Origin of the sequence: Streptomyces sp. NPDC002825 (assembly GCF_040295385.1) — a bacterium.
In the GTDB taxonomy this organism is placed as follows: Bacteria; Actinomycetota; Actinomycetes; order Streptomycetales; family Streptomycetaceae; genus Streptomyces.
This window is the reverse complement of the sequence record NZ_JBEOVH010000006.1, coordinates 57,672-115,342: the sequence shown is the minus strand read 5'-3', so window position 1 is coordinate 115,342 and position 57,671 is coordinate 57,672. Positions and strand designations below refer to the sequence as shown.

Genomic DNA, 57,671 nt, shown 5'->3' with positions numbered 1-57,671 from the left:
ACGCCAGGCCAACGGCGGCCTGCCCGCCCTCGACGCCCTCCCCGACGTGGTCGCCGCCGCCGAGGGCCTGCCCGTGCTCTTCGACTCAGGCGTCCGCACCGGCGCCGACATCGTGAAGGCACTGGCCCTCGGCGCCACGGCGGTCGGCATCGGCCGCCCGTACGCGTACGGGCTCGCCCTCGGCGGGGCGGACGGCGTCGTCCACGTGCTGCGCTCCCTGCTCGCCGAGACCGACCTGATCCTCGCCGTCGACGGCTACCCGACCCTGGCCGACCTCCGGGTGGAGGGCGCCCTGCGGCCCGTCATGACGCACGGCGCGCCCGGGCCGCGAGGGAGGTGACGCGGCGCCGCCGTTCCTCACGCGCGCGCGTGTGCCGGTCCAGCTCCTCCATCAGGCGGCGCCCGCGGTGATCCGGTTCGAGCTCGTCGAGGACGCGGTCGATCTCGGTGAGCAGCGCGCCGTACAACTGCCAGCGCTCCGGATCGTGCGCCGCCTCGTCCTCCAGCAGCCGGGCGGTGTGGTCACGGGCGGCGCGGGCGGCCCGCAGGTCCTCGCCCAGGCGGCCCTCCGCCGCCTGGGCTCCCTCGCTCGAAGGCGAGGTGACGAGGACGGCGAAACTCACCAGGGTGTCGCCGAGGTGCTGAAAGGTCTCCCGCAGCGCCAGACCCGTCTCCCGGCCCACGAGCGAGGCCCCGCCCCGTTCCTTCGCCAGGTCGGTCAGGGAACGGGTGAGGACGCGGAGCACGACCGCGCAGATCTCCAGGGTGTCGAGGCCCGTGCGCAGCACGATCCGGTGCAGCAGCCCCTCCTTGACCCGTGGGTTGAGCCGGAGGCTGTCCTCCGCCTGCCGCAGGGCCGCGTCGACGTCCGCGACGTCGTTGTCGAGGCGCCGTGCCTCGTGCAGCCGCGCCGCCACGCGCTCCACCGGAGCGGGGGAGGAGACCGCCTCCGGAACCGGGACCGGTTCGGGCCCGGCCTCCGGCTCCGTCAGCTCCTCGCCGACGTCAAGGAGCAGCCGGCGCATCCGCCGGGCCAGGTCCACGATCGAGTCCCCGGCGGTGTCCACCCAGACCGGCGGGACGAGCACCATGTTGAAGAGCAGACCCACCACGGCGCCGATCAGGGTCTCCAGGACGCGGTCCCAGGCGGTGTCGGCGACCTGGGTGACACCGAGGACGAGCATCGCGCTGATGGCCACCTCGGGCACGAACTCCTCCACCCGCACGTACCGGCCCACGACGAGGGAGGCCAGGATGACCAGGGCGAGGCTCCACCAGCTGAGTCCGACGAGCGCGCTGAACGCGATGGCGATGAGCACGCCCACGACGACCGAGTTCACCCGCCGCAGGCTCGTCGTGAGCGTCGAGTACAGCGTCACCTGGACGACGAGCAGCGCGGTGAGCGGGGCGGTCAGCGGCGCCGGTTCCGTACTGAGCTGGAGGGCGACGACGTACGAGATCGTCGCCGCGGCCGTCGACCGCACCGTCTGCACCACCACCGGGTCCCGCCGCCACCGCTGCCACCACCCCCAGCGGCGCCACGGGCGCGGAAGGACGTGTCGGACGGAGCCGTGCGGCATGGATCCTCCTCCGGCGGTCGGGAACCTGCGGGTGCGCGTGCCCGCCCCCACGCCATCGAACCGCGATGCTCCGCGCTGCCGCGTCCACAGGCACGCCGACGCGCCGAAGACCCCGGCGCCCTGGGGTTCCGGTCATCCGGATGCCGGGGTCGATCGGTCCTGAGGGGTCAGCCCGACAGGGCGGAGGAGAGCCGCTCCACCGCCTGCTGGGCGACGGCCGTGTCCTTGCGGTCGGCCGCGTCGCGCAGGGCCCGCAGCGAGGCGGCGATCCGGCCCGCCCGGTCCGGATCCGTGCCCTGCTTCACACGGTCCCAGGTGAGTTCGAGGCTGCTCACGTCCCCGGCGATCGCGCCGGCGTCCCGGGCGGCGCCGTCCAGCGCCGACTGGCGCGCCCACAGCCCCATCCGGGCGGCCTCGACCGTCGCGAGCGGCTCGTAGCGCAGGTGCAGGTCGAGATCGTTCTGGGCGACCCGCAGCACCGCGCCACGGACGAGGTCGGCATCGCGTGCCTTGACGGCCGTGGCCAGCGAGTCGAGGTCCCGGTCCATCTGCCGGACGAGCAGCCGGGGCACCCGGTCGGCGGCCCGGTACGCGTCCCAGGCGGCCCGCACCTTCGCCACGTTCGCCTCGGTCGCCCCGGTGTGAGCCGCGCGCACGGCCGCCGACAGGGCCGCGAGTTCGGCCGGTACGGGGCCCCGGGTGACGTCCGTCGGGACGGCCAGCTCGACCGCCTCCAGGTCGCCGCCCGGCTCGTCGATGACGAACTCGCCGTAGCCGGGGGCCACGACCTTCTCCTCGTGCGTGCCGTCCATGTGGATCTCGGTCGTCGTCATCGCGCCCTCGACGGGGCCGTACGGCCCGGCGACCGTCTGCCCGACGGCCTTGACGGTGACCTCCTCGAAGACCACCCCCGGGCTGTTCTCCGGCCGGTACACGTCTCCGGCCTTCGGATGGGCAGGCATGATCATCGCGGCCGGACCCGACTTCCCGGACCGCCACGTCCCGCTGGTGTCCGCGACCACCCCGTCCTCGTAGTTGAAGACGTCCTCGCCGAGGTACCAGACCGATCCGTCGTCGGCCTGCGCGAACCAGTCGAGCGCCGCCTCCTTGATCCGCCCGTCCGAGAAGGACAGGAACTGCAGCGTGCGCGCCCGGACGGGCTCGCCGTTCACGGTGATGGTCTTGATGTCGGGCAGCAGGGTGAGCTCGGTGCGGAACGGCTTCTCGTCGACCTGACCGCCGTAGATCACCTGCTGGAGCTTCGAACTGGCATGGAGCGGGTTGGTGATGTCCGTCGGCCGGCCGAACACCGGCGTGACCCGGTCGACCCGGTCCTGCTCGGGGGCCAGCGGCAGGCACCCCCCGGCCTTCCTGCCGGTCTCGGTGTCCAGGGCCCGTACGCAGCCGCCGCTCGACGAGGGGACCCCGCTCGCGGCCCGGCCGCCGACGGCACCGGCGGTGCACGCGCCCGTCGCCAGGGCCACGACCAGGGCCGCGCTCAGCGCGCCCGCCGGATGTCTGTTCCTCATGGCTGCCTCCTCTGCCGTACTGCCTCCTCCGCTGTGATGGCGACGCTGCCACCCGGGTCCTGAAGGGAGCCTGAACGGAACTGAACCCGCTTTCAGGAGCCGTCTTCCGGCCCCGGGTCCGCCGGGAGCACCACCTCGAAGCGGGCACCGCCCAGGCGCCCGTCCGTCACCGCCGCCGTGCCGCCGTGCGCCGCGACCAGTTCGGCGACGATGGCGAGCCCGAGCCCGCTGCCGACGGCATCGCCCACCTCACCCGCATCGGTACGGTCGGCCGTCGAACGGGACCGCGCCTCGTCGAGGCGGACGAACCGCTCGAAGACCCGCTCGCGGTCCGTCGGCGGCACCCCCGGACCGTCGTCCTCCACACCGAGCACCACCCGGCCGTCGGGCAGCTCGGCGAGGTCGAAGGCGACCTCGGAGCGCGCATGCCGGGCCGCGTTCTCGCCCAGGTTGCGCACCACCCTGCCCAGGCCACGGGGGTCCGCGCGCAGCCGCGCCGCCGACACCCCCGCCGTGCCGATCCGCAGCCCGGGCGCGGCCCCCCGCAGCCGGCGCGCCTCGTCCAGGACCAGGTCGTCGAGGTCCACCGGCCGCAGCCGGGGGCGCAGCGCGTCCTCGTCGGCACGGGCGAGCAGCAGCAGGTCCTCCACGAGCCGCTGGATCCGCAGATCCTCGGCCAGCACCGTCCTGGCCAGCCGCTCGCTCGCCGTCCGGTCCGTCAGCCGCTCGGGATGGGCGAGCGCGACCTCGACGTGCTGGCGGATGGACGCCACGGGGGAACGCAGCTCGTGGGAGGCGTCCGAGATGAACCGGCGCTGGGCGCTCTGCGCCCGTTCGAGCCGGTCCAGCATGCGGTTCATCGTCGTGGCGAGGCGTCCGATCTCGTCGCGGCCGGGCGGAAGCGGCACCCTGCGGTGCAGCTCCGCCGCCGAGATCGCCTCGACCTCCCTTCGGATGGCCGCCACCGGCGCCAGCGCCCGCCCGACCGCCATCCAGGTCGTGCCGGCCACCACGACCATCAGCAGCGGCAGCCCCACGAGCAGCAGCCGGGTGACGATCCGGGTCGACTCGGCGACCGCGACCACCGTCCGCCCCACCAGTACCGTCCGGTCCCCGCCCGGCCCCGCGGCGGGCACGGCCACCACCAGGAACCGGTCCTCGTCGAGAGGCGTGCTGACGGTGGACTCGGAGCCCGGGCGCGGGTCGGCGAGGGGCGGCAGATTCTTGACGTTCGGGCTGCCCGCGACCACCTCCCCCCGGGCGTCCAGGACCTGGATGAACTCCTCGTCCGGCTCGCTCACGGCCAGCGACGGCACCCCGCGCCCCGCCTCGATGACGGCCGCCACCTGCTCGGCCCGGGTCCGCGCGGCCTGCCGCACGTCGTCGGTGAGTTCGGCCCGCATGAGCGCGACCAGGGCCACCGCTCCCGCGACCACGCCCACCGCCACGACGAGGACGGCCGCGACGGTCGACCGGAACCGCACGCCCATGGCCGCCTACCCCCCGTCGGGGGCCAGGCGGTAGCCGCAGCCCCGTACGGTCTCGATGGACGCCCGGCCGAAGGGCCGGTCCAGCTTGTTCCGCAGGTGCCGGACGTAGACCTCGACGATGTTCGGGTCGCCCTCGAAGGCGTCGTCCCAGACGTGCGCCAGGATCTCGCGCTTCGACACGGTCTCGCCGCGCCGGCGGAGCAGGAACTCGAGCAGCGCCAGCTCGCGGGCGGTCAGCTCGACCCGTACCCCACCACGGGACACCTCCTTGGCCGCCGGGTCGAGCCGCAGGTCACCGGCGGTGAGCGCGGCGGGCCGCTCGCGCGGCTCGCGGCGGAGCAGTGCCCGGAGCCGGGCCAGCAGCACGGCGTACGAGAAGGGCTTGGTCAGGTAGTCGTCGGCGCCGGCGTCGAGCCCCTCCACCTCGTCCCACTCGCCCTCCTTGGCGGTGAGCATGAGGATCGGGGTCCAGTTCCCCTCGGCGCGCAGGGTGGCGCAGACCCGGTAGCCGTTCAGGCCGGGGAGCATGATGTCGAGGACGATCGCGTCGTACGCGTGCTCACGCGCCCGCCACAGCCCGTCCGTGCCGTCCAGGGCGACGTCGACGGCGAAGCCCTCCGCCTCCAGGCCGTTGCGGAGACCCTCGGCGAAGCGCTCCTCGTCGTCCACGATCAGAACCCGCATGTGCCGATTGTGACCCGCGTCACCTGAAGCGGCGCTGAAGGGCGCGCGGTGCCGCCCGCCTCCGCGAGGGGCACCGCGCGCCCTGTCCCGTACTACGGCGTGGTCAGCGGTCCGCGCACGACGGCGGGCTCCGCGGGCGGGGTGGTGCCGTACACGTCCGGGCTGATGCGGTAGCCGCGCGCGTCCTGCTTCAGCACCTCCTTGCGGACGGCCGCGAGCTCCTTGGCCGTGAGCCGGGTGACGGAGGTCAGGGCCAGCGTCTCCGGGTTCTCCTCGCCGACGGGCTCCACCTTGATGTTGCCGACGTGGGGCGCGTACGACTTCAGCTGGTGGCCGCCCTCGGGGTCGAGCGGCGCGAACTCGTCCGTCACGAGCACGTTGTCGAAGCAGCCGGCCGGGACGCAGACGCTCTGGCCGGTCTCGGCCACCGTGGCGCAGTCCAGGAAGTCGATCTCGGGCGCCAGGCCCTCGGTGTAGGTGGGGCTGCCCACCCGCGGCCTGGCGAGCATGGCGATGCCGGCCTCGGCGCCCTGCACGCCGGAGATCCAGGTGTCGGGCGCGCCGACGAGACGGCCGTTCTCGTAGATCTCCGGGTACTCCCCGAGGCGCCAGACGTTTCCGCGCCAGTCCTGGGCGAAGAACGCCAGCTCCGACTCCTGGACCTTCTTGCCGTTGAGGTCCTGATCGAACACCACCACCGTGCGTACGCCGTCGATGACCTTCGTCAGGTCGGTCACGGTCGTCACGACGGTGTGGTCCTCACCGGCGACGTCACCGGTGAGGACCAGCCGGGTGCCGGGCCTCAGCGGCAGGAACGTGTTGTTCACCCTCGGGACGGCGGGGAAGGTGTACGGGCGAAGGGCGGGCGGATCGCCGCAGCCGTTCTGCGCGAGCGAGCCGCTCTTCGCCGCCGTGGGGGAGGCTGCCTCGGGGGTGCCGGCGGCCGACGCGCCGGGGGCCAGCAGCAGTGCGGCGACGATCGGGCTCAGCAGGGCAGCGGACGCGCGCAAGCGTCGGGGCATTCAGCTTGATCCTCTCGGTGGAGCCAGGGTGGGGCTCCACCGAGAGGCGGCGGCCCCGTCCGCCGCCTGCCTCAGTGCGTGGCGACCGCCTCATGCTGCGGCCGTCGGCGCCTGAAGCCCTTGCCGAAACGCAGGTACAGGGACGGGACGACGAGCAAATTCAGCAAGGTGGACGTAACCAGGCCGCCCACGATCACCACGGCGAGCGGGTACTCGATCTCGTGGCCCGGCCGGTTCCCGAGGAAGACCAGCGGCAGCACCGCGAGTCCGGTCGCCAGCGAGGTCATCAGGATCGGGGACAGCCGTTCCCGCGCACCGCGCAGCACCAGCGCGGGCCCGAAGGCCATGCCCTCGTGCTCCTCCAGGTGCTGGCAGTGGTTGATGAGCAGGATGCCGTTGCGGGCGGCGATGCCGAGCACGGTGAAGAAGCCGACCAGGGAACCGAGCGTGATGTTCCCGCCGGCGATCCACACCGCGAGGACACCGCCGACCAGGGCCATGGGCAGGGTGAGGAAGGACAGCAGCGCGAGACGCCAGCTGCGGAAGGACACCTGGAGCAGTACGAAGATCGCCAGAGCGGCGAAGATCGCGCTGTAGAACAGGACCCGCTGGGCGGCCTGCCGCTCCTCGTGCTCCCCGAGCAGCTCCGTGTGGTACCCGCGGGGGAAGTCGGTGGAGGCGATGGCCTCCTCGACGTCCGCGACGACGGCGCTGAGGTTGCGTCCGGAGACGCTGGCGTTCACGTCGAGGTGGCGCGAGCCGTTCTCACGCGCGATCAGGTTCGGCTGCGGCTCGATGGTCACCCGGGCGACGTCACCGAGGGGCACCGTGCTGCCGGACGGCGTGTCGATCGGGAGCCGGTTGATGGCCGCCACGCTGCTGCGGGTCTCGGGGGTGCTCCACACCATCGTGTCGTAGGCCTTGCCGCCGCGGAAGATGTCGCCGACCTCCTCGCCCGCCACGAGGGTGGACGCGGCTCGGCGGACGTCACCGGGCTTCAGCTCGTACTTCGCCGCCTTGTCGACGTCGACGGTGACCTGGACCTGCGGGATGTCGACCTGGAGGTCGGCGTGCACGTCTCCGGTGCCGGCGATCTTGCCGATCTTCTCCTGGAGTTCCAGGCCCTTCTCGCGCAGGACCTTCTGGTCCTGGCCGTAGAGACGGACGACGACCGGGTACTTGGAGCCGGTGAGCACCTCGTCGACGCGTTCGTTGAGGTACGTCTGGACGTCCTGTTCCACGCCGGCGTAACGCGCCACGGTCTCCTTGATCTTTTCGAGGGTCTTGTCGTAGTCGGCCTTGGGATCGATGCTGATCCAGCCCTCGCCGAAGTTGACCCCGGCGATCTCGTCGCCCAGGAAGGCCTGCCCGATGTGGGCTCCGAAGACGTTGCGCACTCCGGGGATGGCCCGCACCTCACGGCTCACCTGGGAGACCATGCGCTGTTCCTCCTGCACGGACGTGCCCGGTGTGGTGATGAAGTGCATCAGGAAGTCCCGCTCCTTGAAGGAGGGCATCAGGGACTGGCTGAGCTGGGGCACCAGGAGGGCCGCGACGAGCGCGAGAGCGCCGGACACCAGGTAGGCGTTCATCGGACGCTTGATGATCCGCCGGAGCCCGGCCGTGTAACCGGTCTGCAGCCAGCGCAGCAGCGGGGACTGCCGGCGTTCGACCTTGGCCTTGCGCAGCATGATCAGGCACAGGGCGGGGGTCACCGTCAGGGCCACGACCATGGAGGCGAGGATGGCCATGGTGTAGGAGACGGCGAGAGTACGGAAGAACGAGCCCGCCACTCCCTGGAGCAGGAACACCGGAACGATGGCCACGACGATGATCAGCGTCGCGTAGACGATCGGGCTCCGGACCTCCAGCGAGGCGTTCAGGATGACCTTGGCCACCGACGCGTCGCCGCCGGCTTTCCGGTGCTCGCGCAGGCGTCTGAGGATGTTCTCGACGTCGATGATCGCGTCGTCCACGACGGCGCCCAGGGCGATCACGAGTCCGGCCAGGGCCATCGTGTTGATGGTGTCCCCGCGCCAGTGGAGCACGAGCACGGCGGCCATGAGGGACAGCGGGATCGTCAGCAGGCTGATCAGCGCGACGCGCCACTCGTAGAGGAAGGCCGAGAGGACCACGACGACCATCAGGAAGCCCAGCACCAGGGCCTGCGTCAGGTTGTCGATGGCGGTGTGGATGAAGTCCTCCTGCTGGAAGACGGTCGTGTCGAACGTGATGCCGGGCAGGCCCGGTTCGAGCGACTCGATGGCCTTCTCCACGTTCCTGGTGATCTCCGGGGTGTCGCCCCAGGGCAGCTTCTCGACGATCAGCAGCAGACCGGGGTCGCCGCCGATGACCGCGTCACCGAAGAGGGGCTGGGGGGCCTCCTTCACGAGGGCGACGTCCCCGAGCCGCACGGTGCCGTCGCTCGCCGCGCGCACCGGCACCTGGGAGAGGTCGTTCGGGGTCACGACCGGCAGTACGTGCCGGATGCCGAGGCGTTGGGTGGGGGTCTCGATCCAGCCGCCGGTGCCGATGACGGAACCGGTGGTGAACTTGAGCAGACCGGAGTCGACCGAGTCGCCGGTGGCCTCCATGACGTCGTCGAGACTGACCTTGTGGGCCTGCATCCTGACCGGGTCCACCTGCACGGTCATCATCTGCAGCCGCTCGCCGAAGATGCTCACGTTGGCGACGCCGGGCACGCGCAGCAGACGGGCCCTGACCTCCCAGTACGCCGTCATGGACATGGACATCAGGGCCTTGTCGGAGTGGTCCTGCGACGACATCCCGATCTTCATGACACGGCTGGTCGCCGCGACGGGCGGCATGATCACCGGAGGGGCCGCCCAGGTCGGCAGCGAGTGCGAGACCTGCGCCACCCGTTCCTGGACCTCCTGCCGCGCCTTGAAGATGTCGGTCCCCTCGTGGAAGATCAGCTGGATCGACGAGAGCTGCGCGACGGACTCGGAGCGCAGGTCGTCGAGCGCGTCGAGACCGTTGAGGGACTGTTCGAGCGGAACGGTGACCAGGGACTCCACGTCGGCCGTGGAAAGGCCGAGGCAGGTCGTCTGGATCTCGACCCGGGGCGGCGCGAACTCCGGGAAGACGTCGACCCGCTGCTGGGGCAGCGAGGTGATGCCGACGACCATCATCACCGCGGCCGCGGCGACCACGAGGTAGCGGAAGCGCAGGCTGAAGCCGACGATCCAGCGCATCAGGGTGCGGCGTTCCTCGGTCATGAGTGCTCGCCGTCCGTCTCGTACTCGATGCCCAGCAGTTCGGCGGCCCCGACCGTCACCACGCGGGTGCCGGTCGCGAGGCCGGACGTGACGACCGCGTCGTGCTCACCGAACTGCCCCAGTTGGACGGGGGTGCGGATGTACACGAAGGGCTCCGGGTTGGTGAAGGCGAAGGTCTCGCCTTCCGGGTCGTAGACCACCGCCTTCAGCGGGATGAGGGTCCGCGCCGGCCCGGTGCCGTCCAGCGGCGCCTGCCGCAGCGGCTCCGTCGTGAGGTGGATCCGCTGGACGGTGTCCTCGGCCAGGGTCAAATGGGGGATCTTGCCTTCCGGGACCTCTTCGATCTCGGCGGGCGGCGCCTCCGTGTGCTCGGCGGCCGAGGCCGAGCTGCTGTCCGAGTCGCTGCAGGCCGAAAGGCCCGCTCCACCGGCGATCAGCAGCCCCGCGGCCGACAGGCCCACGGCCCACCGGCGCCGGGTGAGACGCCGGCGGGAACCGCTGGAGGGTGCTGCGCGCCGTTCCGTCCTGCCGTCGTCCGCGGCTGCCGCGTCCGGGGCTCCGCCGGCCGTCGCCAGACCCGGCTCCGGGCCGGTGGGACGCCGCCGGACGCCGCCGGGGGCGGGGAAGAAGCGGAGGTAGAGGGCGGGCACGATGAACAGCGTGACGAGGGTCGAGGTGACCAGGCCGCCGAGCACGACGACGGCCAGCGGGTGCAGCACCTCCATGCCCTCGACGGTGCCGAGGAAGACGGCGGGCAGCACCGCGACGGCCGTGGCCAGTGCGGTCAGCAGGACCGGGCCGACCCGGTCACGGGTGGCGTCGAGGATACGCTGCGGGTCGACGGTGCCGTCCTCGCGCGGCTCTGTCTCCTGGTAGCCGCGGACGAGCAGCACCAGGTTGCGCACGGCGATGCCGAGGACGAGCAGCAGGCCGCCGAGCGCGCCGATCGACATGATGCCGTCGACGGCGAACGCGGTCAGCACACCGCCCACGCCGGCCAGCGGCAGTGCGACTAGGACGAGCGTCGCCGCACGCCAGCTGCCGAAGGCCGCCTGCAGGAGGAGGAAGGTGCCGAGCACCGCGGCGGCCGCGAGCCCTGCGATGCGCAGGTCCTGGCTCTGCTGGTGCGCGACGTCGCTCTGCACCTCGGCGTGGTACTCGTACGGCATCGGCATCGCCTGGACGCGGTTCCTGACGTCGTCGAGCACGGAGTTCAGGTCACGCCCGCTGACGTCGGCGACGACGTCCATGCTGCGCGAGGTGGCGTCGTGCTCGATGACCGTCGGGTACGGCGTGACACGGACCGTGGCGACGTCGCCGAGGCGCACGTGGCCGCCGTTCGGCGTGTCGATCAGCAGACCTTGGACGTTCTGGGGAGCGGAGCGTGTCGAAGGCGAACCCCAGACCACGACGTCGAAGACCTTCTGCTCCTCGTAGAGGCTGCCGACCGGCAGGCCGGAGAAGTAGGTGGCGGCCGTGCGGCGGACGTCACCGGGCTTGATCCCGTGGCTCCGCGCCGCCGCGAGGTCGACCTTGACCTCGAGGGTCGGCTCCTCGACCACCTGCGGGACCTGCGGCCGGACGACTCCGGGCACCTGCGCCAGGACCTTGCTCACCTTTGCGGCCTGCTGCCGCAGCACCGTCAGGTCGTTGCCGTAGAGGCGGACGACGACGGGCGCGCCCTCGCCGTTCTCCGCCCGGACCTCGTTGAGCCGCGCCTGCGGGTAGGTCATGACCTCGCTGGCGAGGCCGGACTGGCCGTTCATGGTGCGGTGGACCGCGGCGACGGTCTTGCCGTAGTCGGCCGAGTTCTTGATGTTGACCCAGAACTCTCCGGCGTTGACGTTGACGACCTGGTCGGACTCCCTGGCGCGGCCCACGTGGGCTCCGACGCTCTCGACGCCCGGCAGGGCACGCAGGTCGTCGGCGGCCGCCTGGCCGAGGCGGTTCATCTCCGGCAGGGAGGTACCGGGCGGTGCCTCCACGTGGATCAGCAGCGCACGCTGGTGCAGTGCGGGGATCGGCGACGCGCCGTCGAGCTGCGGCCACACCGCGAAGGCCGCGCCGGCCAGCACGGCGGCCGCGACCAGCGCCCGGCCCGGCCGCAGCAGGGTCTTCGGGCCGACCTTGTCGAAGCCGCGGTGGAGCCACCCGAGCACCGGGTTGCGGTGGTGTCCGAGCCTGGTTCGCGCGAGCAGCAGGGCGGCGAGCACGGGGGTGAGGGTCAGGGCGACGACGGTGGAGGCGACCACCGCGAGCGCGTAGGACAGGGCCAGCGGCCGGGCGAACGCTCCGCCCACCCCGCTCAGGAACACGAGGGGCACGACGGCGAGCAGCAGGATCAGCGTGGCGAAGAAGGCGGGCCGCCGCACCGCCGCCGTGGCGTCGACCACGACGTCGGCCACCGACCGGCGTTCGCCGGATCTCCGTCCCTCACGCTGGAACTGGGCCTGGATGCGGTCGAATCCGATCACGATGTCGTCGATGACGGCGCCGAGGGCGATCGTCAGACCGGCCAGGACCATCATGTTGAAGGGCGAGCCGCGCAGATACAGCACCCACAGGGCGGCCATCTCCGCCATCGTGATCGAGACGAGGCTGATCAGGCCGACGCGCCAGGAGAGGAAGTACAGGCCGAGGAGCAGCGAGACGGCGGGGACGGCGACGAGCGCCCACACACCGACGTTGTCGAGCGCCGTGTCGACGAAGGACGCCGGCCGGTACACGTGCGTGTCGACGGTGATGCCGGACAGACCCGGCTGGAGCGAGGTCATCGCCTCTTCGACGGCGTGGGTGACCTCACGGGTGTTGGCGTCGGGGAACTTCTCGATCACCAGCATGATCCCGGGGCCGCTGTCCAGCGACACGTCGCCGATGAGGGGCTGGTGGTCCTCCACCACGGTGGCCACGTCACCGATGCGGAGCTGCTTGTCGCGGGTGTCCTCCAGGGCCACGGACGCCAGGTCCTGCGCCTTGGTGATGGGCAGCACGTGCTGGATCGCGAGGCGCTGGCTCGGCGTGTCGATGAATCCGCCGGTGCCCGGGGTCGAAGCCTCGACGAAGGTCAGCGGCGACACCCACAGGGCGTTGCCCGTGGTGCGGACGACCTGGTCGAGGGAGACACCGCGGCTGCGCAGCTGCTCGGGGTCGAGCCGGACCTGCAGCTGCCGGTCCTGCTCACCCCAGATGACGACGTTCGCCACGCCCGGGATGCCCATCAGGCGCGGCTTGATGTTCCAGCGCGCGAGGACGGACATGTCGATGCGGGAGACGTCCTTCGAGGTGAGGCCGATCATCATCACGCGGCTCGTCGACGAGAGCGGCTGGATCATGACCGGCTGCTTGCCCACCTGGGGCAGACCGGCGACCTGGATCAGGCGTTCCTGGACGGCCTGCCGGGCCTTCTGCTCGTTCGTACCCGGTTCGAAGACGAGGTCGACGGAGGACAGGCCGGGGGCCGACTCGGAGGTGATCTCGTCGAGCCACGCCACGCCGTTCAGGAGGTCCTGCTCCATGGGGACGGTGATGAGCTGCTCGACCTCGGCCGCCGAGAGGCCCGGCGCCTCGGTCTGGATCTGGACCCGCGTCGGTCCGAACTCCGGGTAGACGTCTGCCGACGCCGCCCGTGGGAGCTGGATGAATCCCAGGGCCATCACGGCCGCTGCGACACCGAGGATCAGGTTCCGGAACGTAAGACTGAGAGAAAGGATTCTGTGGACCACGGCAGGGTCCTGCCTTCCAGAGCGACTGCGCGCTCCACCGGCCTGCCCCCGACCCTTCTCCAGGGCCTGGCGAGAGTGGCGGACCGCGCGCCGGGCGGACGGCCTACCGGGCGCCCCCTGCGAGGGTCGTCCGTCCTGCTGCGGCATCAGTCGCCGGCGTCGACCGGCGTCGGTGAGGGTTACCGGCCGAGAAGGCCGACCTCGTACCCATGTCCGGCAAGAGCCATAAACCGGCCGAACCGTCGGCCATGTCTATAGCGGATACGTACGGCGTAAATGTACCCCGTAGGTGAAGAAACTGTCAAAGTACCCCCAAAAAGGATTATCTGCGGGATGGCCTGATTTCGCCGCTCCTGGGCGTCCGCACCGAGCGCCCCGTCCGCCTTGGCTAGGGTGACGAGAAGAGATCGAACACGACGGGGGGCTCGCGTGGGATCACCTGCCGGCAAAGGTCACCACCACACACCGGGCGGACGCCGATGGCCGGTGACCGGCGGGTCGGCGCCCGCCGCGCTCGGTCCGATCGCGGCCCTCGCCGCCCTGGGCCTGCTCGCACTCGGCGTCCGGTACTCGGGCCACACCCACCCCGCCACCGTGGACGTGTGGATCCAGCCGCTGTTGGTGGACGTGCGGCCGCCCTGGGCGTACGCCGCCGAGGCCCTCGACTTCCTGGGCGAACCCGACGGAGCGGTGCTGTCGATCGTGACCGTCGTGACCGCCTGCCTGCTGCTCCGGCAGCCTCGCGCGGCGGTGCTCGCCGTCGTCGGCGCGGCCCTGAGCGTGGGGGCGACGAAGCTGCTCAAGTCCCTGGTGGGACGCACCATCAACGGCGACAACCTGTCCTTCCCGAGCGGCCACACCGCCTTTCTCACCGCGCTCGCCCTCGTGGTGGCCCTCCTCGCCGGCGGTCGCCTCGGCCTCGGCAGGACGGCCGGCACCATGCTCGTGCTCGCCACGACCCTGGTCGCCGGCGCCGCCATGGGCTGGGCGCAGGTGGTCACGCGCGCGCACTACCCGACCGACACCGTCGGCGGCCTGTGCACCGCCCTCGTGGTGGTACCGGTGACGGCCTGGCTGATCGACCGGACCGCCGACGGCTTCCTGGGGCGGCCCGGCTGACGTCACGTCACCCGCGCCGCCCCTGACGTCACGTCAGACCAGCCGCCGGAACACGGGCTTCACCGGCCGCCCGGCCAGCCAGGGCGCGGGATCCCCGGCGTCCAGTGCCTTCCGGTACACCGCACACGCCTCGGCCACCACGTCGACCGTGCGGTCGATGTCGGCCTCGTCGAGCGCGCTGCTCACCACGAACGACGGGGCGAGCACCCCGCCCGCGAGGAGCCGGCGCAGGAACAGGGTGCGGTACTCCTGCGAGGGCCGGAGGTTCTCGTCGAGGGTGCCGAAGACCAGATTGCTGGCCCGGCCCCGTACGACGAGGTGGTCGCCGACGCCCATGCCGGCCGCCGCCTCGCGGACACCGGAGGCCAGGCGTTCGCCGAGGGCGTGCAGCCGCGCGGTGATGCCCTCCTCGACGTACGTGGCGAGCACGGCCATCGCGGCGGCGAGGGAATGGGTCTCCGCGCCGTGCGTGGTGGACAGCAGGAACACCCGGTCGCCGGAGTGACGCAGCCCGCCCCGCTCCATCAGCTCGCGCCGCCCGGCGAGCGCGGAGACCGCGAACCCGTTGCCCAGCGCCTTGCCGAAGGTGGAGAGGTCGGGGACGACGCCGTACAGGCCCTGGGCGCCCGCCTCGGACCAGCGCAGTCCGGTGATCATCTCGTCGAAGACCAGGACGCAGCCGTGCCGGTCGGCGAGTTCGCGCAGCCCGGCGAGATATCCGTGCGGAGGCTCGGTGTGGCCGGCCGGTTCGAGGATCAGACAGGCGACCTCGCCCTGATACCGGGTCAGCAGCTCCTCCGTGGCCGCCAGATCCCCGTACGGGAAGGCGACCGTGAGCTCGTTGGTCGCCACCGGTATGCCGGCGGACATAGGGGTGGTGCCGATGAACCAGTCGTCGACGGAGAAGAACGGATGGTCGCCGCAGATCGCCACCCGCGGGCGCCCCGTGACGGCGCGGGCGAGCCGTACCGCCGCCGTGGTGACGTCGGAGCCGTTCTTCGCGAACTTCACCATCTCGGCGGTCGGCACCGTGGCCAGGAACCGTTCCGCGGCCTCGACCTCCAGGATCGACGGCCGGACGAAGTTGCTGCCCCGGTCGATCTCCCGGCGCACCGCCTCCAGGACGCGCGGGTGGGCGTGGCCGAGGCTGACCGACCGCAGCCCGGAGCCGTACTCGATGTAGCGGTTGCCGTCGACGTCCCACACATGGGCGCCGCGGCCGTGGCTGATGACCGGGGCCAGCTGCTCGGGGTACTGGTCGTCGCCCTTGGCGTAGGTGTGCGCGCCCCCGGGTATCAGGGCGTGCAGCCGCTCGTTCGCCGTCCGTGACCGCGGCAGGAGAAGGTCTTCGGTGTCCATGCCGGTCTCACTTCTCCGCTTGCTTCAGGGCCTCGGCGAGGCGCGGCGCCTCCCGGTCCCGCCCGGACATCGAGGTGACCGGCAGCGGCCAGGGGATGGCGAGCTCCGGGTCGTCGAAGGCGATCGTCACGTCCTCGGCGGGATCGTGCGGACGGTCGATCCGGTACGAGGTGTCGGCGGTCTCGGTCAGCGCCTGGAAGCCGTGCGCGCACCCCGCCGGGATGTACAGGGTCGTCTGCGTCTCCCCGGACAGCTCGAAGGTGGCCACGTTGCGGTAGGTCGGGGAATCCGGGCGCAGGTCGACGACGACGTCGAAGATCCGCCCGTACGAGCACCGTACGAGCTTGGCCTCGCCGGCCCCGGACCGCAGATGCAGGCCACGCAGCACGCCGAGGCCCGAGCGGGACACACTGTCCTGGAGGAACGCGTTCGGGTCGAGTCCCACCGAGCGGACCACGTCGGCGTCGAAGGTGCGGCAGAAGAAGCCGCGCTCGTCGGCGAACGGCGTCGGCTCGAACAGGAACGCTCCTGCGATTTCCGGGACTTGGGTGGCCTTCATGGAGTCTCCTGCCGAACGGGCGCGTGCGCGTGGGGGGTTGTGTGGCGGTGGGGTTGGTCGGTCGTCGGGAACAGGGCGGCGGTCAGGGCGGTGAACTGGTGCTTGAGGCGCCGGACGGCGTCCTCGTTCCGCTCGGCGAGGGTCTGCCGCAGTTCGGCCGATCGCTTCTCCAGCAGCCGGAACTGTTCGAGCAGGCGGTCGGCGTCGACCTCACGCGCCGGATGGCAGTACGCGCCGAGGCCCATCCCCTCCATGAGCGCCTCGCTCTTCGCCGCGTAGGTGACCGCGAGCACCGGAGTGCCGGCCTTCAGCGCGCAGATCAGGTTGTGGTACCGGATCGCCACCGCACTGTCGGCGGCCGCCATCTCCTTCATCAGGTCGGCCAGCGAGGACGTCTCGGCGACGGTGACCAGCGGCGAGTCCACCGCGTCGAGGATCGCCGCGACCACCGGCGCGTCGACCGCGTCGCCGGTCAGCAGCCGGACCGTCCTGCCCTCCTCGGCCAGCGCGCGGACGAAGCGGATCGTCCCGTCGAGATACCGCCGGTGGATCTCCTCCGCCCGGGCGCGGTCGTCGTTGCCGCCGTGGAAGGCCATGACGCCGACGCAGACCCGGCCCGGCGAGGCAGGGAGCGCGGGGGAGGGCGGCGCCGGCAGGGAGAAGGCGAGGTCCGGGTAGACCTCGTCGCGCGCGGTGTCCACGCCCATCGCCCGGAGGGCGTCGCGGGCCTGGGCGTCCCGGTACGAGCGGTACGTGGCGAGCCGTGCCGCCCAGCGCACCAGGACCCGCGTCGGCCGGTTGCGGATCGCGGCCGCGCCGACGCTGACGAGCGCGACCCGGGTGCCGAACAGCCGGCCGGACGCGCAGAGCAGGAACAGCGCGTACGGGAAGCCCCACGGCCGCAGCGGCAGCGTGGCCTCCAGGACGCCCATGCCCGGCACGATCACCACGTCGTGCCGGCGCACCCAGGCGGCGGTGCGGAAGACGTCGACGAGCTTGCCCGCACCCTTCGCCGCGATCGAGCCCGCACGCGAGGCCGTCCGGTACTCCCCGCGGTACCAGTTGAGCCGTGTCGCGGGGATCCCGAACCGGGCCGAGACGGTCTCGGGTCCGCCGCACAGCGCGTCCACGACCGCCTCCGGGTGCTCGGCGCGCAGATAGCCGAGGATCGCTTCGAGCGACCCGTCGTTGCCGAGGTTGCCGGAGCCGAGCAGGCCGAACACCCCGACCCGTATCGGGATTCCGTTCCGGGGCGTCATGCCCGCCTGCCCTCGCGGCCGGCGACGAGGGCGTCGACGGAGACGGTGAGACGGGCCGGGTCGACCGGGGCACGGTCCTCGACCCGCTCGCCGGCCCCCGGCCGGGCCCGGCTGGTCGCCCACTCCACCAGGTGGCGGTAGCAGGCGCGCCGGTCGGCCGAGGACAGCGGCGCCCGCCGGATCGCGTCGACGAAACCCCACACGTACTCGGCGAGCAGCCGGGGCGTCGGGTGCAGCGGTCCGGCCCGGCGCGGGTCCAGGTTGACGCACCGGGAGCGCTTGGACGGGTTCGCCCGCTCCGCGCGGGTGGGATGGTCGCGGCGGAAGTAGAGCAGCTCCGGCACCTGGTGGAAGCGCCCGTGCAGACCGATCTCGCAGACGAACGTCCGGTCCGCGTGGTGGTAGCTGTCGAGCGGCTTCACCCGGCGCAGCACATCGGCCCGTATCACCCCGTAGAAGTCGTCGCCGCCGGGCTCGAACAGCATGCTGCGGAAGCGGACCGGGGCGTGCGGCGAGGCGGTGGCGAGTCCGTACTCGTACGGGACCTTCACCTGGCCGGCCTCGTCGATGACCGCCTGGTCGGCGTGGGCGAGGATCACGTCCGGCCGCTCGTCGAGGGCCTCCACGCAGCGGCGGATCAGGTCCCGGGCGTACAGGTCGTCGTGCGAGGCCCACTTGAACAGCTCGGTGCGGCACTCGGCGAACAGCCGGTTGTGGTTCGGCGTGGCACCGACGTTCCGGGGCAGCCGGACGTACCGGATGCGCGAGTCCTTCGCCGCGTACGCGCGGCTGATGTCCTGCGTCCCGTCGGTCGAGGCGTTGTCGGAGATGATCAGCTCGAAGTCCTCGTAGGTCTGGCCGAGCAGGGCGTCCAGCGATTCGGCGAGGTACTCCTCGCCGTTGTAGACGGGCAGGCCGATGGTCAGCCTGGGTCGGGCGGTCATGAGGTCCTCACTTCGGGGATGGAGTTGCGGTGGTGCTCGCGCAGGGCGGACCGCAGTTGCAGCCACCACACGGTCGAACTGCCCAGCGTCGCGGCGGCGACGCCCCAGGCCGAGCCGGCCGCGCCGGCCGCGACCGCTCCGCCGAGTCCGCCGGCGGCGTAGCAGACGGAGGCGAACAACTGGGCGCGCAGGCTGCGCCGGGCCGCGCCCAGCGCGCGCAGCCCGGCCGCCGCGCCGGTGCCGAGGCCGGCGCCCGCGAGACCGAGGGCGGCCGGAATGATGAGCTCGGAGGCGGAGGGCCAGACGTCGCCGAGCAGGAGCTCACCGAGCCCTTCCGGCACGAGGTGCAGTGCCGCGCCCCAGAGCACCGCGGCGGCGGCCTGACCGCCGCCGAGGACGAGGCAGAACGTGCCGAGACGGTGCGGGGCCTGCCTGAGGACCCGCGCCGCCTCCGCGACGGTGACGAGGGACAGGCCCATCAGGAGGGCGAGGAAGGGGCCGAGCAGGAGCTCCGCGCCCCGGACCGCGCCCACCGCGCCGAGCCCCGCGATCGCGCCGAGTCCGTACGCCCGCAGTTGGCCCGCGCCGCTGAGGCTGACGTTCTCGACGAGGTACCGGGAGCCGAGATCGCGCTGCTCGCGCAGCCAGCCGCGAGCCCGGCCCGGCCGGGGCCGGATCCCGGACTGGAGCAGGCCGTACGCCGCGGCCACCGCGGCGGAGGCGCCCCAGGCGAGCACGAAGGCGGCCACGCTGCCCACGTGGTCCGCCACCACCATGGCCGGGACGAGCGCGACGCCCCACACCAGGTCGTTGAGGAACGCCTTCTTCCCGGCGCCGGCGGCGAAGAAGGCGAACCGCCAGGAGTCCTGCAGCAGCAGCCCCGGCAGGACGACGCCGAGCGCGGTGAACGCGGTCCCCACGCTGCCGCCGAGGGCCAGGCCGACGAGCAGACACGCCGCGCCGACGGCGGCGCCGACGCCGAGGGCGGCGCCCGACGACCGGGCCACCGCCGTGCGCCAGGTCGCCGTCGGCACGCCGCTGAAGCGCACCACCAGGGGGTCCGTGGCCACCCCGCGGGAGATGTTCAGCACCACGCCGTAGGTGACGAAGGCCAGGCCGAACACACCGAACGCGGTCACCCCGAGGGAGCGGGCCACGTAGATGCCCACCGCGAAGTTGGACATGCTGGAGGCCGCCTGGTCGGCGAGGCCCCAGGACAGCCGGCCGACGAGCGCCCGCCTGCCGGTCCGCCGCTCCGCCGGCTCCGTCGGCTTCTCCCCCTCGGTGGTCATCGGCGTCACGCCTTGATCAGCCCGGCGGCGGCCAGGGCGTCCGCCGCCGCGGCGACGGTGTCGAACGGCATCCCGGCGCGCTCGGCGACGTCGAGCAGACCGTGCTCGCCGTCGGAGAGGCTGAGCACCCAGAGCATGGCCATCTGTGCCTGCTTGGCGTCGCTGCGGCCGCCGAGCGAGTCGTACAGCCCCCGCCGGCCCAGCTGTGGTTCGCCGTACGGGCTGAGGTTGACGTACCGCCGGTTGCGGTCCAGGACCGCGAACGCCTCGCGGCAGACGGCGAGGGTGTCCGCCATCGCCTCGGGGGAGACGAAGTCCAGGTCGTCCGCCGAGGTGTGGTACTCGGGATAGCCGGCGTACGGGGTGCGGCACAGCGAGCCCACGCCGAGGTCGAAGCCGGGCGAGCAGAACTGCCGCTCGTCGTACCCGTACGGCGTGAACTCGTTGATCGTGTGCGGCCGTTCGGAGGCGGCCAGGACATACCGCATCACCCGGTCGATCTCCGCGTCACCGCGCCTGCTCCGCTTGTACGTCACCTGGCCCGAGTCGCCCGCGCAGGCCAGGACGAGCCCGTGCCGCACGCTCGCGACCCGCTCCCTGTTGCGGGCCAGCCAGGTGATCGCCCCGATGGTGCCGGGCGCGAACAGGAACCGGTACGTGTAGTACGGCGTCCGCTCCGCCAGCTCCCGGGCGAGGAACGTCGCCACCGCGATGCCGGCCAGGTTGTCGTTGGCCAGCGACGGGTGGCAGACGTGACAGGAGACGATCACCTCGTCGGGCACCTGACCGGGCACCACGTGCTCGGCGTAGGTGAGGTGGCCGTCCTCGAGGGTGGAGTCGATCCGTACCTCGTAGTCGCCGTCCGGCAGCGCGTCCAGGGTCTCCTGCGCCAGGCAGAACCCCCAGGCGCGCTGGTAGTAGCTGGTGCGGTACGGCACGAGGTCCGGCTGGTCCGGCAGGGTGTGCAGATGGTCCCGCAGCTCGGCCAGCGGCATCGTCGCCGACACCGGCACGCTGTAGCCGAGCACGTGCAGGCTGGACGCGGCGAAGTCGACGACCCGCCTGCCCGTGGAGTCCGCGACGTACGCGTCCCGGATGTTCCACTCCTGCGGCACCGTCCAGTCGAGCACCTGCGTCCCGGTCGGCACCTCGTGCACCTGGAGCGGGATGTACTCGCCGACGATGTCCAGGGTGGCGCGCACACCGTCGCCGGTGATGGACCGGCAGAGCGGGTAGAGCCGCTCCACCAGCTCGTACATCTCCTCGCCGGGCGCGGTCATCGGCGCCACCGAAGGGTGTCGTCGACGGCACCCGCGTCGGAAGCGGCGCGCAGCACGGCGAGGCGGGTGAAGCGCTGCTCGAAGTCCTCCCGGGTCAGGCCGTGTTTCCGGTACGCCTCCGCGAGTTCGAGCGCGCCCCGCTTCACCGACCACTCGCAGTCGAAGCCGGGCAGCGCGGCACGGAACCGGGAGAAGTCCACCCGGTACGACCGCGGATCGGCACCGGTCTCCCCGGTGATCCGCACCTTCGCCCCGGACACCGCCTCGGCGACCTGCTCGGCGATCTCGGCGACCGTGACGTTGTTCGCCTCGGTGCCGATGTTGAACGCCCGGTCGTGCACGGCCTCGCGGGGCGCGGTCAGCGCGGCCGTGAAGGCCCGCGCGATGTCGACGGCGTGCACCAGCGGACGCCACGGGGTGCCGTCGGAGAGGACGAGGACCTCGCCCGACAGCAGGGCGTGGCCGACCAGGTTGTTCAGCACGATGTCGGCGCGCAGCCGGGGCGAGTAGCCGAAGGCGGTGGCGTTGCGCATGTACACCGGGGTGAAGTCGCCGTCGGCCAGCGCGTGCAGGTCGTCCTCCACCCGCACCTTGGACTCCGCGTACGGCGTCACCGGCCGCAGCGGCGCGTCCTCGGTGACCAGCTCGTCCCCGCCGGCGGCCCCGTAGACCGAGCAGGTCGACGCGTACAGGAAGCGCCGCACCCCGGCGTCGCGGGCCAGCCGGGCCAGGCGGACGGACGCGTGGTGGTTGATGTCGTAGGTGAGCTCCGGAGCCAGCGACCCCAGCGGGTCGTTGGAGAGCGCGGCCAGGTGGATCACGGCGTCCACCCCGGCCACGTGCTCGGCCGTGACGTCGCGCAGGTCCACCCGGTGCCCGGACGGGTCCGCGGGCCGCGGGCCGAGGACGGAGTCGGCGAACAGGCCGGAGTCGAGACCGACGACCTCGTGTCCGGCGGCCGCGAGGACCGGGGCCATCACGGTGCCCAGGTAGCCCTGGTGTCCGGTCAGCAGTACGCGCAAGGTTCATTCCCCCAGGTTGAAAGTGCCGAGATCGAGCGTGAGTTTGGTGACGGCGAACGCCTCGGCGTAGCGCGCGTGGCATTCGATGCCGCGGATGCGCGCGAGGCCGAGGAAGGCCTCCCGGTCGTACCAGGGCCGGTGCCGCTGCGAGGCGTAGTGCTCCTGCAGCAGCCGGACCTTCTCCTCGGCGATCTCCGGTGTCAGCGGCTGGTACGCCGAAGGCCGGCCGAGATCGCCGTCCCACTTGACGATCTCGTAGCCGAGCACGAGATGGTCGCGGAACGCCGTGGGCAGCAGTCGCGCCAGGCCGCGGTGGTCCTGGTGCGCGTCATCGGTGCGCGGGGCCAGGATCAGATCCGGGTCGGTCCGCTCGCGCAGCTCCTCGACCGCGGCCTTGGCCTCCTCCCAGTGCGCGGGCAGCCGCCCGTCCGGCAGCTTGAGCACGGTGAGCCGCAGGTCGGCGCCCGGGCAGAAGGCGGCGAGCGCGGCCCGCTCCTCCTCCTCGCGCTCGCCGCCACCGCCGGAGAGCACCAGCGCGTCGACCCGGAGGCCGGGCCGCGCGAGACACAGGGTCAGGAGCGTGCCGCCGGCACCGATGGCGATGTCGTCGCAGTGCGCACCCACCGCGACGATCCCCCCAAGGCGCCCGGCCCCGAGCCGGATCACGCCCGCACCCCCGCGCCGTCCCGCTCCCACACGGCCCACGGGCGGTCGCCGCGGGCGTACGCCTCGTCGAGCGCGGCCCGCTCCTTCACGGTGTCGGTCGGCTTCCAGAAGCCGCGGTGCTGGTACGCCACGAGCCGGCCCTCCTTGGCCAGGCCGGCGCACCCGTCGGCGACCAGGTCCCCGCCCTCCGGTATGTGGTCGAAGACCTCCTGGCGGAGCACGAAGTAGCCGCCGTTCTCCCACAGCGGCATGTCGCTCACCGCGGTGATCCCGCCCACCAGACCGTCCTCGGCCAGGTCCACGCAGTGGAACGAGGACTGCGGCGGCACCACCATCATCGACGCGCCCGCGTCACGCCGGGAGAAGCGGTCGATCATCTCCGGCAGCGGGGCGTCGGTGAGCACGTCGGCGTAGTTGGCGAGGAACATCTCGTCGCCGTCCAGGTGGTGCCGCACCCGGCGCAGCCGCTCCCCGATCGGCGACTCGATGCCGGTCTGCGCGAACGTGATCGTCCAGTCGGATATGTCGGTGGACAGCAGCTCGGTCCGCCCGCCGCGCAGCACGAAGTCGTTGGACGTCGTCTCCTCGTAGTTGAGGAAGAAGTCCTTGATGTGGTGCGCGCCGTACCCCAGGCACAGGATGAACTCCGTGTGCCCGTAGTGCGCGTAGTACCGCATGACGTGCCAGATCAGCGGCCGCGGACCGACCATCGCCATCGGCTTGGGCACGTCGTCGGAGGTGCCGTTGCGCATCCGCATCCCGTAACCGCCGCAGAACAGTACGACCTTCATCGCTCGACCTCGACAATGCTCAGTTCCGGGATGGGGAAGACAAGGCGGCCGCCCCACTCGTGCACGAAGGACAGCTGCTCGACCAGCTCCGCCCGCAGGTTCCACGGGAGGACCAGGACGTAGTCCGGCCGGTCGGCGGCGATCTGCTCGGGCGCCAGGATCGGGATGCGGGTGCCCGGGGTGAACCTCCCGTGCTTGTACGGGTTGCGGTCCACCGTGTACGCGAGCAGGTCGGGCCGGATGCCGCAGTGGTTGAGCAGCGTGTTGCCCTTGCCCGGGGCGCCGTAGCCGACGACCGTCTCGCCGCGGTCCGCCGCGTCGATGAGGAACCGCAGCAGGTCCCGCCGCACCTTGGCCACCCGGGCGGAGAACTCGGCGTATCCGGACAGCTCCTGCAGCCCGGCGGCCTTCTCCCGGTCGAGGACCTCGGCCACGCGGGCCGTCGGCTCGCCGGCCGTCTCGGCCGGCCGCGCCCACAGCCGGATGGAGCCGCCGTGCGTGGGCAGCAGCTCGACGTCCACCAGCGTGAGCCCGCCGCTCGCGAGCGCCCGGATCGCGGACGCGACCGTGTAGTACTGGAAGTGCTCGTGGTAGATCGTGTCGTACTGGTTCTCCTCGATCAGCGTCAGCAGGTGCTGCACCTCGATGGAGACCCAGCCGTCGTCGGCGACCAGGGCGCGCAGCCCCTGCGTGAACCCGACGACGTCGGGGATGTGCGCGTACACGTTGTTGGCCACGACCAGGTCCGCCGGGCCGTGCTCGGCGCGAACGGCCGCACCGGTCTCCGGGGACAGGAACTCCGTGAGCGTGGGCACACCCGCGTCCCGCGCCGCGGCGCCGACGTTCACCGACGGCTCGATGCCCAGGCAGCGGATCCCGCGGTCCACCACGTGCTTCAGCAGGTAGCCGTCGTTGCTCGCCACCTCGACCACGAAGGCGTCGGAGCCCAGGCCCGCCCGCCGCACGGCGTCGGCGACGAACACCCGCGCGTGCTCCACCCAGGAGGTCGAGTACGAGGAGAAGTACGCGTACTCCTTGAACGTCTCCTCCGGCGAGATCAGCGGCGGGATCTGCGCCAGCCAGCAGTCGGTGCAGACCCGGAGGTGCAGCGGGTACGCGGGCTCCGGCAGGTCGAGCCGGTCCGCGGCGAGGAAGCTCTCGCACGGCGGGGTCGCCCCCAGGTCGACGACGCTCGCCAGCGCCGCCGAACCGCACAGTCGGCATCGTGTCATTTCTCCTGCCCCCCATCTCCGCCCGCGCGGGTGACCCGTCGCGAGTCGGCGTCGTCGTTCCCCACCGGCGGCGCGCCGTGCACGCCGCCCGACCGCCCCGCGATCGCGGAGCGGTACTCCTCCACCAGGCGCGCGAGGCCGACGGCGGGGCTGAACCCCTGCTCGTACCGGCGCCGGGCCGCCCGGCCCATCTCCTGGTTGCGCCCCGGGTCCGCCGAGATCCGGCGGATGCGGGACGCGAGCGAGGCGGGCTCGCCCGGGCGGTGCAGCAGCCCGGTCACCCCCTCCTCGACGAGGTCGACATAGCCGCCGTGACCGGCGGCGACGGCCGGCACCCCCGCCGCCATCGCCTCCCCGACCACCAGGCCGAAGGTCTCCCTGGCCAGCGAGGGAGCCACCACGGCGACCGACCGCGCGGTGACCCGCCGGCACTCCGACGGGTCGAGCAGACCGGCGTACCGGACGTCGTCCCGGCCCGCCGCCCACGCGGTCACCTCCCGCTCCATGGGACCCGAACCGGCGAGCACGAGCGGCACGCCCACCCCGCCGTCCGCGGCGAGCTCGTCCCACGCGGCCATCAGCACCCGTACGCCCTTGGCCTCCGAGAGCCGCCCGAGGAAGAGCAGATGCTCCCCGGCGCCCTCACGGACGAGGCCGGGCTCGGGCACGAAGTTGGGCTTCACCGTCAGCCGCTCGGCCGGCATGCCGGAGCGCACCAGGAGGTCGCGCTGCGTCGCGGAGATGCAGAAGAACCGCTCCACGCCCGACCACCACCGCCGCCGGTTGACCGACAGACCGACCGCCAGCGGAACCGTCGCGAGGCGTGAGTCGCGGTAGCAGCCGTGCCGGATCCCGGGCAGCGACGCCTTCGACCCCACGCACTCGGTGCACGGCCGGCCGTCCCGGTGCAGCGTGCCGGGCGGGCACACCTGGGCGTAGTTGTGCAGGGTGGCGACGACGGGGACGCCCGCGTCGGCGCAGGCGGCGAGGACCGCGGGGGACAGGAGCGGGAAGACGTTGTGGACGTGCACCACGTCCGGCCGCTCGGCGCGCAGCCGGGCGGCGAGCTCCGTGCGCACCGCCGGGTTCCACGGCACCAGCAGCGGCACCGCGGCCTTGCCGAGCAGGGACCGCCCGGCGATGTCGTCGCTGCGCCGCTCGAACACGTCGACCCGGTGGCCCGCCGCGCGCAGCAGCCCCACCTCCTCGTCGACGACGCGGTTCTCCCCGCTCGGCTGCGCCGAGGAGTAGCGGTTGTGCACCACAAGGACATGCATGCTCAGGTCACCTCCGGGCCCATCGCGGGATACGCCGTCGAGGGATCTCGACGGTCGGCAGCAGGGGCGCGGCCGCGGCAGGCGCCACGAGCAGCGAGGCGGCCAGGGTCAGATGCAGCAGATACGCGGAGGCGTCGCCGAGACCGACCTCGGTGTACGAGGAGAGCGCGCAGTAGCTGATCAGGAAGATGGCGCAGGCCCTCGGCAGGGACGGCGGCCGCAGCAGCGCCACGGCGCCGAGGACGAGGATCATCGCCGCCACGATGGTGACGCCGAGGAGACCCTGCTCGTCGTAGACGGCCAGCCAGCTGTTGTCGATCGGCAGCCCGTCGAAGGACTTGTCGCCCAGGCCCGTGCCGAACACCTTCTCCCCGGTCGTCCGGGGCGCCGCGAGGAGGGCGTCCCAGACCTTGGCCCGGCCGGTCAGGTTGGCGAAGTTCTCCTGGCTCTGCCCGCGCAGGAACCATGCCCGCAGCGCGGAGCTGAACACCACCGCGGCCACCGCGGCGCACACCACCGCCCAGGCGAAGAACCGGCGGGCCGCCGCACTGGTCAGCACCAGCGAGCCGATCGCCAGACCCAGGCCGATGAGCAGACCGAGCGTGGCCGTCCGGGTGTGCGTCATCGCGAGCAGCACGAGCGACGGCACGATGACCACCGCCGCGCCGGTCCCGGTGGTCTGCCGGCCGATCAGGAGCAGGACGGTGAGCCCGATGATCACCGCGGAGTACTGACCGATCTGCGGCGGCGTGAGCGGCCACAGCGCCCCGACGAGCCGCCCGCCGTAGTACTCGGGCATGGCCGTGGCCGGTGACACGGCCAGGCCCGCGGCCACCAGGACGAGCACCGCGAAGTACATCCGGACGTGGTACCGGACGAACGTCAGGCCGCCGTCCCACCAGCGGCTCAGCAGCCACAGCGTGCCGACGAACAGAGCCAGCCGGAAGCAGCGGAACAGCGCCCCGAACCCGACCACCAGCTGCACGCTGGAGATCAGACTCGGCACGAGCAGCAGGGTGAGCAGGAACACGAAGGCGCTCGGCCGGACGCGCAGCCGCAGGTTGAGCGCGAGCGCCAGCAGGAACGCCGCGACCAGCGCGCCCATCGTGGCCATCTGGATGAGGGAGCGGGGGATCGTGAAGACGGTCTTCGCCCCGGCGGAGCCGAGCGTGTTGAGGGCGAGCAGCGCCCAGACGACCCCGACGGTCCTCGGTGTGCCGGCGGGACCGGGTGCGGCGCCGGGCAGCGTGCCCGCCGTGTCCCGTCCGCCCGGCTTCAGCGTCTCGGCCATGTCACCCACCGGCCTGTGCGTCGAAGGTGCTGCCCGCGTCCTGACCGTACGGCGCGCCCCGCCACTGCCCGGAGCCGAGCTTCCGGCTCGAGTCGTGGGCGACGAAGCTCCACGGCCCGCGGTAGACGTTGTCGTACCAACGGTTCTCCTGCCGGAGGGTGATCGCCTCGGCGACCCGCTCGCCCAGGTACGGCGACCAGTCCGGCGAGGTGCCGTCGTTGGCGAGGACCGCCATGCGGCCGCACTCCGCCGCGCACCCGACGACGGAAGGGTCGAGCGTGAAGCGGTTGTCGTGGATCTCCACCCGCCGCGTCTTCCAGCGGCAGTCGTCGTACAGCGGTGCGGTGGCGATCCCCGGCTGCGCGCAGCGGGCCTTGTCCTTCACCAGCAGGGTGCAGTAGTCGGTCGAGGTGTTGGCCGGGCTGTTGCAGAACCGGTCGGCGTCCTCCCACAGGGTGATGCCGTTCCAGTTGTCCTCCAGCACGTTCCGGTAGATCTCGATCCTGTCCGTGCGGGCCCGGACCCGTGGTTCGCCGCCGGCCTCGGAGACGTAGACGGTCGCGTACGGGAAGTCGTCGCCGGCCTCGGCCTCCTTGCGGCCCTCGACCCGGTTGTTCCGCCGGATCGTGTTGTTCCGGATGACGGCGTTGTAGCTGGTCTCGTACATCAGCGCGGCACCGTCGTTGTCCTCCAGGACGTTGTCCTCGAAGAGGAAGTCGTTGTTGTTCGTGTCCGCCCACAGGCCGGCCCCGCGGTTGTCGTGCACCCAGTTCCCCCGGACGTCGGCGCCGTCGACGGCCCAGAACTTGATGCCTCCGCTGCAGCCGCAGCCGGGCTGCCGCCGCTCCCAGTCGTCGGTGTTGTTGCCCACGATCTCGTTGCCCTCGACCACGAGACCGCGGATGGAGTCACCCGTCTTGTAGCCGTTCATGCCGTACTGGCCGTTGCCCCGCACACAGCTGGCACGGAGCTGCTGGCGGGCCCCCGCCATCAGTCCGGCGCCGGAGTTGTGCTGGATCGTCGTGTGCTCGATCACCCACCCGTCGGCCATGTCGTGGTTGACCACGCCCTCGTCCTTCGGCGCGGTGAACCCCTGCACGGTCAGGTGGCTGATGGTGACGTCACGGGCCGTACCGCCGAACGCGTAGTGGTTGGTCTTCCGGCCGTCGAGCACCGCGCCCGGCGCGCCGAGGTAGCGGTTCCCCTGCTTGGCCATGACCTGGGCGTAGGGGTCCGAGGTGAGCGTGTGCGTTCCCGGCAGCAGCCAGAACGTGGTGTTCGGGGGGCTGTCGTCGGTCTTCGCGTCCAGGTCGCCGACGACCGCCGGGTCGACCGTCACCGCGCCCGGCGGCGCCTGCGCCGGCCCGGTCGCGGGCCTGTCGCAGACCCGGGCCACGGACGCGGCGGGAGCCCCGGAACCGGAGGGCGTGCCGGACGCCGGAGGCGCACCGCCCCCGGCCTTCGCCGGCGCGTCCGGCGCGCTCGTGCAGCCGGTCGCCGCCGACAGGACCAGCGCGAGCGCCGCCGCCGGCAACGCCCAGCGCCGCCTCTCGAACACCAAGCCCCCCTCCTAGCCGCTGAATCCGAGTACGGTCGTGAACTCCTGCATCCCGTCGGCGAAGCCGGTGCCGACGAGCGTGGTGGCGGGCTCCTTGCGGCCGAAGCCGGGGGAGTACCAGCCCAGCGGCGGCGCGGTCTCGCCGCGGTGCGCCCGCCAGGACAGCTCCCCGGGCAGGTCGAGCACCGCCGAGCGGTCCTGGCCGTCCACGGTCCAGGTGAGCACCGCCCGGTTCCCCACCAGGTCCGCGGCGATCGCCGGGCCGAGGTGGAACGCCAGCCGCACGGGCCCGTTCCCGCCGCGGACCTCGTCGACCACGAGCAGCTCCCGGCTCGCGGCGGTCAGTTCCACCCGGCGGCGGTGCACGACGGGCCCGTAGCCGTCGTGCTCGGCCGACCAGCGGGCCACGCCCCCGCCCGCCGTGTCCGCGACCAGGACGCTGGTGCGGGCGTGCCGGGTCCACAGGAACGGGCCCCCGGAGACGGACTGGTCGGCGCCGTCCCACTGGAGGGTGTTGTGGCCGAGGGTGGAGCGGAAGTACTGCCGCCACTCGGGCTGGCCGTGGTAGCAGAACGTCCCCGGGTCGGCGAGGACGTCGACCCCGTCGTGCCGGACCTCCACGGACAGCGCGTCCGCGTGGGCGTGCGCGGCGATGGACAGGAAGCCGTGCGGACCGCCGTCGCAGCGGGCCCAGATCTCACCGGGACCGCGCAGGACGGTCATGCCCGCGTCGGCGAAGTGGTCCGGCCGGCTCGCGGGCCGCGCCACGGTTCCGCCCTTCGCGTACGGCCGGAGGAGCGAGGCGAGCAGCGGGGTGCGCACATCGGTGGCGGTCACCTCGGGCCACCAGTCGAGCCGGCCGAACACGGCGTCACCGGTGGCGAGCAGGGAGGCCCACCGGTCGGTGTCCGGTCCGTCCACGATCAGACCGTGCCCGTCGTCCGCGTCCCCCTGGCGCGGCGGCCGGAGCCGGCTGTCCACGACGGCCGCGAGCGCGTCGGTCATCCGCAGCAGCACCAGCCGGACCGTCGAGGGGACGGGCACACCGGCGGCGTCCGCCTCGGCGAGCGCGGCCAGGCCGAGTTCGAGGACGAGGCCGTGGTACTCGCTCGCCAGCTCGCGGTTGAGGCCGGAGAGGAAGGTGTTGCCGCGCAGGTGCCGATCGAGGGAGCGCAGCGCGTCGGCGCGCCAGCGCGCCGAGGAGGGGAACCAGCCGAACGCGCACGCCGCGGCCAACTGCCCGGCGGCCTCGGCGATGACGTGGTTGTTCGCCGAGGAACCCCGGCTGGGGAACGCGGCCAGCCAGCGCTGGTGGTGCCAGATCTGGCTCACCGCCACCGGGTTGTCCTCGAAGAGCCCGGCCGCGCCCGGCCAGCCGTCCAGCAGCCGCCGGATCCACACCCAGGACAGCAGCCGGATCCCCAGCTCGATGCCGCTGATCCAGTGCACACCGCGCAGCGGCGGGTTGGCCCCCCACCAGGACCGCAGGTGCTCGGCCACGCGCTCGGCGTAGCGCTCGTCCCCGGTGACCGCGTAGGCGGCGGCGAGGACGGTGAGGTACTGGTGCCGGGACGGCTCCCAGATCTGCTTGATGTCCCCGGACGCCTCCTCGTCCCGGTACGGCACGTCGAAGGCGTACCCGGCAGGAGCCCGGCGCCCGGTCTTCGGGTCGAGGAACCAGTCAGGGGCCACCAGGTCGTCGCGCTCCACCCCGAAGTACTCGGCCAGCCCCGCCATCAGCCGGTCCGCCTCGGCCACCAGACGCTTCGCGGCGTCCGGCGCCACCGCGGCGAGCGCCCCCGGGGGCAGCACCGCGGTGAACCGGGCACCGGTCACGGCCGGGGACTGCGGGCGTGCCGAGCGCCACCGGCGCCGGCGCAGCGTGTCGCCCACCCGGCCGCCGACCTCCCGCGGGCCCATCCGGGAGAGCCGCCGCAGGTACCAGGCCGCGCTCATGCTCATCGCGCCCCCGCCAGCGTCACCGGAGCACCGGAGGCCAGACCGGTCTGTACGGCGAGGGTGGCCGCCGTGGTGGCGACCAGGGACTCCAGCGGCACCGGCATCGGACCGCCGGTCCGCACGGCCCTGACGAACGCGGCCAGTTCGGCGTTCTGCCCCTTGTCCCGGGCCTTGGGCAGCCGCGAACTGACCCACTTCTCGGGGCCGGCCGCGCCCTTCTTGAAATACACCGAGGCACGGACGAAGTCGTCGAGCCGCAGCACCTTGCCGTCCGCGACGAGGTCCAGCGTCTCCTTGGGGAAGCCGGGCGCGCCGTTGGTGACGTAGGCGATCGTGGCGGTGGACCCGTCCGGGTAGCGCAGGACGACCTGGAGGTCCTCGTTGCCGGGGGCGGCGGTCGCGTACACCGAGACCGGGTCGGCCCCGAGGAGCCAGCTCGCGGTGTCGATGAAGTGCCCGCCCTCGCCGGCGAACCGCGAGCCCTCGGTGCCCTGCCGGAGGTACCAGCTGCCGTGCTCGAGCCGGCCCGCGTTGACCAGGTAGCGGAGGCTCGCAGGACCCGTCCGGGTGCCGAACCGCTTGCCGGCCTCCTGGAGCAGAGGCGCGAAGCGGCGGTTGAAGCCCACCTGCAGCCGGTCGTTTCCGGACTCCTCCACCGCGGCGACCACCCCGGCCAGCTCGTCCTCGTCGAGCGCCAGCGGCTTCTCGACGAACACCGCCTTGCCGGCGAACAGCGCCTTCTTCGTCAGTGCGGCGTGGGAGCTGTGCCGGGTGACGACGAACACCGCGTCGATCGTCGGATCGCCGAGCACGGCGTCGAGATCGGTGGTCGCCCGGGTGAAGCCGAACTTCCGCTGCGCGTTGGCCGCGGACAGCGCCGTCGTGGTGACGACCGTGGACAGCTCGACGCCGTCGCGCCCCACCAGGTGCGGAAGGAGCATCGACGTCGCGTAGTTGCCCGCCCCGACGAACGCGAGGCGCACGGGCGACTTGGCGTACCGGGTCCGCGCGGGCGCCGCGTCGCCGCGCCGCACCTCGGGCACGGCCACCGACGGGGCCTCCGCTTCCCCCGCCCCCTCGTGGTCGGGGTAGCGGAACAGAACCGCGACGGCCTTCAGCTCGCCGTCCTTGAGGCTCTGGTACGTCTTGACGGCGTCGTCGAAGTCGGCGATGTGCGAGATCAGGGGCTCCACGTCGACGCTGCCCCGGGCGAGGAGGTCGAGGAAGCAGGCCAGGTTCCGGCGCTCGGTCCAGCGCACGTAGCCGATCGGGTAGTCGCGGCCCTCCAGCTCGTACTCCGGGTCGTAGCGGCCGGGGCCGTACGAGCGGGAGAACCGGACGTCGAGCTCCTTCTCGTAGTACGCGTTCCACGGCAGGTCGAGCCGGCACTTGCCGATGTCGACGACCCGCCCGCGGTCCCGGCTCAGGTGGGCGGCCAGCTCGACGGGCTGGTTGCTGCCCCCGCCGGCCGCCAGGTACACCTGGTCCACGCCGTGACCGCCGGTGAGTTCGGCGACGGCGGCCTCCACGGCCGGGGACGCGGGATCACCGCAGGCCTCGGCGCCCAGACGCTCGGCGAGCTCGCAGCGCGCCGGGTCGGGGTCGGCCCCGACGACGCGGACGCCCGAGGCGGTGAGGAGCTGCACCACCAGCTGTCCGATGAGGCCGAGGCCGATGACGAGCGCCACCTCGCCGAGCTGCGGCTCGCCCTGGCGGACGCCCTGGAGGGCGATCGACCCGACGGTGCCGAAGGCCGCGTGTCGGGGCGCGAGGCCCTCCGGCAGCGGGGTGTAGAGGTTCTTCGGCACCCAGTTCAGCTCGGCGTGCAGCGCGTGCTCGTTGCCCGCGCAGGCCACCAGGTCGCCGACCTTCACGTCGTCGACCCCGGCCCCGACCTGCTCGACCACCCCGCACAGCGAGTAGCCCAGCGGCGTGTACGAGTCGAGCTTCCCCATCACCTTGCGGTAGGTGGCGGGCACCCCGTTGACGGCGACGCTCTGCATGACCTTGGCCACCTGGTCCGGACGCGAGCGGGCCTTGCCCAGCATCGACATGCCGGCCTCGGACACCTTCATCAGCTCGGTCCCGGTGGATATCAGCGAGTACGCGGTGCGGACCAGCACACCCCCCGGCTTGCACCCCGGCACCGGCACGTCGAGAACCGCCAGCTCGCCGCTCTTGTAGTTCTGCACAACCTGTTTCACCAGAAGTCCCCTTGTTTCTACGCCGTCTGGCGAACGTCCCGGCCGGCCCCGGAGACCATGCCGCGATACCAGTACTCGAGGGTCAGCACATGCCACAGATGCTTGGAGAAGTCCCGCTGCCCGGCGGCGTCCTCGGCGACCATGCGCGCCAGCGCGTCGCGCCGCAGGAACCCCGACTCGACCAGCACGCCGTCGTTGACCACCTCGCGCACCAGCGGCGCCAGGTCCCGGCTCATCCAGGCCCGCAGCGGGGCGCTGAACAGGCCCTTGGGCCGGTACACGATCTCCCTGGGCAGGATCGAGGTGGCCGCCTCCTTGAGGACGGCCTTGCCCTGCCGGCCGACGATCTTGCGATCACCCGGCACGGCGAACGCCGCCTTCACCACCTCGACGTCCACGTACGGCACGCGCACCTCCGTCGACGCGGCCATGCTCGACCGGTCCGTGTAGGCGAGGTTGAGGCCCGGCAGGAACATCCGGGCGTCACCCAGGCACATGCGGTTGACGAAGTCGTCGAGGTCGTTGTCCTCGTAGACGTCCGCGTGCTCGGTCAGCACGTCGTCGACCGTCCCCGCCAGGTCCGGATCGACCAGGGACAGCAGCTCCTCCTGGTCGTACATCGTGTAACTGCGCCGGAACGCGGTCTCCTCCGGCAGATCCGCGAAGGACAGGAACCGCTTCGCGAAGCGCACCGACCGGTACCCCCGGCGGGCCGAGGCGACCGGCAGCCGGTCCACGGCCCCGGCCAGCCCGCGCCGCAGCGGCCGCGGGACGCGCTGGTAGCGCAGCGCGATCAGGTTGGCCAGGTGCTTGCGGTATCCGGCGAACAGCTCGTCGGCGCCCATCCCCGAGAGCATCACCTTGACCCCGGCCTCCCGGGCGGCCGAGCAGATCAGGAACGTGTTGATCGCGGCCGGGTCGCCGATCGGCTCGTCCAGGTGGTACGTCATCTGCGGCAGCAGATCGAGCACGTTCGGCGCGATCTCGATCTCGTGCAGATCGACGCCGAACCGCTCCGCCACCTGCCGGGCATAGCGCAGGTCGTCCGGCATCGCCTCGAACCGGGCGTCCTCGGCGCGGAACCCGATGGTGTAGGCGGAGATCCCGGGCTGGTCCCGGGCGGCCAGCGCGGTCAGATAACTGGAGTCCAGACCCCCGGAGAGGAACGTCGCCACGGGGACGTCGGAGAGCAGATGGCGCCGGGTCGACTCCTCGACGACGGCGGCGACATCCGGCAGCTCTCCGGACCGGGCCCGCTCCCTGCCCTCGGCGGCCACGTCCCTCAGGTTCCAGAACCGGCCGCGCTCCACCCGGCCGTCGGGCCGCAACCGCAGCCAGCTGCCCGGCGGCAGCTTCTCCGCCTCGCGGAGCGCGCAGCGCGAGTCCGGCACCCAGTAGTAGAGGAGCGAGGCCACCAGGGCCGCGTGGTCCACCTCCAGCGATCCACCCGTGGCGGCGGCGAGCGCCTTCAGCTCGGAGGCGAACACCAGGCCCTCACCGCGCCGCAGCAGGAACAGCGGCTTGATGCCGAGCTGGTCGCGGGCGAGCACCAGCTCACCGGTCCGCTCGTCGAAGACCCCGAGCGCGAACATGCCGCGCAGCCGGGGCAGGCAGTCCGTGCCCCAGCGCCGCCACGCCTCCAGGAGCACCTCGGTGTCCGACGTACCGCGGAACCGCACCCCGGCGGCGGCCAGTTCGGCACGCAGCTCGGGCGCGTTGTACAGCTCGCCGTTGTACGTCAGGACGAGGCCGCCCGAGGCCATCGGCTGGGCGCCGGTCTCGGACAGGTCGACGATCGCCAACCGCCGGTGCCCCAGGTGCACTTCGCCGTCCCCGACGGGATGGCTGTACCGGCCCGCTCCGTCCGGACCGCGGTGGGCGAGGGTGTCGGTGAGCCGGTCGGTCACGGCCTTCCCGTCCGGCCACCGGTAACTGCCCGCGATGCCACACATGGCTACCGCACCTCCTGGTCGTTGTCCGGGACCCGCGCGGCCCACATCGGCACCCGCTCCGTCCGCCACCGGCCCTCGCCCACCGCCCGAACGGCGTGCGAGGCACCCCCGTCGCGTCCGCGCAGCGCGGTCTGCGGCCCGTCCCACAGCGTTCCGTCGGTCCGGTCCCGCGCGTCGGGGTCGATCAGCACCACGCCGATCACCGCGATCCGCTGCTCCGCGAGCTGCCGCGCCACGGTGTGCAGCCAGGCCGCGCTGCCGTGTCCGGCGCGCACGACGAGCACCGTCCGGGTGCCGAGGTACCGCAGGTCGGTCCAGGCCGTGCCGGGCGCCACCGAGCCGACGCCGATCCGGCGCTCCTGATGCGAACCGGCCGCCGCCCGCTCGCTGCCGACGACGACGGGGTCTCCCGGGGCCGGCCGGTGTCCGGCGAGCTCCGGACCGGGCAGGCCGTCGACGACGACCATGGGCCCCTCCGCGTTCAGCGCCCGGCCGAGCTCCAGGGCGAGCTCGCTCGTACTGCGCGCGCAGCCCAGTTCGAGCAGCGACATCGGTTCCGCCGAGCCGCGCACGGCGCGGGCCAGCGAGGTGGTGAGCCTGGCCCGCGCCGCCCGGGTCCGTCGCCGCCCCCACCACCGGGCGGGCCGGCGGGGCAGCTCCGCGACGACCGAGGCGCCGAGGTTCGCCGCGATCTCCCGGCGCAGCACGGGGCGGTCCGCCACCACCGAGCCGACCGCGGCCACCGCGAGCCCGAGCGCGAGCCCGAGAGTGAGACCGATCGCCGCGTTGAGGGCGGCGGTCTTGGGCAGGGAGTGCCGCAGCGCACGCGGCGCGTCCACGATCTGCGTACCGGCGATGAGATGCGGCGTGCCGATCCGCGCCTCGGCCGCGCGCTGATCGAAGTCGGCGATCCGCGAGGTGAGTTCGGCCCGCCGGGAGTAGAGGGACTCGGAGCCCGCCGAAGCGTCGGGTCCAGTGTCCGACGATCCGTCCGCGATCGCCTTGTTGACCTGCGCGAGTTCCTCGCGCATCCGGTCACGCTGGTCGAGGAGGGCCTTGGACTCGGCGTCCGCGGCCTCCTGTATCCGGCTCAGATGGTCCGCGATGAACGCGTCGGCCAGCGCCCCGGCACGGGCTATCGCCTCCGCGTCGCTGTCGCCGGTCGCGCTGATCTGCAGCACGTTGTTGGTCAGACCGACCCCCTCGTACTCCTTCATGAAGTCCTCCGCCTTCACCGGGGACTTGAGGGACCGCAGGGCCTGACTGGCGATCCGCGTGGTGCGCAGCAGCTCGACGTCGGTACGGATCAGCGTTCCGGGGTCGCTCGGCTGGTCCTCCCGGTGCGCGACCAGCAGCTTGACCACCGCCGTGGGCCGCGGCGGAAGCAGGATCGCCGACGCGGCCCCGAGGAGCAGCCCGACCAGCGCCAGGGAGCCCCAGAGGCGGCGCCGTCTGCGCACCGCCACCACCAGCACGTGCAGGTCGAGCAGTGGAGCGGCGGCCGACGACTCCGAAGTCGTACTCGTCGTCACCCTGAACCTTCCGTCGTGTCGTTGGCCATCACGAATGCCGGTGTGACGGTGTGCCGGGAACGGCCGGCGGACCGTGCCGAAGGGACCCGGACCGGGCCGGCGAGGACGACGCCGACGAGCTCGTGCCGGGCGTCGGCGCAGGCCTCGGCGATGCCTGCGAGCTCGCCCGCGGTCCAGCTGCCGGCGCTGAGCACGACCAGGGCACCGGACTCCTTGTCCCGGTCCGGCACCATCGGCCGGGACACCGAGACCCCCACCACGCGCAGCACCGGGTCGCCCCCGGCCTCGGCGACGAGCTGCCCGGCGGCCCGCCGGGCGATCTCGTCACCGTCCGGAACGAGGACGAGGAGCCGCCCGGGGGTCTCGATCCGGTCCCGCAGGCGGGCGTACACCCGCCGGTAGCGGATCCGCCGGCTCGCCTCGTCCCCGGAGGCCCGCGGGGCAGGGATGTCCCACCGCACGTCGACGCCGAGGAGCCGGCGGAACCAGGTCCGCGGGCCACGGGCCCCCGGCCGGTGCGTGAACCGCTCGCCCGGTACGTCGACGGCGCCGAGGAGCACCGACCCCAGCGCCGCGGCGATCTCCGGTTCGGTGCGCAGCCGGCGGCTCATCCGTGCGGCGACGAGATGGCCGATGAACGCGACCAGGAAGAACAGGGCCGCCCCGGCGGCGACGAGCTGCGTCCTCGTCGGCGGTGCCTCACCGGTCGGCCGCGCCGCCGACCCCATGACGACCATGCTGGCCTTGCTGGTCGCAGGACCGGCCTGATCCAGCTTCTCGATGGCCTCCTGGAGCGAGGTCCGCAGCTTCGCGAGCTCGGTGCGGGTCTGCACGCTCTCCACGGACCGCCCCGGGCCCGCCTCGTCGGCCAGCTCGGTGATGCGGCGGTTGGTCTGCGTCACCGACTTGCGCAGCGCGTCGACCCTCGCCGCCGCCTCGGGGTCGCTGCTGTCCCCGACGATGTCCGCGGCGAAGGCGACGAACTGCCGGGCCACCTCGTCGGAGAGCCGCTGGGCGCGCTCCGGGGTGTCGGCCGTGCCCGAGATCTTGATGATGTTGCCGTCGGCCGCCTCGGCGCTCACCCGCTCCTTCAGCTCCAGGCCGTCGACGCCGGCCCAGTTGAGGGCGGCGGCCGCGCGGTCGACCACCACCGAACTGGTCGCGACCTGCGTCTGGGTCAGCAGCTCGCGCTCCTCCCACGACCCCGGCAGGAGCACCGAGGCCGAGGTCGTGTAGCGCGGCGGGAGCAGCAGAGACGTGCCGTAGCCGACGAGGGCGCCCACCATCGCGAGGATGGTGAGGAAGCGCCCGCGCCGGCGGAGAATCCGCCCGACCGTGACCAGGCGTATCGTGTCATCGCTCAACGGCGCGGCCTCTTCCGTCCCCGGTTCGGGCCGCCCGCCGACAGCGGAGCGCGGTCACGGCAGGCGGCCGCGTAGGCGGCGAGCAGAGACTGCTGGGAGTTCCGCCAGGAGAGCGGTCCGCCGATCCGCTCCTGGCCGATCCTGCCCATCCGCTCCCGCTCCTCGGGATCGTCGAGGAGCAGCGCGATCAGCTTGGCGAACTCGGCCTCGTCGTCGGCGGGCGCGTACACGGCGGCGTCACCGGCGGAGACGCGCGCCTCCCGGAGGTCGAACGAGACGATCGGCCGGCCCATCACCATGTATTCCAGGACCTTGTTCATGGTCGACACGTCGTTGAGCGGATTGCGCGGGTCGGGGGAGAGGCACACGTCCGCGGTGGACAGATAGCGCGCCAGATCCGCGTCCGGTATGCGCCCGGTGAACTGCACCTGCTCCGACAGCCCGAGCCGCCGGGACAGCGCGACCATCGCGTCGAAGGCGTCGCCGGCGCCGACGAACACCGCGTGCCAGTCGGTCCGCCCGAGCTCGTCGCGCAGCTTCGCGAGGGCCCGCAAGGCGTAGTCGACGCCGTCCTGCGGACCCATGACGCCCAGGTAGCACAGCAGATGAGGCTTGCCGCGCTTGAGCTCCGGCTCGGCCGGCACGGGGTGGAACCGGTCGGTGTCGGGTGCGCTGCGCACCACGAAGACGTCCTCCGGCCGCCGGCCGCCGCGGCGCACCGCGACGTCCCGGTAGCTCTCGTTCGTGGCGAGCACGATGTCCGCGGCCCGGTAGGTCGCCCGTTCCAGCGCGCACACGCCGCGGTAGAGCAGGTCCTTGCCGCGGTCGAACCGGGAGAGGTACAGCTCGGGCACCAGGTCGTGCTGGTCGAAGACGAACCGGGCCCCCTGCCGCTTCAGCCACAGGGCGGGCAGGAACAGCAGGTCCGGCGGGTTGCAGGCGTGGACCACGTCGACCGGGCCGACCTTGCGGGCCAGCCGGACCGTGTGCCACAACGCGGTGCCGTACTCCCGCAGATAGCCGGCCGGCCCTCCGGTCGCCGCGCGCAGCGGGTAGCGGTGGATCCGCACCCCGTCGATCACCGCCTCCGGCTCCGTGTCCCGCTTCTCGCCCCGGGGGCAGATGACGTGCACCTCCCAGCCCGCGTCGCGCAGCGTCGTGCACTCCTGCCACACCCGCCGGTCGAACGGCACCGACAGGTTCTCCACCAGGATCAGCGCGCGCCGGGGAGCCCCGACGTCACTGGTCGTCTCACCAAGCAAGGCCCACGTACCCCGGTTCGGCCCGCCGCGCCTCGGCGTCGGGAAGGTGGATGAGGTCGACGATCACCGGGCTCTCGCCGTGCGGCAGCGCCGCGAGGACGGCCGGGTCCCTGGTCCCGACGAGGCACACCTCGGCGTGCTCGAGCACCTCGTCGACGGACTGGGCGAGCAGCTGCGCGAGGTGCGGCAGCCGGGTCTCGATGTACTCCCGGTTGGCGCCGAGCAGCCGGGAGAGGTTCACGTTGGGGTCGTAGATCCGCAGCTCGTACCCCTTGCCGAAGAGCCGCTCCGCCAGCTCGACGAGCGGGCTCTCGCGCAGGTCGTCGGTGCCGGGCTTGAAGGAGAGGCCGAAGATGCCCACCCGGCGCTTTCCGGTCCGCTCGACCAGTTCCACCGCGCGCTGCAGATGGTCCGCGTTGGAGGGCAGCACGTGGGAGAGGATCGGCACCGAGACGTCGGCCCGCTGCGCCGCGTGGACGAGGCTGCGCAGGTCCTTGGGCAGGCAGGAGCCGCCGAAGGCGAAGCCGGGCCGCAGATAGGCGGGGCTGATGTTCAGCTTGCGGTCGGCGAGGAACACGTCGATCACCTGGTGCGAGTCGACCCCGAGCGCCTGGCACACCGCACCCAGCTCGTTCGCGAAGCCGATCTTGAGGCCGTGGAACGCGTTGTCCGCGTACTTGATCGCCTCGGCGGTCGGGACCGGCACCCGGAACACCTCGCCGGGCAGCCCCTCGTACAGCGCCGCCACCACGTCGCCGCTCGCCGCGTCGAGCTCGCCGATGACGGTCTTCGGCGGGTCGAAGAAGTCCCGCACGCTCGTGCCCTCGCGCAGGAACTCGGGGTTGACCGCGACCCCCACGTCCACCCCGGCCGTGCCGCCGACGTACTTCTCCAGGATCGGCACCAGCAGGTTCAGACAGGTGCCGGGGAGCATCGTGCTGCGGAAGACGACGGTGTGCCGCCCGCCGCGCTCGGCCACCGCGGCGCCGATCTCCTCGGTGACCCGCTCCAGATAGGTGGTGCACAGGCTGCCGTTGGGCTCCGACGGCGTCCCCACACAGACCAGTGACACGTCGCTGGCCGCGATCGCCTCGCGGACGTCGGCGGTGGCGCGCAGCGCGCCGGTCCGCACGACCTCGGCGATGAGCTCACCGATCCGCTCCTCGACGACCGGGGCCTTGCCGTCGTTGACCAGGTCGACCTTCACCTGGTTGACGTCCACCCCGATGACCTCGTGCCCCAGGCTGGCCAGGCACGCGGCCGACACGCAGCCCACGTAGCCGAGCCCGAAAACGCTGACTCTCATGACTCGTTCCTCCCCCCAGGCAGGCCCTCCCGGCCTGCGGTCCACGTGCCGGCTCGACGGTCCCCGCGCATCAGTAGGCCCCCTGCCCGTACAGCACCGCACGCAGCGTCTTCCACAAGATCACCGTGTCCAGGGCGAGCGACCAGTCCTCCACGTACCGCAGGTCGAGGCGCACCGCCTCCTCCCACGACAGGTCGCTGCGCCCGCTGATCTGCCACAGACCGGTCAGGCCGGGCTTGACGAGCAGCCGCCGCCGGACGTCCGGGCCGTACGCGGCGCACTCCTCCGGCAGCGGAGGCCGCGGCCCGACGAGCGACATCGAACCGGTGAGCACGTTGAACAGCTGCGGCAGCTCGTCGAGCGAGTACCGGCGCAGCACCGCCCCCACCCGGGTCACCCGCGGATCCCGGCGGAGCTTGAACAGCAGGCCGGCGCCCTCGTTGCGGTCGGCCAGCGCGGCACGCGCCCGGTCGGCCCCGACGACCATGGTGCGGAACTTGAGGATGGTGAACTCGCGGCCGTCCTTGCCGACCCGGCGCTGGCTGTAGAGCGCCCCGCCCCGGCTGTCCACCAGGACCAGCAGCCCGACCAGCAGCATCAGCGGCGCGAACAGCAGCAGCAGGAGGGCCGCACCCACGCGGTCGACGACGCCCTTGATCGCCCGGCGGCCCCCGGTGAACGTCGGCATGCTGACCCGCAGCAGCGGGATCCCGAGCACCGCGTCGACGTGCAGCCGCGGACCGGCCACCTCCATCAGCACGGGCGCCACGACCATCTCGGCCTCGCTGCCCTCGAGGTTCCACGCCAGCCGCTGCAGCCGGTCCGGCGACCAGTGCGGGTCCGGGGTGATGGCGACGACCCGGTAGCCGTCGCGGCGGACGTGGTTGGCGACCTCCGCCAGCGGGCCGACGACCGGCACTCCGTCCAGCTGGTCACCCTCCGGCGCGAGACCGTCCGTCGTGCACACCGCGTCCACCCGCCAGCCGAGGTGCGGGAACTTGCGGGTCCGGGAGATCAGGTCGCGCAGGGTGGTCGGGCTGCCGGCGGCGAGCACCGGCCGCAGGCACCGTCCTTCCTTGCGCTGGTTGTGCAGCCAGAGACGCAGCAGATACCGCGTCGTCATGGTCGTGAGCGCGATCGCGGGGATCGCGACGAAGATCCACAGCTTGATGTTGTGCGAGGTCAGGGCGATCCCGCCGAGCGCGAGGACGATGGTCGCCGTGAACAGGGAGCGCCCGAGCCGGCGGAACTCCTCGGCTCCCTGGCCGAGCACGGCCGGAGTCCACGAGCGGTTCACCGCGAGCGCACCCAGGACGAGCAGCTCGGTGCCGAAGGCGAGAATGCCCCACTTCTCATGCCAGTTGGCGGCCTGACGGGCGCCGAAGAAGCCGCCGATCGCCGCCACGACGAAGGCGGTGGCCACGGTGTCGCTGGCGATCACGGCTCGGCGGTACCGCTGCTCCCAGTCGCTCGCGGTCCGGCCGAACGTTCCGCTGTCCAGCCGGTCGCGCGCCGATGGAAACGGGCTGACCAATTCCCCCTGCTGCACGGACCCCCCCAGGGTGCCAGTGGACTCGACGTGTTGGCCCCACACGGTTCCTCCCCCCGGGAGACCCCCGCCTCCCGCACTGTTCCTCCCCTCGGGAGGCCCCCGCCCCCCGCGCCGCGCTGTTCCTCCTCCCGGCCATCCGCCCACCCCGCGAATGACGTACCGGGTACCGCAGCGCTACTCGAACACCCCTGCCAGGCGATAGATCATCATTTGTCGCCTGGTGTCCGGGCTTGTGAAGCAAGGTCAATCTAGAGCATCAGAGCCCTCCAGAAGAGGGATGTGCGCAACTTGTGCTGAAGCTTTGGAGGTTGATCATCCGTCGGACAATCGCCCGCAGAAGCCCTCATGACGGAGACGTGCCTTGTGACCTGTGGTAACGGGCGTTCAGCGGGCTGTAGGCGCCGGGCGATCAAGGAGTGATCGGCACGGACGGCCGGACCGAGCTTGGCTTGTTCTTTAACCTGGTCGCGGGCGGTCGAGGGGGCAACCCGGGCTCCACGCGCGGGGGTTACACTCCTCCGCCCTGTTCGATCACCTTCTGGAGACACCCGAGATGGCGACATCCCTGCGCGTTCTGATCCACGGCGGAGGCATCGGCGGCCTCACGCTCGCCACCGCGCTCGCACGCCGCGGCCACACCGTGGAGGTGGCCGAACTCCGCGAGGAGCTCGACGCCCTCGGCGTGGGCATCATCCAGCCGTCCAACGCCCTCCACGTCATGGGGGAGTTGGGGGTGCTCGACGCCTGCCTCGCGGCGGGCTTCGCATGGGAGGTCCTGACCATCGCCGACCCCGCCGGAAACCCGCTGGCGCGCATACCCCAGCCGCGCATGGGCGACGCCCCGGCGAGCAACGGCATCCCGCGGCCCGCCCTCGCCAAGGTGCTCGGCGACGCCGCCGTCGCCGCGGGCGCGAAGATCCGCTTCGGCGTGACCGCCACCGGACTCGACGACGACGGTACGGGCGTCACCGTCACGCTCTCCGACGGCTCCACCGACCGCTGGGACCTGGTCGTCGGCTTCGACGGCATCGGCTCCCCCCTGCGCACCCGCCTCTACGGCGACCGGTACGCGCCCGCGTACACCGGCTTCGCCAACTGGCGGGTCACCGTGCCCCGCCACCCCGACGTACGGGGTGTGGTCATGGCCACCGCCGGCGGGAAGGCGAAGGCCCTGCTCACCCCCATCACCGGCGAACTCATGTATCTGGGAGCGGTGTTCGCCGAGGCGGAGGACTTCCGTCCGGACCCGGCACGCGCGCACGAGGAGCTCGCCGGGCGGCTCGCGATGTTCTCCGGGCCCGTCGCCGAGGCCCTCGGAGCGGTCACCGACCCGGCGGCCGTCGTCTACTCCCGCATCTCCCAGGTGACGGTCGAGGAGCCCTGGCACGCCGGCCGGGTGGTGCTGGCCGGCGACGCCGCCCACGCCTCCACCCCGCACCTCGCCCAGGGAGCGGCGATGGCCGTCGAGGACGCCCTCGTCCTCGCCGAGTCCCTGGACACCGCGGCCTCGGTCCCCGAGGCCCTGGAAGCCTGGGAGGCGCGCCGCCGGCCCCGTGCCCTGTGGGTGCAGGCCATGTCCCGGGCCGTCCTCAAGCAGGAGATGGGCGCGCCGACCACTCCAGAGGAGGACGCGCTCCTGGAGATCGGCGTCCCCGGAGCCGCCCACGTCCTCGTGGAGCCGTACTAGACCCCTTCGTCGAGGGGGGCCGGGCGGGGGCCGACCACCGTCCGGCCCCCCGCCGAGCCCTGCCAGGCACCCAGGGGCCGGAGTTCCCCCGGCACCCGGCCCCACGCGCCGGGAGAGCCCTCACCCACGCGCCGAGATCCCGGCCGTTCCCCGCGTCCGAACGCGTTGTCAGTGGGCGGGGATACGTTGTCGATGTTCCGCCGCTCCGGCGTGAACACCCCCTTCGACGTGCATGGGAGAAGTGCGTTGCCGGTCTGGGAGAGGTCGAGCGCGGCACGGGTGGTACCGCCCGCGCGGCCGCGGAAACTCGCGAAGGTGCCGTTCGTCGAACTGGCCGACGGACGCCTGCAGGGCGTCGTGTCCAGCGGCTCCGACATAGGGCGCGTGTACGTGTCCTCCATCGTCGCCGGGACGTACGCGTTCGCATGCAGCACTAACAACAACCGCCCCTGCGGCGGCGCGCGCGGCTCCTACTGCAACCACATCCGCGCACTCGTCACCGAGGCCGTCCTCCAGTACGGCGCGCAGCGCGTCGCCCGCTACCTCAAGGCCGAGACGCCCGGCCGGGAGCCCGACGCCGGGACGCTCGTCGAGGCGATGACCGCCACGCGCCCCGCGCAGGGCGACACCTCGGCCGCCGCCCCCGTCTTCAGCCGCTTCCTGCGGCACCTCGCCTACCTCGAACTGGAGCCGGTCACCGAGCCGCTGCCCGACATGCAGTGGTTCCCGCCGACGAGGGCGGTCGCCTGATGCGTACCGACCTGCTCGCCGACCCCGTCGACGGACTCGACGAGGCGCTGGCCGCCGTGGACGCCTTCGACGACGCACTCGTCGCCGGCCTGCTCCGCCCCCAGCCCGCCCAGACCGCCGGACTCGCCGCCCTCGCGGACGCCCTCGCCGGCACCCCGCTCGCCTCCCTCGTCGCCGAGGCAGCCGACAAGGCCATGGCCGGCGCCGCCGGCGAGGACCACTTCCTCGCGCTCGCCGCCGCCCGCACCGCGCTCATGGGCTCCGTCCACGACGCCCTGACGGCCCGCGTCGCGGACGTCACCGGCCGCCCGAAGCCCGAGGAGCCCGCACGGCCGACGGCCGGCGAGGAGCCCGCCGCGAACGTGCTCGGCGCCGCCCGCGCCTGGCTCTGCGACCTCGCCCGCTCGGGCTGGCAGAGCATCGACCACGAACTCGTCGGCGGCGCCGCGCCCGTGGTCTCCGCGATGCTCCCGGACCCCGCGCTCCGCCGCCAGGCCACCCTGCTCGACGGCTTCTCCGCCGAACTCGCCGCCTCCTGCCCCGGCGCCACCCTGGACCGGATCCCGGTGCGCCGCTGGGCCGACCTGTGGGCGCGCGCCCTGCTCCTCACCCTGCCCGGAGCCGCCCGCACCCAGGCCGGGTCCACCGCGACCGGTCGGCTGCTGCCCCTCGGCGTCGACGTACAGGAGCACGCCACCGCCGTACAGGCCCAGGTCCACGCGGTGTTCGAACCGGCCGACGGTACGGCGCCGCGCCTGGTCCGCGCTGCGGTGTCCGCGCCCAAGCCCGACACCGTCGTCGGCGCCGGGCTCTGGCAGCTGCTCCGGCCGCGCATGTCGCTCCTCACCGCCGTGAGCGAGGGCCTCGCGATGGAGATCGACGGCATGCCCGTCACCGCAGAAGGCGACCTCGTCTGGGACGACGAGCGCGCCCGCGCGGGGGAGCCCGCCGACCCCTTCGCCACGGCCAGGGTCGTCCTCGCCACCGCGACCGACCCGGTCACGGCACCGCTGGACCGCCACCCGGTACGTGTCGCCGTGCCCGTCCTCCTGGAGGGGTACGCGGCGGAGCGCGAGGACGACGGACCGCTGACGTTCACCGTCGCGGGCCACCGGCTGGCCGTGGACACCGACCGCGGACCGGCCGCCGGACCGCTCACCCCGGAGGCGATCGCCGCGTCCGGCGCGTGCCTGGGCCTCCTCCGCTGGGACGCCGGTGAGTTCCTGCTCCAGCCCCTCGCCGTCGAGACGACCGTCCGGAAGAAGACCGTCGCCGTCCACGCGGGCGCGTGGGCCGGCGGCACCACCGACAAGACCGGAGTCCGCGCGGAGAAGGCGGCCACGGACGCGGTCGCCGTCCTGCGCGAACGAGCGGGAAGGCTGCTGCGCTCATGACCGAGGCGACCTTCTCGCCGGACCCCGACGTCAACCGGAGGCAGGTCCTCTACTGGCGACTGCTCGCCCGGCTCTTCGACCCCGAGGAGCAGGCCGCCCTGGAAGCGGCGAGCCTCGCCGTCGTCGAGGACATCGGGCTGCCGTCCGCACTGCTCGACCCCGGCGCCTCCGTGGACTCCGTCGTCCAGCGCCACCCCCGGCTGGCCGACGAGTTCGACGGCCTGATGACCCCGGAACCCGAGCCGGACGGCGCACGCGACCGGGCCGCCGAGGTACGGCGCGCCGCACTCGCCTCCAAGCTGCTTCTCAACGTCTTCGCCACCGGCTCCGGCACCGTCTCCGCCGGTCAGCTCGCCCGCTGGCAGTCGGACGCGGGCTGGCTGGAGCGCGCGCACGGCCGCCCGCCCGGCGGACTGCGCGCAGGAAAGGCGGCGGGCGCCGCCCTCGACGGCGGCGGCCTGGGACCCGAGCTCGCCAACATCGAGGCCGACCTCGTCCACCGCATGCACCTGCGCGAAGTCCTCGCCGACCCCGCGCTCGCCGCACAGCTCACCCCCAGCATGTCCCTGATCGAGCAGCTGCTGCGCGACAAGGGCAACCTCTCCGGCGTGGCGCTGGCCAACGCCAGATCCCTCATCAAGCGGTACGTCGACGAGGTCGCCGAGGTGCTGCGGACGCAGGTGGAGAAGGCCACCGTCGGCGAGCTCGACCGCTCGGTCCCGCCCAAGCGCGTCTTCCGGAACCTCGACCTCGACCGCACCATCTGGAAGAACCTCACCAACTGGAGCCCGGAGGAGGAGCGGCTGTACGTCGACCGCCTCTACTACCGGCACACCGTCCGCAGGACCACGCCCCAGCGGCTCATCGTCGTCGTGGACCAGTCCGGCTCGATGGTCGACTCGATGGTCAACTGCACCATCCTGGCCTCGATCTTCGCCGGGCTGCCCAAGGTGGACGTCCACCTCATCGCGTACGACACCCGCTCCATCGACCTCACCCCCTGGGTGCACGACCCCTTCGACGTGCTCCTGCGCACCAACCTCGGCGGCGGCAACGACGGACCGGTGGCCATGGCCATGGCACGGCCGAAGATCGCCGAGCCGAAGAACACCGTCATGGTGTGGATCTCCGACTTCTACGAGTTCGACCGGTCGCAGCCGCTCTTCGAGGGCATCGAGGCCGTCCACCGCTCCGGCGTGAAGTTCATCCCCGTCGGCTCGGTGACCAGCTCGGGACGCCAGGAGGTCAACCCCTGGTTCCGCGAGCGGTTCAAGGCGCTCGGCACCCCCGTGATCTCCGGCCACATCGACAAGCTCGTCCACGAACTCAAGACCTTCCTGACCTGAGAGGCCCTTCCCATGTCCGATCTGCTCCGCGCCCCCGCCGAGATCAAGTACGCCGAGGAACTCGACTGGCTCGAGTCCATCGACGACAGCCCCAAGCCCTTCTCCTGGCGTCTGTCGCCCAAGATGGTCCGCCTCTTCATCCTCGGCTCCGAGCGCGCCGACGGCCTGGACCGCGAGGTGACGCAGAAGTGGTTCGGCGACCGCAGCTTCGTCGAACGCTCCATCGTCACCCTCGCCTCCGACCGCGGCCTGCTCCTCATCGGCGACCCCGGCACCGGCAAGAGCTGGCTCGCCGAACTCCTCGCCGCCGCGATCAGCCGCAACTCCACGCAGGTGGTCCAGGGCACGGCCGGTACGACCGAGGACCACATCAAGTACTCCTGGAACGTGTCGATGGTCATCGCCAAGGGCCAGTCCCGCGAGTCGATGATCCCCTCGCCGATCATGACCGCGATGGAGACCGGCACCATCGGCCGCTTCGAGGAGCTCACCCGCTCCACCAGCGACGTCCAGGACGCACTCATCTCGATCCTCTCCGAGAAGTACATCTCCGTCCCCGAACTCGACGGCGCCGACGGCGAGAACATCGTCTTCGCCAAGCCCGGCTTCTCGGTCATCGCCACCGCAAACAGTCGCGACCGCGGCGTCAACGACCTCTCCTCCGCCCTCAAGCGCCGCTTCAACTTCGTCCGCATCCCGGTCGTGACGAACAAGAAGAGCGAGGCCGAGATCGTCCGCTTCCGCACCGAGGAGCTGCTCCGCCGGCACGCCATCGAACTGGACGTGCCGCCCACCCTCCTCGACGTCCTCCTCCAGAGCTTCGCCGACCTGCGGGCCTCCGCCGCCGCGGCCGGCAGCGACGACGAGAAGCTGGAGTCCGCCCTCTCCACCGCCGAGCAGATCGGCGTCCTGGAGGACTCGATCCTGCACAGCAACTTCTTCGGCGAGCGCACCCTCACCGCCCGGGCCCTCGCGGCCTCGCTGGTCGGCACGCTCGCCCGGCGCGAGCCGGAGGACCTGGCCATCCTCAACAAGTACCTGCACGGCGTCGTCGAGCCGCGCGGCAAGGAGGAGGGCGGTTCCTGGCCCGAGTTCCTCGAGGGCGGCCGCGAAGCGATCGCGAAGCTGTCGTGACCGGGGCACCCTTCACCGCCCTGCGCGGTCAACTCCACGAGGCGGCGGCCGAGTTCGCCGGAGGCGCGGACGCCCTGGAGGAGATCCTCCTCGGCCTCGTCGACGACGTCGACCGGGCCGTCGCGGAACCCCTGGAGATCTTCCCCGTCTGCCACCACTCGCCCGCCTCCGCCCTCGCGATGGCCCGCCGGCTGCGCGAGAAGCAGCCCAAGGTCGTGTACCTGGAGCTGTGCGAGGACATGACGCCTCTCCTCACCGAGCTGCGCAACTGCCGGCTGCCGGTCGCCGTGCAGGCGTTCGCGAGCGACATCGACGGCTTCCCGCCCGACTGGGCGCCCCTGTCCGTCGTCGCCCCGATCACGGAGGCCTCCGCCGAGTACCAGGCCATCGCCTACGCCCTCGACACCCCCGGCGTGGAACTCGTCCTCGTCGACCGCTCCTCCGACCACGTCTTCCAGTGGGACCGCCGGCACGATCACGCCGACGAGCCGGACGCCCGCGAGGCAGGCGGCACCGAGCCGGCACTCCACGGCGAGGCCGTCGGCGTCGAGATCGGCGACCTGCGGCCGCGCTTCACCGAGCTGGAGGAGCACCTGCTGCGCCACGGCAAGGTGCGGCACTGGTCCGAGTGGTGGCACCAGTACGTCGAGGTCCCCCTCGGCGACAGCGACCACGACACCTACCGCCAGGTCATGTTCCTCATCGGCAGCCTGTTCCGGCGCCTCGCCCCGGGGGACGGCGACCGCGTCCGCGTCGACGAGGACCGCGAGCGCTACATGTGGACCCGGATGCGCGAGCACCTCGCCGCGACCGGCACCGACCCCGCCGACTGCCTCTACGTCTGCGGTGCCTTCCACGCGGCCAGCCGCGTCGACGAGTTCGGCGTGCACGGAAGCGACGGCTTCGAGATCTCCCCGCGTACGGCCACGACCTGGCAGTACGGGCTGATCCCCTCCAGCAACGCGGCCATCGAGGCCCAGTTCGGCCTCGCCTCCGGCTCCGTGTCCATCGCCGCGGCGCAGTGGACGAAGAACCTCAAGCGCACCCGCGTGAAGCCCTACCGCCTCGACGGACAGGCCGGAACGAAGAATACGAAGAAGACGGGCCCGAAGACCGCCGCGCCGACCGCACTCCCCGAGGCCGAGGCCGCACCGCCCGCCGAGGACCGCCTCTCCGGCTTCCTCCGGCGACCGCCGGTCCTCGACACCCTGGACGAGACCGAACTGCTCGGCTGGTCCGTGGACATCGTCCGCGCCGCCCGCCGCAACGGCTACCTGGCCTCCACCGCCGACGCGATCGCCGTCTTCGAGACCTCGATCCTGCTCGCCGGAATGCGGGACCGGGCCAAGCCCACCCCGTACGACTTCCAGGACGCCGCGGTCACCTGCATCGAGAAGGACAGCGTGCCCGGGCGCCGGGACGTGCGCCGCCTCGTCGACATCATGATGGGCGGCGACCGGATCGGCCAGGTCGGCTACGAAGCACTGCCCCCGCTCGCCCGCGACGTCCACGACCGGCTCGCCCCCCTGGAGCTGAACCTCCAGCAGCGCGGGGTCCGCCGGGCCCTCCTCGACATGACCTCACGGCCCGAACTGAGGGCCTGCTCGGACGTCCTGTGGATGCTGCGCCGCCTGCTGCCGGGCGGCGCAGCACGGCCCGTCATGGGGGAGCGGCGGCTCGGCGAGCGGTCGATCCAGGAGTCCTGGGACCTCGCCCTCGGCACCCATCAACGGGCCCTCATCGAGCTCGGCTACGAGGGCGTGAGCCTCGAACAGGTCCTGGAACAGCGCCTGCGCCGCACCGCGTACGGACCGCGGGCGACGACCGCCGAGGTCCTCGCCGCCGTCGAGGACGCCACGCTGTACCTCGGCGGCCGGCGCCTCGCCGAGGAGCTCGGCCACCGTGCCCTCGACGTCCTTGCCGGCGAGCGCACGGTCGACGGGGCGCCGGAGGTCCTGCGCCGGGTGCGGGGACTGCTCGCGTACTACCGCACCAGCGAGCCGGTGCTTCCGCCGTGGATCGAGTCCTTCGTCCGGACCGGGTACGCGCACTACTGCACGCTGCTGCCCACGGCGTTCCGCGACGAGGACGCCACGGTGGGGCAGGTCGCGGCGATGCTCGGCTTCCTGTTCAGCATGGAGGGCCTGGCGCTCTCCCTGGGCTGCGACCGGACACAGCTGGAACTGGCCGTCGGCCAGGCGCATCCCGATGACCCGGCGAAGACGGCCCTGCTGTGGGCGGCGCAGGTGCAGCTGGGCACGCTCTCCCGGGCCGAGCTGCGGGCACGCTGCGACGAGCTGCTCGCCAACCCCCTCGTCGTACCGTCCTATCCGCGCTACCTGAGCGGCTTCGTGCACGCCCTGGAGCCGGTGCCGGGCCTCGCGGACGTGGTGGTGGAGGCCGTGTCGAACGCCTTCGGCCGTCTGCCCGACGCCGTACTGCTGCCGTGGCTTCCGGTCCTCATCACGACCCTGCGTTCCAGCGCGGCGGAACTGGCCCCGCTGCTCATCCGGGAGGCGGGGCGGATCTTCCCGGCCCGGCTCGCGGCCCTGGACAGCTGGGTCCCGCCCTGGCACGCCCGGCCGGCCGCCCCGCCCGCCCTTGTGACGAGCACCGCTCCTCGGGGAGCGGCACTCCTGCCCGCCCACCCGGCGACCTGCGACGCGCTCGCGGAGCTCCTCGGGTGCACGGAGGGATGGACCACGACGGGCACCTCGTCCGCGGCCGGCGGGGGCGTGTCCCTCCTCGCCACGCACCCGGCCACGAGCGAGGCACTGGCGGAGCTCCTCACGGCCCGGTGACAGGGGCCCGGTTTCCGCCGGCGGTGTGTCGTGGCCTCCCGGCCTACTGGCCGACCCGCCCGTCGACGCACTCGCGCAACAGGTCGGCGTGGCCGCAGTGGCGGGCGTACTCCTCGATCCGGTGCACCATCAGCTCCCGCACCGCGATCCCGTCCTTCGGGAGGCGCTCGCCCAGGTCCGGGTGCTCGGCGAGGGCGGCGTCGGCCGCGGCCTGCTCGCGCTCCAAGTCGGCGAACGCGGCGTCGACCACCGCCTGGTCGGCGACGGCCTCGTGGAAGTCCGCGTCCCGTCTGCCGTACACCTTCGGCAGCGGTTCGCCGGTGATCCAGGTGATCCAGTCCCGTTCCACCTCGGCGAGGTGCCGGACCAGGCCGAGCAGGGACATCGTCGACGGCGGAACGGAACGCCGGGCCAGCTGCTCCGGATCCAGGCCCTCGCACTTCATGCGCAGGGTCAGACGGTAACCGGAGAGGAAGTCCTGGAGCGTCGCGAGCTCGCCCTCCGGACTCTCGCCGTTGTCACGGGGGTCGTCGGCGGGGTCCGCCCACATGTCGGGATAGACGGTCGCCTCGGTCCACCGCTCGGGATGATCATTCATGTGCGCATCCTCGTGCACGCGACGGCGGGTCGTCACGGAATTCTTCGGCCGCAGGCGGGCGGCCCCCTGCGGTCGAACGTCCGCTCGCACAGAACGGCAGGGGGCGGCGTCGCTGCGTCCACGCACGGCGCCGGTTCACTCGTCACGGTGGACTCGGGCCGAGCCGCCGTCCCCGCCCGTCGAGGCTCGGGCACGGTGGCTCCCATGCACGCCCGCCACACCACGTTCCTCCTGCTCATCGCGCTCCTCGCCACCGGATGCGTGGCCGTCCCGCACGGTCCCGCCCCGGCTCCGCCGCCCCGCCCCGGCGGACTCGCCCCGGCGGCCGACCGTCCCCCCGCCCCGCTCCCCACACCGCCCTCGCCCTCTCACCCCACCTGGGCCGTCCCCACCGAACCCGCCCCTCGCGAGGCCCTCGGTGCCACGGACCCGCGCCCGGCTTCCCGGCCGGCGCAGACCCCCGCCCGGAAGGCCGCCGACGGGGCCACCCGGGCCCCCGAGGCCCACACCGCCCGCCGCCCACCCGCTCACAGGACGGCCCCGAACCGCCGCCCGCACACCACCCCGCGCAAGCCGGGGCATCCAGAGACCGGGCAGTCCGAGTACAGGAAGCCCACCACGAGGACCGTCCCCCACCCGCCGCGGAACCACCGGCCCGCCCCCGCCCGCCCGCAGCGGCAGACGGACGCCCGGCCGCCCGAGATGCGGCGCCTGTGCCGTCAGGCCGAGTCCGTCCAGGCCCCCATGGGCGCGGCCGACCTCTGCCGCAACCTGTACGGGCGCTGACCTCGGCACATCGTCCCTGCGGGGCGGAAAAGCATTGGTGACGTCCCGATCGGCCAGGCTATAAGACGATCATGTTGAGACCACGCCCCTTCCTCCACTCCGACATGCCTCGCCTCCAGGAGACCGTGGCCGAGTGGATCGCCACCGCCGGCCGTGACGCCTATGACCATGTGGGCGAGCTCCCGCACCGGGTGTACGACAACCTGCGCGGTCTCCCCGTCGGTGACCTGGTGCACGTCTGGGAGGACCAGCACGAGGACGCCGGCCGGATCGGCGGTGTGACGATCTGCCTGCGGTTCGGGGCGGCGTTCGACGCGTTCTGCGCGCCGGAACTGCGCGGTACCGACACGGAGCGCGCGATGCTGACGTTCGCGGCCGACACCACCTCGCGGCACATGAAGGACGACGAGGAGTACGTCCTCACCGACCTCTTCGAGACCGACACGGTCCGCGGACGACTGCTGAACGAACTGGGCTTCACCCGCTTCCGGGTCTGGGACGACGTGAACACCCGCGACCTGACCGGCCTCCCTCCCGTCGTGGTGCCCGAGGGGTTCACCGTCCGGGCGGCCACCCTCGACGACGCCGAAGCCCTCGCCGAGTCACGCAACGCCTCGTTCGGCTCCGACTGGACGGGCGCCGCCTACCGGGACGGAATGATGACCCGGCCCGGATACGACCCGGCACACGAGATCGTGGCCGAGGCCCCGGACGGCCGCATCGGCGCCTTCACCGTCCACTGGGTCGACGAACGCAACGGCCTGGGGCACTTCGAACCCGTCGGCACCCACGAGGCCTTCCGCCGCCTCGGCCTCGGGCGGGCGGTGATGGTGGAGTCCATGCGGCGCATGGCGGAACTCGGCCTCCGGCGGGTGACGGTCAACCACGACGCCGAGAACCTCCCGGCCGCGAAGCTGTACGGCTCACTGGGCTTCACGCGCGAGTGCCGCACCCACGGCTACCGCCGGGCGAAGGCCCAGGACTCGATGTCGCGATAGCGGATCGGGCCCGGACCCCGGCCGTAGTTGCTGCCGACGAGGTGAAGGCGCTCGGCGGGCCAGCGGCGGCCGGTGAACCCGGCGAGGCCGCCGGCCACCTCCAGTACGGACGTCGGATCGTCGCGGCGGGCACGGGCGAGCGTCAGATGGGGGCGCAGCGGCCGGTCCTCGAAGGGGATGCCGCACTCCTTGACGACCGTCCGCACCTCCGTGGCGATCCGGTGCAGGCCGTCGACGTCGCCGTCGATCCCGCTCCACAGCACCCGGTCGTCGAAGTGCCCTGCGCCGCGCAGCGCCAGCTCCACCGGACGGTGCGCCGCCGCGATCTCCGCCAGCGGCGGCCGCAGCAGAGGGACGGTCGCCACCGGCAGCTCCCCGAGGAACGCCAGGGTGATGTGCCAGTCCTCGATCCGGTTCCACCGCATCCGCGGGTACGCCTCGTACGCGGGTCCCAGCTCGCGCGCCAGCTCGTCCTTCGCGTCGTCCGGCGGGGCGAGCGCGACGAACACCCGCACGGTCGCGGTCCGCGCCCTGTCCTCGTCGCCGGACTCCGCACTCCGCCCGAGCGCCTCAGCCATCTTCCGTTCCCTGCCCACCGTCTGTCCCACAGCCTTCGCAGGTGAGAGTACGCGGTGCCCCACCCACCCCCCGCGACGGGGACGCCACCCGGCCCGCGCCCCACACCGCGCGCCCCCGCGCGCTCCCCCGCGGGGGTGGTTCCCCGAGGGCCAGTGGGGCGCAGCGCGGCACGGCCCGCAGGTACGCGGAGCCTTGCCGGTCGAAGCTGTCCGCTGCCCCCTGTCCACCGTCGAACACTGTTCACCTGCGAAGACGGAGGTTCGTCCACCCATGACCCACGCACTTCTCAGAGCGGCGGCACGGCGCCGCAGACCGGGCGGGAGGGCCGGCGCGCCGCTCGCGCTCGGCCTCACGCTCGTTCTCGCCCTGCCCGGTACCGCCTTCGCCGCCCCCGGTGACCTCGACCCGACCTTCGGGCCCGACGGCCGCGTGACGACCCCCGTCACGGGGTACGCCGAGGGCCACGACATCGTGCGGCAGGGCGACGGAAAGCTGGTCGTGGTGGGGACGAGCGAGGCCGGGTTCGCGCTCGCCCGCTACAACACCGACGGCAGCCTCGACACGACCTTCAGCGGCGACGGCACGACGACCAGCGACTTCGGCGGTGGCGCCCACTCGGCCAACGCCGTCGCGATCCAGCCCTCGGACGGCAAGATCGTCGTGGCGGGAACCACCGAGGTGCTCGCCGAGGAGGGCGGAGGCTGCTGCTTCTTCTCCGTCGCCCGCTACAACACCGACGGCTCCCTGGACACGGGCTTCGGCAACGGGGGACTCGTGCGCGTCGACGAGTTCGGCGGCTCCGCGGACGGCTCCGACATCGCCGTGCAGCCGGACGGCAAGATCATCGCGGTTGGCAAGCCCGCCGGCGACGGCTTCGCGCTCGTACGCCTCGACACCTTCGGGAACTTCGACCCGAGCCTCGGCGGTGACGGGACCGTGGTCGCGGGCTTCACGTCCACCTCGCCGCAGGGCGGCGGCGGCATCGCGCGGAGCATGGCCCTCCAGCCGGACGGCAAGATCGTCGCTGCCGGTTACGTCGGCGACACCGCCTTCGACATCGGCGTGGCCCGCTACAACAGCAACGGCACGCTCGACACGACCTTCAGCGGCGACGGCATGGTCACCGCCGACTTCGGCGGCACCGAGTTCGGCAACGCCGTGGCCGTGCAGCCCGACGGCAAGATCCTCGCCGCGGGCTCCGGCGGCGCCGGCTACGCCCTGCTCCGCTACAACGCCGACGGCAGCGCCGACTCCGGCTTCGGCACGGGCGGACGCACGTCGGTCGCCTTCCCGGGCGACGGCGGTCTCGCGTACGCCATGGCGCTCCAGCAGAACGGCAAGATCGTGCTCGCCGGCCGCGCCGACGACCCGAACAGTGCCGAGGCCAACGACTTCGGCCTGGTCCGCTTCCAGCCGAACGGCACCGTCGACACCGGTTTCGGCGGGGACGGCTTCGTCGTCACCGGCTTCAACGACTGGGACGAGGCCCGCGGCGTGCTCGTCCAGCCCGACGGCAACATCGTCGCGGCCGGCGTCGGGGCCGGCTTCGCCTTCGCCCTCGCGCGCTACCAGGGCGGCGACGGCACGCCCGTGTACGCGGACCTGTCGGTGGCGAAGTCCGGTACGGGCACGGTGAGCATCGGCGACCGCGCCACGTACACGGTGACCGTCACCAACGCGGCGTCCTCCACCGCCACCGCGACCGGCGTCACGCTCACGGACACCCTCTCCGGCACCGGCGCGACCGTCATCTCGGCGGTCCCCTCGCAGGGCACCTGCACGACCACCGCGACGGGCGCCACCTGCGCTCTCGGCTCCCTCGCCCGCGGCGCAGGCGCCACCGTCACGGTGACGGCGGAACCCCGTTCCACCGGCACGCTGACCAACACGGCGAGCGTCAGTGCCACCCAGCCGGATCCCGTGACCTCCGGCAACACGGCCACCGCGACCACCTCGGTGAACAACGCCCGCGGCTGCACGATCATCGGCACCAGCGGCGCGGACACCCTGAACGGCGGCTACTCCAACGACGTCATCTGCGGCCTCGGCGGCAACGACACCATCCGCGCGAGCTACGGCAACGACACCGCGTACGGGAACTACGGAAACGACAGCGTCGACGGCGGCTTCGGCGACGACACCCTCAACGGCGGTCCGGGCAACGACACCCTGACCGGCTACTACGGCAACGACCGCCTCACCACCACCGACGGCGTCTCCGGCAACGACATCGCCAACGGCGGCTCCGGCACCGACACCTGCACCACCGACCCGGGCGACAGCCGCATCAGCTGCCCCTGACCCCTGCTCCCGCCTCCGAGTGCCGTCGCCGCGCATCCGCGGCGGCGGCACTCGCCGTTCGTGGCGCGGCGACAGGGCGGTTCTCAGGTCATGTTGAAGTAGGGGAGGGGGCCGGCCGGCTGGTCCGCGGTGACGCGGCGGATCACGGCGATCGCCAGGATCGAGTCCAGGATGCCGATGGCGTGGTCGACCGGGTTGTCGTACTGGGTCTGGTGCAGCACCACCAGGTGTACGGCGGCCGAGACCGGGCCGTCGCAGAGCCAGACGAACCACCAAGCGTTGATCAGCCAGGCGTCACGGGGCGGGCCTCCGGCCCGACGGATGTCCAGGGTGACGCGCCGCGGCACCCACCACATGGCGAGCGGGATGATCCAGGCGCCGAGGGCGAAGGCGGGGGAGTACTTGTGGGTGCCGGGGGCGAGTACCTCGGCGTTGCAGCGGGCGCGGTGGAACCAGAACAGGAAGGCGATGACGCAGGCGATCTGGAGGCCGCCGAGCATGGCGCTGCCGTCCTTCAGCCAGGGGGCGTCCGGGCCGGTCTTGATGATGTACGCCTCACCGAGGGCGGACGTGGCGATCAGGCACTGGACGACGAGGGCCGGACCGGCGGGGTTGCGGAAGCGGTAGCGGGGCCCGCGCACGGCCGCGGGCCCGACGGGCACGTTGTACTGGTCCACTGGTTCATCCCCCCGGAGTGCCGCCGCCCGCCGGTACGGCTGCGATGATCACCGGCATCGTAGGCGGCCGCTGCCGGAGCGTCCAAGGGTCCGGCAGCAGGTGCTCTTCCCCCCCCCGGGCCGGCTCAGGCCGGGGTGTCGGGTGACGATCCGGTCGGTCCGATGGGCTGGTCCGGGTCGAGCTTGATGCCGAGGCGGGCGGTGGAACTCGCGAGTACGCCCCAGAGCGCGTCGCTCAGGAAACGCGTCAGGTCCTCGCGGGAGCTCCTCGACCCGGGGTGGGCGGCCCACTGGTTCACCACGCCGTCCACCAGGCCGACCATGCCGAACGCCAGGTCGAGGTTGAAGCCGGTGGGCGCCGGCTCCCCGTCGAGGAACCGGTCGGCGTACGAGTCCAGGAGCCGTGCGAGGTGGAGGGCGACGGCCGTGCGGGTGCCCGTGACGGCGGGTGAGCCGGTGCCGAGGAACCGGTGGAGGTGGGGGTGGAGCGCCACCCAGCCGACGTACGTGGCGGCGGCGAGTTCGATGGACTCCCGGATGGTGCCGCAGGGGTCGAGGGCGGGGGAGAGGGCGG

43 protein-coding genes (2 of these 43 cut by a window edge) are annotated in these 57,671 nt (G+C 72.6%); 11 read left to right on the top strand and 32 right to left on the bottom strand.

Going from position 1 to position 57,671, the window contains the following annotated elements:
* Positions 1-340 carry the final stretch of a lactate 2-monooxygenase gene (locus ABT041_RS10530; protein WP_351182250.1) on the top strand. The gene continues 860 nt to the left of window position 1, outside the view, so 340 of the gene's 1,200 nt are visible here — the last part of the coding sequence; its start codon lies beyond the left edge, outside the window; its stop codon occupies positions 338-340.
* Here ABT041_RS10530 and ABT041_RS10525 read toward each other — a convergent pair.
* The 7 genes from ABT041_RS10525 to ABT041_RS10495 all read right to left on the bottom strand — a co-directional run bounded on the left by ABT041_RS10525 (position 303) and on the right by ABT041_RS10495 (position 13,266).
* The gene (locus ABT041_RS10525; protein WP_351182247.1) at positions 303-1,580 is read right to left on the bottom strand and encodes an aromatic acid exporter family protein; all 1,278 of its coding nucleotides are present in this window, start codon (positions 1,578-1,580) and stop codon (positions 303-305) included. The two genes, ABT041_RS10530 and ABT041_RS10525, sit on opposite strands and share 38 nt — an antisense overlap.
* Positions 1,581-1,747: 167 nt before the next feature.
* Positions 1,748-3,109 carry a hypothetical protein gene (locus ABT041_RS10520; RefSeq protein WP_351182244.1) on the bottom strand — a complete coding sequence of 454 codons (1,362 nt, stop codon included), beginning with the start codon at positions 3,107-3,109 and terminating at the stop codon, positions 1,748-1,750.
* Between the two features lie 92 nt (positions 3,110-3,201).
* Complete coding sequence (locus ABT041_RS10515) at positions 3,202-4,599, bottom strand: sensor histidine kinase (RefSeq protein WP_351182241.1); 1,398 nt, start codon at positions 4,597-4,599, stop codon at positions 3,202-3,204.
* A 6-nt stretch (positions 4,600-4,605) separates the two neighbouring features.
* Entirely contained in the window at positions 4,606-5,283 is a 678-nt protein-coding gene (locus ABT041_RS10510) for a response regulator transcription factor (RefSeq protein ID WP_351182238.1), read from the bottom strand.
* 92 nt (positions 5,284-5,375) lie between these two features.
* Positions 5,376-6,305, bottom strand: a complete 930-nt coding sequence (locus ABT041_RS10505) for a hypothetical protein (RefSeq protein WP_351182235.1) — start codon at positions 6,303-6,305, stop codon at positions 5,376-5,378.
* Positions 6,306-6,376: 71 nt separating this feature from the next.
* Complete coding sequence (locus ABT041_RS10500; RefSeq protein ID WP_351182232.1) at positions 6,377-9,544, bottom strand: efflux RND transporter permease subunit; 3,168 nt, start codon at positions 9,542-9,544, stop codon at positions 6,377-6,379.
* Positions 9,541-13,266: an efflux RND transporter permease subunit gene (locus ABT041_RS10495; protein ID WP_351182229.1), complete on the bottom strand. Its 3,726-nt coding sequence runs from the start codon at positions 13,264-13,266 to the stop codon at positions 9,541-9,543. The genes ABT041_RS10500 and ABT041_RS10495 overlap by 4 nt, the downstream gene beginning before the upstream one ends.
* A gap of 486 nt (positions 13,267-13,752) precedes the next feature.
* Between ABT041_RS10495 and ABT041_RS10490 the strand changes: the two genes are divergently transcribed.
* Positions 13,753-14,385 (top strand): phosphatase PAP2 family protein, encoded by a 633-nt coding sequence (locus ABT041_RS10490; RefSeq protein ID WP_351182226.1) that lies wholly within the window; start codon positions 13,753-13,755, stop codon positions 14,383-14,385.
* A gap of 33 nt (positions 14,386-14,418) precedes the next feature.
* Here the strand turns inward: ABT041_RS10490 and ABT041_RS10485 are convergent, their stop codons facing one another.
* The 21 genes from ABT041_RS10485 to ABT041_RS10385 all read right to left on the bottom strand — a co-directional run bounded on the left by ABT041_RS10485 (position 14,419) and on the right by ABT041_RS10385 (position 42,043).
* On the bottom strand, positions 14,419-15,744 hold the full coding sequence (locus ABT041_RS10485; RefSeq protein WP_351182223.1) for a glutamate-1-semialdehyde 2,1-aminomutase: 1,326 nt from the start codon (positions 15,742-15,744) through the stop codon (positions 14,419-14,421).
* A gap of 7 nt (positions 15,745-15,751) precedes the next feature.
* Positions 15,752-16,303 carry a dTDP-4-dehydrorhamnose 3,5-epimerase family protein gene (locus ABT041_RS10480; protein WP_351182220.1) on the bottom strand — a complete coding sequence of 184 codons (552 nt, stop codon included), beginning with the start codon at positions 16,301-16,303 and terminating at the stop codon, positions 15,752-15,754.
* Positions 16,300-17,562, bottom strand: coding sequence for a polysaccharide pyruvyl transferase family protein (locus ABT041_RS10475; RefSeq protein WP_351182217.1), 1,263 nt, complete (start codon positions 17,560-17,562; stop codon positions 16,300-16,302). Before ABT041_RS10475 ends, ABT041_RS10480 begins: the two co-directional genes overlap by 4 nt.
* Positions 17,559-18,506 (bottom strand): glycosyltransferase family 2 protein, encoded by a 948-nt coding sequence (locus ABT041_RS10470; RefSeq protein WP_351182214.1) that lies wholly within the window; start codon positions 18,504-18,506, stop codon positions 17,559-17,561. Before ABT041_RS10470 ends, ABT041_RS10475 begins: the two co-directional genes overlap by 4 nt.
* Positions 18,503-19,798, bottom strand: coding sequence for an MATE family efflux transporter (locus tag ABT041_RS10465; protein ID WP_351182211.1), 1,296 nt, complete (start codon positions 19,796-19,798; stop codon positions 18,503-18,505). The genes ABT041_RS10470 and ABT041_RS10465 overlap by 4 nt, the downstream gene beginning before the upstream one ends.
* Before the next feature lie 5 nt (positions 19,799-19,803).
* On the bottom strand, positions 19,804-21,078 hold the full coding sequence (locus ABT041_RS10460; RefSeq protein ID WP_351182208.1) for a DUF4910 domain-containing protein: 1,275 nt from the start codon (positions 21,076-21,078) through the stop codon (positions 19,804-19,806).
* Positions 21,075-22,100, bottom strand: coding sequence for an NAD-dependent epimerase/dehydratase family protein (locus tag ABT041_RS10455; protein WP_351182205.1), 1,026 nt, complete (start codon positions 22,098-22,100; stop codon positions 21,075-21,077). Before ABT041_RS10455 ends, ABT041_RS10460 begins: the two co-directional genes overlap by 4 nt.
* Positions 22,101-22,103: 3 nt before the next feature.
* Entirely contained in the window at positions 22,104-22,766 is a 663-nt protein-coding gene (locus ABT041_RS10450; protein WP_351182202.1) for a PIG-L deacetylase family protein, read from the bottom strand.
* A complete protein-coding gene (locus ABT041_RS10445) occupies positions 22,763-23,557 on the bottom strand; it encodes a glycosyltransferase family protein (RefSeq protein WP_351182199.1) in 795 nt (264 codons plus the stop codon). The genes ABT041_RS10450 and ABT041_RS10445 overlap by 4 nt, the downstream gene beginning before the upstream one ends.
* Positions 23,554-24,789 carry a class I SAM-dependent methyltransferase gene (locus ABT041_RS10440; RefSeq protein WP_351182196.1) on the bottom strand — a complete coding sequence of 412 codons (1,236 nt, stop codon included), beginning with the start codon at positions 24,787-24,789 and terminating at the stop codon, positions 23,554-23,556. The genes ABT041_RS10445 and ABT041_RS10440 overlap by 4 nt, the downstream gene beginning before the upstream one ends.
* A complete protein-coding gene (locus ABT041_RS10435; protein WP_351182193.1) occupies positions 24,786-26,066 on the bottom strand; it encodes a glycosyltransferase family 4 protein in 1,281 nt (426 codons plus the stop codon). Before ABT041_RS10435 ends, ABT041_RS10440 begins: the two co-directional genes overlap by 4 nt.
* Before the next feature lie 7 nt (positions 26,067-26,073).
* Entirely contained in the window at positions 26,074-27,357 is a 1,284-nt protein-coding gene (locus ABT041_RS10430) for an O-antigen ligase domain-containing protein (protein WP_351182190.1), read from the bottom strand.
* Between the two features lies 1 nt (position 27,358).
* The gene (locus ABT041_RS10425) at positions 27,359-28,918 is read right to left on the bottom strand and encodes a right-handed parallel beta-helix repeat-containing protein (protein ID WP_351182187.1); all 1,560 of its coding nucleotides are present in this window, start codon (positions 28,916-28,918) and stop codon (positions 27,359-27,361) included.
* 9 nt (positions 28,919-28,927) lie between these two features.
* Positions 28,928-30,877 (bottom strand): alginate lyase family protein, encoded by a 1,950-nt coding sequence (locus ABT041_RS10420; protein ID WP_351182184.1) that lies wholly within the window; start codon positions 30,875-30,877, stop codon positions 28,928-28,930.
* A complete protein-coding gene (locus ABT041_RS10415) occupies positions 30,874-33,078 on the bottom strand; it encodes a bi-domain-containing oxidoreductase (RefSeq protein WP_351182182.1) in 2,205 nt (734 codons plus the stop codon). The genes ABT041_RS10420 and ABT041_RS10415 overlap by 4 nt, the downstream gene beginning before the upstream one ends.
* Before the next feature lie 17 nt (positions 33,079-33,095).
* Positions 33,096-35,030, bottom strand: coding sequence for an asparagine synthase (glutamine-hydrolyzing) (gene asnB / locus ABT041_RS10410; RefSeq protein ID WP_351182179.1), 1,935 nt, complete (start codon positions 35,028-35,030; stop codon positions 33,096-33,098).
* A 2-nt stretch (positions 35,031-35,032) separates the two neighbouring features.
* Positions 35,033-36,562 (bottom strand): Wzz/FepE/Etk N-terminal domain-containing protein, encoded by a 1,530-nt coding sequence (locus tag ABT041_RS10405; protein ID WP_351182176.1) that lies wholly within the window; start codon positions 36,560-36,562, stop codon positions 35,033-35,035.
* The gene (locus ABT041_RS10400) at positions 36,559-37,926 is read right to left on the bottom strand and encodes a YveK family protein (RefSeq protein WP_351182173.1); all 1,368 of its coding nucleotides are present in this window, start codon (positions 37,924-37,926) and stop codon (positions 36,559-36,561) included. The genes ABT041_RS10405 and ABT041_RS10400 overlap by 4 nt, the downstream gene beginning before the upstream one ends.
* Complete coding sequence (locus ABT041_RS10395) at positions 37,923-39,188, bottom strand: glycosyltransferase family 4 protein (protein ID WP_351182170.1); 1,266 nt, start codon at positions 39,186-39,188, stop codon at positions 37,923-37,925. The genes ABT041_RS10400 and ABT041_RS10395 overlap by 4 nt, the downstream gene beginning before the upstream one ends.
* Positions 39,178-40,494, bottom strand: a complete 1,317-nt coding sequence (locus tag ABT041_RS10390; protein WP_351182167.1) for a nucleotide sugar dehydrogenase — start codon at positions 40,492-40,494, stop codon at positions 39,178-39,180. Before ABT041_RS10390 ends, ABT041_RS10395 begins: the two co-directional genes overlap by 11 nt.
* Before the next feature lie 70 nt (positions 40,495-40,564).
* The gene (locus tag ABT041_RS10385; RefSeq protein WP_351182164.1) at positions 40,565-42,043 is read right to left on the bottom strand and encodes a sugar transferase; all 1,479 of its coding nucleotides are present in this window, start codon (positions 42,041-42,043) and stop codon (positions 40,565-40,567) included.
* A 556-nt stretch (positions 42,044-42,599) separates the two neighbouring features.
* Here ABT041_RS10385 and ABT041_RS10380 point away from each other — a divergent pair.
* From ABT041_RS10380 to ABT041_RS10355, 6 genes are all read left to right on the top strand, one after another.
* Entirely contained in the window at positions 42,600-43,733 is a 1,134-nt protein-coding gene (locus ABT041_RS10380; protein ID WP_351182161.1) for an FAD-dependent monooxygenase, read from the top strand.
* 246 nt (positions 43,734-43,979) lie between these two features.
* Positions 43,980-44,483, top strand: coding sequence for a hypothetical protein (locus ABT041_RS10375; protein WP_351182158.1), 504 nt, complete (start codon positions 43,980-43,982; stop codon positions 44,481-44,483).
* The gene (locus ABT041_RS10370; RefSeq protein ID WP_351182155.1) at positions 44,483-45,877 is read left to right on the top strand and encodes a hypothetical protein; all 1,395 of its coding nucleotides are present in this window, start codon (positions 44,483-44,485) and stop codon (positions 45,875-45,877) included. Before ABT041_RS10375 ends, ABT041_RS10370 begins: the two co-directional genes overlap by 1 nt.
* On the top strand, positions 45,874-47,223 hold the full coding sequence (locus ABT041_RS10365; RefSeq protein ID WP_351182153.1) for a VWA domain-containing protein: 1,350 nt from the start codon (positions 45,874-45,876) through the stop codon (positions 47,221-47,223). The genes ABT041_RS10370 and ABT041_RS10365 overlap by 4 nt, the downstream gene beginning before the upstream one ends.
* Positions 47,224-47,235: 12 nt before the next feature.
* Positions 47,236-48,357, top strand: a complete 1,122-nt coding sequence (locus ABT041_RS10360) for an ATP-binding protein (protein WP_351182150.1) — start codon at positions 47,236-47,238, stop codon at positions 48,355-48,357.
* Positions 48,354-51,158, top strand: a complete 2,805-nt coding sequence (locus ABT041_RS10355) for a DUF5682 family protein (protein ID WP_351182147.1) — start codon at positions 48,354-48,356, stop codon at positions 51,156-51,158. Before ABT041_RS10360 ends, ABT041_RS10355 begins: the two co-directional genes overlap by 4 nt.
* A 43-nt stretch (positions 51,159-51,201) precedes the next feature.
* Here ABT041_RS10355 and ABT041_RS10350 read toward each other — a convergent pair whose 3' ends face one another.
* The gene (locus tag ABT041_RS10350) at positions 51,202-51,756 is read right to left on the bottom strand and encodes a DinB family protein (RefSeq protein WP_351182144.1); all 555 of its coding nucleotides are present in this window, start codon (positions 51,754-51,756) and stop codon (positions 51,202-51,204) included.
* Between the two features lie 204 nt (positions 51,757-51,960).
* On the opposite strand from ABT041_RS10350, the gene ABT041_RS10345 reads away from it, so the two are divergent.
* Complete coding sequence (locus tag ABT041_RS10345) at positions 51,961-52,542, top strand: flagellar biosynthesis protein FlhF (RefSeq protein ID WP_351182141.1); 582 nt, start codon at positions 51,961-51,963, stop codon at positions 52,540-52,542.
* A 71-nt stretch (positions 52,543-52,613) separates the two neighbouring features.
* Positions 52,614-53,540 carry a GNAT family N-acetyltransferase gene (locus ABT041_RS10340; RefSeq protein ID WP_351182138.1) on the top strand — a complete coding sequence of 309 codons (927 nt, stop codon included), beginning with the start codon at positions 52,614-52,616 and terminating at the stop codon, positions 53,538-53,540.
* Here the strand turns inward: ABT041_RS10340 and thpR are convergent.
* Positions 53,501-54,118, bottom strand: coding sequence for an RNA 2',3'-cyclic phosphodiesterase (thpR, locus tag ABT041_RS10335; protein WP_351182135.1), 618 nt, complete (start codon positions 54,116-54,118; stop codon positions 53,501-53,503). The genes ABT041_RS10340 and thpR overlap by 40 nt on opposite strands.
* 271 nt (positions 54,119-54,389) lie before the next feature.
* Here thpR and ABT041_RS10330 point away from each other — a divergent pair, with 271 nt between their 5' ends.
* Complete coding sequence (locus ABT041_RS10330; protein WP_351182132.1) at positions 54,390-56,420, top strand: calcium-binding protein; 2,031 nt, start codon at positions 54,390-54,392, stop codon at positions 56,418-56,420.
* Between the two features lie 83 nt (positions 56,421-56,503).
* Here ABT041_RS10330 and ABT041_RS10325 read toward each other — a convergent pair whose 3' ends face one another.
* A complete protein-coding gene (locus tag ABT041_RS10325; protein ID WP_351182129.1) occupies positions 56,504-57,097 on the bottom strand; it encodes a DUF4328 domain-containing protein in 594 nt (197 codons plus the stop codon).
* Positions 57,098-57,222: 125 nt separating this feature from the next.
* Positions 57,223-57,671 carry the 3' portion of a TetR/AcrR family transcriptional regulator gene (locus ABT041_RS10320; protein ID WP_351182126.1) on the bottom strand. Its footprint extends 256 nt past the window's final position, so 449 of the gene's 705 nt are visible here — the last part of the coding sequence; its start codon lies beyond the right edge, outside the window — the gene reads right to left on this strand; the stop codon is at positions 57,223-57,225.

What these genes read in the sequence shown, in the direction of transcription:
- ABT041_RS10525 (WP_351182247.1), bottom strand. Translation starts at nt 1,580, where the DNA reads ATGCCGCACGGCTCCGTCCGACACGTCCTTCCGCGCCCGTGGCGCCGC.
- ABT041_RS10520 (WP_351182244.1), bottom strand. Translation starts at nt 3,109, where the DNA reads ATGAGGAACAGACATCCGGCGGGCGCGCTGAGCGCGGCCCTGGTCGTG.
- ABT041_RS10515 (WP_351182241.1), bottom strand. Translation starts at nt 4,599, where the DNA reads ATGGGCGTGCGGTTCCGGTCGACCGTCGCGGCCGTCCTCGTCGTGGCG.
- ABT041_RS10510 (WP_351182238.1), bottom strand. Translation starts at nt 5,283, where the DNA reads ATGCGGGTTCTGATCGTGGACGACGAGGAGCGCTTCGCCGAGGGTCTC.
- ABT041_RS10505 (WP_351182235.1), bottom strand. Translation starts at nt 6,305, where the DNA reads ATGCCCCGACGCTTGCGCGCGTCCGCTGCCCTGCTGAGCCCGATCGTC.
- ABT041_RS10500 (WP_351182232.1), bottom strand. Translation starts at nt 9,544, where the DNA reads ATGACCGAGGAACGCCGCACCCTGATGCGCTGGATCGTCGGCTTCAGC.
- ABT041_RS10485 (WP_351182223.1), bottom strand. Translation starts at nt 15,744, where the DNA reads ATGGACACCGAAGACCTTCTCCTGCCGCGGTCACGGACGGCGAACGAG.
- ABT041_RS10480 (WP_351182220.1), bottom strand. Translation starts at nt 16,303, where the DNA reads ATGAAGGCCACCCAAGTCCCGGAAATCGCAGGAGCGTTCCTGTTCGAG.
- ABT041_RS10475 (WP_351182217.1), bottom strand. Translation starts at nt 17,562, where the DNA reads ATGACGCCCCGGAACGGAATCCCGATACGGGTCGGGGTGTTCGGCCTG.
- ABT041_RS10470 (WP_351182214.1), bottom strand. Translation starts at nt 18,506, where the DNA reads ATGACCGCCCGACCCAGGCTGACCATCGGCCTGCCCGTCTACAACGGC.
- ABT041_RS10465 (WP_351182211.1), bottom strand. Translation starts at nt 19,798, where the DNA reads ATGACCACCGAGGGGGAGAAGCCGACGGAGCCGGCGGAGCGGCGGACC.
- ABT041_RS10460 (WP_351182208.1), bottom strand. Translation starts at nt 21,078, where the DNA reads ATGACCGCGCCCGGCGAGGAGATGTACGAGCTGGTGGAGCGGCTCTAC.
- ABT041_RS10445 (WP_351182199.1), bottom strand. Translation starts at nt 23,557, where the DNA reads ATGAAGGTCGTACTGTTCTGCGGCGGTTACGGGATGCGGATGCGCAAC.
- ABT041_RS10440 (WP_351182196.1), bottom strand. Translation starts at nt 24,789, where the DNA reads ATGACACGATGCCGACTGTGCGGTTCGGCGGCGCTGGCGAGCGTCGTC.
- ABT041_RS10435 (WP_351182193.1), bottom strand. Translation starts at nt 26,066, where the DNA reads ATGCATGTCCTTGTGGTGCACAACCGCTACTCCTCGGCGCAGCCGAGC.
- ABT041_RS10430 (WP_351182190.1), bottom strand. Translation starts at nt 27,357, where the DNA reads ATGGCCGAGACGCTGAAGCCGGGCGGACGGGACACGGCGGGCACGCTG.
- ABT041_RS10420 (WP_351182184.1), bottom strand. Translation starts at nt 30,877, where the DNA reads ATGAGCATGAGCGCGGCCTGGTACCTGCGGCGGCTCTCCCGGATGGGC.
- asnB (WP_351182179.1), bottom strand. Translation starts at nt 35,030, where the DNA reads ATGTGTGGCATCGCGGGCAGTTACCGGTGGCCGGACGGGAAGGCCGTG.
- ABT041_RS10390 (WP_351182167.1), bottom strand. Translation starts at nt 40,494, where the DNA reads ATGAGAGTCAGCGTTTTCGGGCTCGGCTACGTGGGCTGCGTGTCGGCC.
- ABT041_RS10380 (WP_351182161.1), top strand. Translation starts at nt 42,600, where the DNA reads ATGGCGACATCCCTGCGCGTTCTGATCCACGGCGGAGGCATCGGCGGC.
- ABT041_RS10370 (WP_351182155.1), top strand. Translation starts at nt 44,483, where the DNA reads ATGCGTACCGACCTGCTCGCCGACCCCGTCGACGGACTCGACGAGGCG.
- ABT041_RS10365 (WP_351182153.1), top strand. Translation starts at nt 45,874, where the DNA reads ATGACCGAGGCGACCTTCTCGCCGGACCCCGACGTCAACCGGAGGCAG.
- ABT041_RS10360 (WP_351182150.1), top strand. Translation starts at nt 47,236, where the DNA reads ATGTCCGATCTGCTCCGCGCCCCCGCCGAGATCAAGTACGCCGAGGAA.
- ABT041_RS10350 (WP_351182144.1), bottom strand. Translation starts at nt 51,756, where the DNA reads ATGAATGATCATCCCGAGCGGTGGACCGAGGCGACCGTCTATCCCGAC.
- ABT041_RS10345 (WP_351182141.1), top strand. Translation starts at nt 51,961, where the DNA reads ATGCACGCCCGCCACACCACGTTCCTCCTGCTCATCGCGCTCCTCGCC.
- ABT041_RS10340 (WP_351182138.1), top strand. Translation starts at nt 52,614, where the DNA reads ATGTTGAGACCACGCCCCTTCCTCCACTCCGACATGCCTCGCCTCCAG.
- thpR (WP_351182135.1), bottom strand. Translation starts at nt 54,118, where the DNA reads ATGGCTGAGGCGCTCGGGCGGAGTGCGGAGTCCGGCGACGAGGACAGG.
- ABT041_RS10330 (WP_351182132.1), top strand. Translation starts at nt 54,390, where the DNA reads ATGACCCACGCACTTCTCAGAGCGGCGGCACGGCGCCGCAGACCGGGC.